Annotated in this window: 48 protein-coding genes (2 of these 48 cut by a window edge); 35 read left to right on the top strand and 13 right to left on the bottom strand. The window is 32.2% G+C overall.

From position 1 onward, the window contains the following. The 7 genes from LQ675_RS12100 to LQ675_RS12130 form a co-directional block, all read left to right on the top strand. Positions 1-1,142: the 3' portion of a DUF2075 domain-containing protein gene (locus LQ675_RS12100; RefSeq protein WP_078355396.1), read on the top strand. 589 nt of this gene lie to the left of the window's left edge; the window shows 1,142 of its 1,731 coding nt (coding positions 590-1,731); its start codon lies beyond the left edge, outside the window; the stop codon is at positions 1,140-1,142. Next, positions 1,135-1,473, top strand: coding sequence for a nucleotide pyrophosphohydrolase (locus tag LQ675_RS12105; protein WP_058590960.1), 339 nt, complete (start codon positions 1,135-1,137; stop codon positions 1,471-1,473). Before LQ675_RS12100 ends, LQ675_RS12105 begins: the two co-directional genes overlap by 8 nt. 182 nt (positions 1,474-1,655) lie before the next feature. Further along, entirely contained in the window at positions 1,656-2,729 is a 1,074-nt protein-coding gene (locus LQ675_RS12110; protein WP_048540358.1) for a GntR family transcriptional regulator, read from the top strand. 203 nt (positions 2,730-2,932) lie between these two features. Continuing rightward, entirely contained in the window at positions 2,933-4,564 is a 1,632-nt protein-coding gene (locus tag LQ675_RS12115; protein WP_078355395.1) for a xylulokinase, read from the top strand. Beyond that, the gene (locus LQ675_RS12120; RefSeq protein ID WP_078355394.1) at positions 4,533-5,228 is read left to right on the top strand and encodes an L-ribulose-5-phosphate 4-epimerase; all 696 of its coding nucleotides are present in this window, start codon (positions 4,533-4,535) and stop codon (positions 5,226-5,228) included. Before LQ675_RS12115 ends, LQ675_RS12120 begins: the two co-directional genes overlap by 32 nt. Positions 5,229-5,241: 13 nt before the next feature. After that, positions 5,242-6,663, top strand: coding sequence for an L-arabinose isomerase (gene araA / locus LQ675_RS12125; protein WP_078355393.1), 1,422 nt, complete (start codon positions 5,242-5,244; stop codon positions 6,661-6,663). 55 nt (positions 6,664-6,718) lie between these two features. Next, positions 6,719-8,125 (top strand): sugar porter family MFS transporter, encoded by a 1,407-nt coding sequence (locus tag LQ675_RS12130; RefSeq protein WP_078355392.1) that lies wholly within the window; start codon positions 6,719-6,721, stop codon positions 8,123-8,125. Between the two features lie 87 nt (positions 8,126-8,212). Here the strand turns inward: LQ675_RS12130 and bla are convergent, their stop codons facing one another. Continuing rightward, complete coding sequence (bla, locus tag LQ675_RS12135; protein WP_239727641.1) at positions 8,213-9,067, bottom strand: BlaZ-like penicillin-hydrolyzing class A beta-lactamase; 855 nt, start codon at positions 9,065-9,067, stop codon at positions 8,213-8,215. A gap of 137 nt (positions 9,068-9,204) precedes the next feature. Between bla and LQ675_RS12140 the strand changes: the two genes are divergently transcribed. The 4 genes from LQ675_RS12140 (at position 9,205) to LQ675_RS12155 (ending at position 12,381) form a co-directional block, all read left to right on the top strand. After that, positions 9,205-9,522, top strand: coding sequence for an ArsR/SmtB family transcription factor (locus LQ675_RS12140; RefSeq protein ID WP_078355390.1), 318 nt, complete (start codon positions 9,205-9,207; stop codon positions 9,520-9,522). A gap of 93 nt (positions 9,523-9,615) precedes the next feature. Further along, positions 9,616-10,566 (top strand): alpha/beta hydrolase fold domain-containing protein, encoded by a 951-nt coding sequence (locus LQ675_RS12145; protein ID WP_048540365.1) that lies wholly within the window; start codon positions 9,616-9,618, stop codon positions 10,564-10,566. 194 nt (positions 10,567-10,760) lie between these two features. Continuing rightward, complete coding sequence (locus LQ675_RS12150; RefSeq protein ID WP_153654199.1) at positions 10,761-11,684, top strand: NAD-dependent epimerase/dehydratase family protein; 924 nt, start codon at positions 10,761-10,763, stop codon at positions 11,682-11,684. A gap of 1 nt (position 11,685) precedes the next feature. Further along, positions 11,686-12,381: a type 1 glutamine amidotransferase domain-containing protein gene (locus LQ675_RS12155; protein WP_153654197.1), complete on the top strand. Its 696-nt coding sequence runs from the start codon at positions 11,686-11,688 to the stop codon at positions 12,379-12,381. Between the two features lie 303 nt (positions 12,382-12,684). On the opposite strand, the gene LQ675_RS12160 is transcribed toward LQ675_RS12155, so the two are convergent. From LQ675_RS12160 to LQ675_RS12170, 3 genes are all read right to left on the bottom strand, one after another. After that, positions 12,685-13,446, bottom strand: a complete 762-nt coding sequence (locus tag LQ675_RS12160) for a DeoR/GlpR family DNA-binding transcription regulator (protein WP_107603004.1) — start codon at positions 13,444-13,446, stop codon at positions 12,685-12,687. Positions 13,447-13,510: 64 nt separating this feature from the next. Then, positions 13,511-14,746, bottom strand: coding sequence for an MFS transporter (locus tag LQ675_RS12165; protein ID WP_084756277.1), 1,236 nt, complete (start codon positions 14,744-14,746; stop codon positions 13,511-13,513). Between the two features lie 26 nt (positions 14,747-14,772). Beyond that, positions 14,773-15,843, bottom strand: coding sequence for an alcohol dehydrogenase catalytic domain-containing protein (locus tag LQ675_RS12170; RefSeq protein ID WP_084756275.1), 1,071 nt, complete (start codon positions 15,841-15,843; stop codon positions 14,773-14,775). A gap of 161 nt (positions 15,844-16,004) precedes the next feature. On the opposite strand from LQ675_RS12170, the gene LQ675_RS12175 reads away from it, so the two are divergent. The 4 genes from LQ675_RS12175 to LQ675_RS12190 all read left to right on the top strand — a co-directional run bounded on the left by LQ675_RS12175 (position 16,005) and on the right by LQ675_RS12190 (position 18,805). After that, positions 16,005-17,636 (top strand): ribulokinase, encoded by a 1,632-nt coding sequence (locus LQ675_RS12175; protein WP_084756273.1) that lies wholly within the window; start codon positions 16,005-16,007, stop codon positions 17,634-17,636. Between the two features lie 158 nt (positions 17,637-17,794). Next, positions 17,795-18,049, top strand: a complete 255-nt coding sequence (locus LQ675_RS12180; protein ID WP_084756271.1) for a type II toxin-antitoxin system Phd/YefM family antitoxin — start codon at positions 17,795-17,797, stop codon at positions 18,047-18,049. After that, positions 18,042-18,308: a Txe/YoeB family addiction module toxin gene (locus LQ675_RS12185; RefSeq protein ID WP_084756269.1), complete on the top strand. Its 267-nt coding sequence runs from the start codon at positions 18,042-18,044 to the stop codon at positions 18,306-18,308. Before LQ675_RS12180 ends, LQ675_RS12185 begins: the two co-directional genes overlap by 8 nt. A gap of 158 nt (positions 18,309-18,466) precedes the next feature. After that, the gene (locus tag LQ675_RS12190) at positions 18,467-18,805 is read left to right on the top strand and encodes a hypothetical protein (protein ID WP_048540373.1); all 339 of its coding nucleotides are present in this window, start codon (positions 18,467-18,469) and stop codon (positions 18,803-18,805) included. 32 nt (positions 18,806-18,837) lie between these two features. On the opposite strand, the gene LQ675_RS12195 is transcribed toward LQ675_RS12190, so the two are convergent. The 5 genes from LQ675_RS12195 to LQ675_RS12215 form a co-directional block, all read right to left on the bottom strand. Beyond that, a complete protein-coding gene (locus LQ675_RS12195) occupies positions 18,838-19,728 on the bottom strand; it encodes an ABC transporter permease subunit (RefSeq protein WP_048540374.1) in 891 nt (296 codons plus the stop codon). Then, positions 19,725-20,555 (bottom strand): ABC transporter permease subunit, encoded by an 831-nt coding sequence (locus LQ675_RS12200; protein WP_179135351.1) that lies wholly within the window; start codon positions 20,553-20,555, stop codon positions 19,725-19,727. The genes LQ675_RS12195 and LQ675_RS12200 overlap by 4 nt, the downstream gene beginning before the upstream one ends. Positions 20,556-20,741: 186 nt before the next feature. Beyond that, the gene (locus LQ675_RS12205) at positions 20,742-21,221 is read right to left on the bottom strand and encodes a GNAT family N-acetyltransferase (RefSeq protein WP_239727643.1); all 480 of its coding nucleotides are present in this window, start codon (positions 21,219-21,221) and stop codon (positions 20,742-20,744) included. Between the two features lie 149 nt (positions 21,222-21,370). Then, positions 21,371-21,730 carry a hypothetical protein gene (locus LQ675_RS12210; RefSeq protein ID WP_084756261.1) on the bottom strand — a complete coding sequence of 120 codons (360 nt, stop codon included), beginning with the start codon at positions 21,728-21,730 and terminating at the stop codon, positions 21,371-21,373. A gap of 49 nt (positions 21,731-21,779) precedes the next feature. Continuing rightward, positions 21,780-22,346 carry a phosphoglycerate mutase family protein gene (locus LQ675_RS12215; protein ID WP_058590940.1) on the bottom strand — a complete coding sequence of 189 codons (567 nt, stop codon included), beginning with the start codon at positions 22,344-22,346 and terminating at the stop codon, positions 21,780-21,782. Between the two features lie 344 nt (positions 22,347-22,690). On the opposite strand from LQ675_RS12215, the gene LQ675_RS15015 reads away from it, so the two are divergent. The 20 genes from LQ675_RS15015 to LQ675_RS12310 all read left to right on the top strand — a co-directional run bounded on the left by LQ675_RS15015 (position 22,691) and on the right by LQ675_RS12310 (position 53,531). Beyond that, a complete protein-coding gene (locus tag LQ675_RS15015; protein ID WP_158258763.1) occupies positions 22,691-22,939 on the top strand; it encodes an SDR family oxidoreductase in 249 nt (82 codons plus the stop codon). 35 nt (positions 22,940-22,974) lie between these two features. Beyond that, positions 22,975-23,190 (top strand): SDR family NAD(P)-dependent oxidoreductase, encoded by a 216-nt coding sequence (locus LQ675_RS15020; protein WP_058590938.1) that lies wholly within the window; start codon positions 22,975-22,977, stop codon positions 23,188-23,190. A 1,009-nt stretch (positions 23,191-24,199) separates the two neighbouring features. Further along, the gene (locus LQ675_RS12225; protein ID WP_239727655.1) at positions 24,200-24,889 is read left to right on the top strand and encodes a 4'-phosphopantetheinyl transferase family protein; all 690 of its coding nucleotides are present in this window, start codon (positions 24,200-24,202) and stop codon (positions 24,887-24,889) included. A gap of 29 nt (positions 24,890-24,918) precedes the next feature. Further along, entirely contained in the window at positions 24,919-26,700 is a 1,782-nt protein-coding gene (locus LQ675_RS12230; protein ID WP_106417291.1) for an ABC transporter ATP-binding protein, read from the top strand. Beyond that, positions 26,697-28,439, top strand: a complete 1,743-nt coding sequence (locus LQ675_RS12235) for an ABC transporter ATP-binding protein (RefSeq protein ID WP_119469774.1) — start codon at positions 26,697-26,699, stop codon at positions 28,437-28,439. Before LQ675_RS12230 ends, LQ675_RS12235 begins: the two co-directional genes overlap by 4 nt. Positions 28,440-28,463: 24 nt before the next feature. Further along, a complete protein-coding gene (locus tag LQ675_RS12240) occupies positions 28,464-29,522 on the top strand; it encodes a hypothetical protein (RefSeq protein WP_239727657.1) in 1,059 nt (352 codons plus the stop codon). Further along, entirely contained in the window at positions 29,519-30,592 is a 1,074-nt protein-coding gene (locus tag LQ675_RS12245; protein WP_239727669.1) for a Gfo/Idh/MocA family oxidoreductase, read from the top strand. The genes LQ675_RS12240 and LQ675_RS12245 overlap by 4 nt, the downstream gene beginning before the upstream one ends. Before the next feature lies 1 nt (position 30,593). Further along, positions 30,594-34,823, top strand: coding sequence for a condensation domain-containing protein (locus LQ675_RS12250; RefSeq protein WP_239727678.1), 4,230 nt, complete (start codon positions 30,594-30,596; stop codon positions 34,821-34,823). After that, positions 34,823-35,425, top strand: a complete 603-nt coding sequence (locus LQ675_RS12255) for a VOC family protein (RefSeq protein WP_239727680.1) — start codon at positions 34,823-34,825, stop codon at positions 35,423-35,425. Before LQ675_RS12250 ends, LQ675_RS12255 begins: the two co-directional genes overlap by 1 nt. Before the next feature lie 30 nt (positions 35,426-35,455). Next, on the top strand, positions 35,456-37,063 hold the full coding sequence (locus tag LQ675_RS12260; RefSeq protein ID WP_239727688.1) for an AMP-binding protein: 1,608 nt from the start codon (positions 35,456-35,458) through the stop codon (positions 37,061-37,063). A gap of 2 nt (positions 37,064-37,065) precedes the next feature. Continuing rightward, positions 37,066-44,571 carry a non-ribosomal peptide synthetase gene (locus LQ675_RS12265; RefSeq protein ID WP_239732944.1) on the top strand — a complete coding sequence of 2,502 codons (7,506 nt, stop codon included), beginning with the start codon at positions 37,066-37,068 and terminating at the stop codon, positions 44,569-44,571. A 1-nt stretch (position 44,572) separates the two neighbouring features. Beyond that, positions 44,573-45,346, top strand: coding sequence for a thioesterase II family protein (locus LQ675_RS12270; protein ID WP_239727712.1), 774 nt, complete (start codon positions 44,573-44,575; stop codon positions 45,344-45,346). Beyond that, positions 45,336-46,364, top strand: coding sequence for a methyltransferase (locus LQ675_RS12275; RefSeq protein WP_239727714.1), 1,029 nt, complete (start codon positions 45,336-45,338; stop codon positions 46,362-46,364). Before LQ675_RS12270 ends, LQ675_RS12275 begins: the two co-directional genes overlap by 11 nt. 200 nt (positions 46,365-46,564) lie before the next feature. Further along, the gene (locus LQ675_RS12280; RefSeq protein ID WP_106417290.1) at positions 46,565-47,143 is read left to right on the top strand and encodes an MptD family putative ECF transporter S component; all 579 of its coding nucleotides are present in this window, start codon (positions 46,565-46,567) and stop codon (positions 47,141-47,143) included. Between the two features lie 2 nt (positions 47,144-47,145). Further along, positions 47,146-47,874, top strand: coding sequence for an energy-coupling factor transporter transmembrane component T (locus LQ675_RS12285; protein ID WP_078355427.1), 729 nt, complete (start codon positions 47,146-47,148; stop codon positions 47,872-47,874). A 4-nt stretch (positions 47,875-47,878) separates the two neighbouring features. Beyond that, positions 47,879-49,318 carry an ABC transporter ATP-binding protein gene (locus tag LQ675_RS12290; RefSeq protein WP_078355375.1) on the top strand — a complete coding sequence of 480 codons (1,440 nt, stop codon included), beginning with the start codon at positions 47,879-47,881 and terminating at the stop codon, positions 49,316-49,318. A gap of 319 nt (positions 49,319-49,637) precedes the next feature. After that, positions 49,638-50,759, top strand: a complete 1,122-nt coding sequence (locus tag LQ675_RS12295; RefSeq protein WP_239727725.1) for an NAD(P)/FAD-dependent oxidoreductase — start codon at positions 49,638-49,640, stop codon at positions 50,757-50,759. Beyond that, on the top strand, positions 50,753-52,093 hold the full coding sequence (locus LQ675_RS12300; RefSeq protein ID WP_232179592.1) for a nucleoside recognition domain-containing protein: 1,341 nt from the start codon (positions 50,753-50,755) through the stop codon (positions 52,091-52,093). Before LQ675_RS12295 ends, LQ675_RS12300 begins: the two co-directional genes overlap by 7 nt. Continuing rightward, positions 52,094-52,630: a dCTP deaminase gene (gene dcd, locus LQ675_RS12305; protein ID WP_048540384.1), complete on the top strand. Its 537-nt coding sequence runs from the start codon at positions 52,094-52,096 to the stop codon at positions 52,628-52,630. Positions 52,631-52,643: 13 nt separating this feature from the next. Continuing rightward, entirely contained in the window at positions 52,644-53,531 is an 888-nt protein-coding gene (locus tag LQ675_RS12310; protein ID WP_048540567.1) for a CobW family GTP-binding protein, read from the top strand. Between the two features lie 260 nt (positions 53,532-53,791). Here LQ675_RS12310 and cobA read toward each other — a convergent pair whose 3' ends face one another. The 4 genes in view from cobA to LQ675_RS12330 are tightly spaced (at most 2 nt apart) and all read right to left on the bottom strand, a layout consistent with a single transcriptional unit that may run on beyond the window. Beyond that, positions 53,792-54,742: a uroporphyrinogen-III C-methyltransferase gene (gene cobA / locus LQ675_RS12315; RefSeq protein ID WP_239727727.1), complete on the bottom strand. Its 951-nt coding sequence runs from the start codon at positions 54,740-54,742 to the stop codon at positions 53,792-53,794. Next, positions 54,733-55,050: a nitrite reductase small subunit NirD gene (gene nirD / locus LQ675_RS12320; RefSeq protein ID WP_207593296.1), complete on the bottom strand. Its 318-nt coding sequence runs from the start codon at positions 55,048-55,050 to the stop codon at positions 54,733-54,735. Before nirD ends, cobA begins: the two co-directional genes overlap by 10 nt. A gap of 2 nt (positions 55,051-55,052) precedes the next feature. Continuing rightward, positions 55,053-57,458 carry a nitrite reductase large subunit NirB gene (gene nirB, locus LQ675_RS12325; protein ID WP_239727728.1) on the bottom strand — a complete coding sequence of 802 codons (2,406 nt, stop codon included), beginning with the start codon at positions 57,456-57,458 and terminating at the stop codon, positions 55,053-55,055. Further along, positions 57,451-57,671 carry the end of a precorrin-2 dehydrogenase/sirohydrochlorin ferrochelatase family protein gene (locus LQ675_RS12330; RefSeq protein WP_048540388.1) on the bottom strand. The gene runs 241 nt beyond the window's last position, so the window shows 221 of its 462 coding nt (coding positions 242-462); its start codon lies off the right edge, out of view; it ends in the stop codon at positions 57,451-57,453. The genes nirB and LQ675_RS12330 overlap by 8 nt, the downstream gene beginning before the upstream one ends.

Genomic DNA, 57,671 nt, shown 5'->3' on the forward strand with positions numbered 1-57,671 from the left:
CGATCATTTTAGATGAAGAAGGACAATTGCTAATCGTTGAGGGTGAAGCTGGATCTGGAAAAACAGTTCTAATGAGTACATTACTTTATGAGTTAAAGAAATATAATTTAAATTTAGACAAAGATTTAGATATTCATTTATTAGTAAATCATAATGAACATGTAACAATTTATAATCAAATTGCGACTAAATTAGGTATAACAAATAAAAAGAAAAATATTATTAATAAACCTACTAGTTTCATCAATAGTCATTCACCAGATGAAAAAGTAGATGTAGTTATTGTAGACGAAGCTCATTTACTGTTAACACAAGGTAAACAAAGTTACCGAGGAAAAAATCATCTACAAGATTTGCTAGAAAGAGCTAAAGTCGTTGTTATCGTTTTTGATATTAAGCAAATACTTACAACTGAACAAATATGGGATGTTGAAAAATTAAATGATTACTTTGAATGTGCAAAGAATAAAAATAATCATGTTACATTGAAAAATCAAATGCGCATTAATAGTGATGAAAAGACAGTAAAATGGATTAGAAATTTAATTGATAATAAAAAAATTAATGACATTCCTAGAGATAAAAAAGGATATGATATTAAGATTTTCGATTCACCCGAAGAGTTAGAAAGTTGTATAAGAGAAAAAGCTCAAAATACAGACAGTGGTATTTCAAGAATGCTTGCTACATTTGATTGGCAATATAATAATAAGCCTCCTGAAAATGAAGATTTTTGGCGAGTCAAAGTTGGTAACTGGTCAATGCCATGGAATTATCAACTAAAGGTTAGTAGAAAGCAGAAGAATTTACCATGGGTCGAACAAGATCAAACAATAGATGAAATAGGGTCAACATTTACAATACAAGGCTTAGATTTAAACTATGCAGGTGTCATAATTGGACCTTCTGTAAAATACAGAAAGGGTGAAATTGTTTTTGATGAGAAAAGCAGTGCCAATAAAAAAGCGACACGTCGTAGAACTTTAGAAGACGGTTCAAAACAGCATTTCTCACAAATGCTTCTGAAAAATGAATTGAATGTTTTACTTACTCGTGGTGTAAATGGTTTATATATTTATGCAGTAGATGAACAATTAAGAGAAGCACTAAAAAAAGCATCTAAAGGTGATAATAATGGATGAAAATAAAGAAATATTAAAAGAGATTAATCAGTTTAGAGATGAGCGTAATTGGAGACAATTTCATAATGAAAAAGATTTATCCTTGTCGATAAGTTTAGAAGCGGCAGAACTACTTGAGCTATTCCAATGGAAATCGTCAGAAGAAGTAGTAAGTAATAAACAAGAGAGATTAGCAGAAGAATTGGCAGATGTATTAATATACAGCTATATGTTAGCAGACAACTTAGACTTTGATATTAATGATATCATTCGAAAAAAACTAAAAAAGAACGCTGAAAAATATCCTGTAGAGAAAAGCAAAAATAGAAATAATAAATATAATGATTTGTAAATAGGTGTGGTAGACAATTTGTAGTAACCATAAATTAAAGGTTTATTAATGAATAATGATTCCCTAGGAAATGAATAGACCTCACATGCCCATATTGTTTTTTAGTTAAATTGAATGTTATGTTTATATGATATACTAGCAGTAATTAAGCATATATCGTTAGAACTAGGAGATTGTATTTTATGAATAAGCCTAAATATCAAGTAATCGCAGATGAGATTAAAAATAAAATTATTAACAAGGAATTACAGGTGGGATCTTTATTACCTACTGAAAAAGACTTTCAAACTCGATATGGTGTGAGTAGATATACGATACGACAAGCTATGGAATTGCTTGTTGTAGATGGATATATTAAGAAAAGAAAAGGTTCGGGGTCATATGTAAGTTACGAATTTTTAAATTCTAAAAAGAGTAATAACTCTAAAAAAATTGGTGTAATTGTAACGTACTTATCAGATTATATATTTCCGAGTATTATTCGTGGTCTTGAGACTGTGTTAAGAGAAAATGGATATTCACTCATCTTAGCAAGTACGAATAACAATCATGCTGACGAACGTCAGTGTTTAGAAATGATGTTAGACCAAGGTATTAAAGGATTAATTGTTGAACCAACGAAAAGTAATGTATATAATCCGAATTTATCTTATTACTCTTTATTTAAGCAGCGCGATATACCGATTTTAACGATTAATGCTCAATATGAAGAATTGAACTTACCATATATTGCGATTGATGATGTTAAATCAGGTCATCTCGCGACGAAATATCTTATAGATAAAGGACATGAAGATATTGCTTTAATCACTAAGATAGATGATAACCAAGGTAAGTTGAGAATGAAAGGTTACTTTAATGCTTTTGAAAATAATAATAAAGTCTTTAAGAGTGAATATATTTATACGTATGATACAGAAAGTAAAGTAACTGTGTTAGATCAATTTGTTGAGCATGTCGTATCGAAGCAAATTCAAGTTTCTGCCGTGGTGTGTTATAACGACCAAATAGCTTATTACATAATGAAGAAATTAACTAAAATGGGTGTGTCTGTTCCTGGAGATATTTCGATTGTAGGAGAAGATAACTCTGTATTGAGTAAATTGGAAGACGTTGATTTAACGACAACATCTCATCCACAAGAGTTATTAGGAGAGAAAGCTGCGAATTGGGTATTGAGTACGATAGAAACAGGTAAGGAACAACCTTCAGAATTACTGGATACTTATATTATAGAAAGAAGTTCCGTAAAATAATAAAATTATATAACTAACAAGCAAGTAGAGCTAATCTGTAAAAGGATTAGTTCTATTTTTTATATCATTATTTTACTTCTGAACAACTGATATTAATGGATTAATGCAATTTAATATATATGGACAAAAATTATATTTATTTGACATGTACGGACAAATAAATTAAGATGTATTTGAAAACGATTACAGAAGAGGTGTTTACAATGCAAAATCCTAATACATTAACAGATAGTTCAGAGTTATCTATAGGAATAGAGTTAGGATCTACTCGCATTAAGACGGTAGCTATCGATGCACAGTTTAACACGTTGGCAACAGGTAGTTTTGAATGGGAGAACCAGAATATAGACGGTTATTGGACCTATTCAGTTAATGATATATGGGTAGGTTTACAAAAAAGCTATCAAGATATGGCGAATAATTTAAAACAAGATTTTAATGTGACTGTCCGTAAAATCAATAGTCTCGGGATAAGTGCAATGATGCATGGATATTTGGCTTTTGATAAACATGAAGACTTGTTAGTTCCGTTTAGAACTTGGCGTAATAATCATACAGTTGAAGCGGCAAAAAGATTAAGGACTCAGTTTAATTATAATATTCCTGAAAGATGGAGTATTGCACATTTATATCAAGCAGTAATAGACAAAGAATCTCATGTAAATGAAGTGAATTATATTACAACATTAGCAGGATATATTCATTGGTACTTAACAGGTGAGAAAGTATTAGGAATTGGTGATGCTTCAGGTATGTTTCCGGTAGATGTTGATCGAAAAATGTATAGAACAGATTTATTGGAAGAAGCAGATCTGTTACTGAATAAGGAAGGATTCCATAAATCAGTTATTGATGTACTACCACAAATTAAAGTTGCTGGTGAGAACGCTGGTTATTTAACAGATGAAGGTGCTCGTTTGTTGGATCCTGATGGTAACTTGGAAAGTGGATGCGTATTATGTCCACCTGAAGGCGATGCAGGTACAGGCATGGTTTCGACCAATGCGATAACGCCTCGGTCTGGTAATATTTCAGCGGGTACGAGTGCATTTGCCATGATTGTCTTAGAAAAATCTTTAAGTCATGTATACCCAGAAGTAGATATCGTAGCAACACCTTCGAGTAATGAAGTAGCCATGATTCATACAAATAATTGTACGTCAGAAATAAACGCTTGGATGAATTTATTCGAAGAGGTATTAAACTATATGGGCGTTACTTTTTCATCTGATGAGTTGTACGGACAAATATTGAAAACTTCAGAGAATAGTAATGATGATTTAGGTGGTTTACTTTCATACGGATATGTTTCTGGTGAGAATATTACAAAAGTCGAAGTGGGTTATCCAATGTTTATTAGAGAACCGAATAACCAGTTTACACTTGCAAACTTTATGAAAACACAGTTATTTAGTGCATTTAGTACTTTGAAAATAGGAATGGATTTATTAAAAGATAATGAAGATATAGCAATTAATAAATTAATCGCACACGGTGGCATTTTTAAAACAGAAAAAATTGCACAAGAAGTATTGAGTGCAGCTATGAATGCGCCAATAACAGTGATGAATCATGCGAGTGAAGGTGGTGCATGGGGCATTAGTGTATTAGCGAAATATGTAACAGCTCATGATGATATAACGTTATCGCAATATCTCGACGAATTTGTCTTTGCGAATGTAGATGAAACAACACTTGAACCTACATTACAAGCAGTTGAGAACTTTGATGCATATATCGAAAAGACTACAAAAGGTTTACCGATTGAACGACAAATATCAGATTACATGGAGGGTGGAGAAGATGCTAGAAAAATTAAAACAAGAAGTATATAAAGCTAATTTAGAGTTACCTCAAAGAGGATTAATCAAATACACATGGGGAAATGTTAGTGGATTTGATGAAGAAACAGGTTTGTTTGTTATCAAACCTAGTGGCGTTGATTATGACGAAATGCGTCCGGAAGATATGGTTGTTTGTAATTTAGATTGCGAAATTGTTGAAGGTGATTTAAATCCATCATCAGATATGCCAACTCACGCAGTATTATATAAATCATTTCCGAATATAGGTAGCGTAGTCCATACACATTCTCCTTGGGCAACGATTTGGGCACAAGCAGGTATGGATGTACCAGCCATGGGAACAACACATGCAGATACATTTTATGGTTCTGTACCGTGTGCAAGATTTTTAACGGCTAATGAAATCAATGAGAATTATGAATATGAAACAGGTAACGTTATCGTTGAAACATTTAAGAATAGAGGCATTGATCCAAATGAGGTGCCTGCCGTATTACTGCAAGGACATGCACCATTTGTTTGGGCTAAAGACTGTGAACATGCTGTTATGAATGCAGTTGTCTTAGAAGAAGTATGTAAGATGAACTTATTTACACAACAATTAAATGAAAATGCTTCAGTGCTACCTCAAGAAATTTTGAATAAGCACTATGAAAGAAAACATGGCGTAAATGCATATTATGGACAGAAATAAGGAGGAATTCTAGATGAGTACAGAAAAGAAATTTTGGTTTGTAGTTGGTTCACAAGCACTATATGGTGAGGAAGCTTTAGAGAAGGTAAAAGCAGACGCACAAGAAATGACAACTTATTTAAATGAACATGCCGATTTACCTTTTGACATTGAGTTACAAACACAGCTAGCAACGACTGCTGATGTGATTACGGATATTATGAAAGAAGCAAATTACAGAGATGATATTGCGGGTGTTATTACATGGATGCATACATTTTCTCCAGCAAAAATGTGGATTAGAGGTACGAAGTTACTTCAAAAGCCATTGCTACATTTAGCGACTCAATTTTATGACAATATTTCCTGGGAAAAAATTGATATGGACTATATGAATTTACATCAATCAGCACATGGAGATAGAGAGTATGGTTTTATTAATAAAAGACTAGATAAACAGAATAAGATTATTTTCGGTCATTGGAAAGATAAAGCGACACAAGATGATATTAAATCTTGGATGCTTATAGCAAATGCCTATAATGAAAGTTTCAAACTTAAAGTAGCGCGCTTTGGTGATAATATGAGAAACGTTGCCGTTACTGAAGGCGATAAAATAGAAGCACAAATTCAATTTGGATGGACTGTAGATTACTTTGGTATTGGTGATTTAGTTGCTTATATTGAAGATGTGAAAGAAGAAGAAGTTCAAGATTTATTTGCAGAATATCAGAAGAAATATGACTTTGATTACAGAGATTATAATGAGGTGGATTTTAATCAATCAGTAGAAGAACAAATCAAATATGAAATTGCAATTAAACGTTTCTTAGATGATGGAGGTTACACTGCCTTTACTACTAATTTTGAAGACTTACATGGTATGAAACAATTACCAGGTTTAGCAGTTCAACGCTTAAATGAACAAGGATACGGATTCGCTGGAGAAGGCGATTGGAAGACGGCTGCACTTGATAGATTATTGAAGATTGCTACTCAAAATCAAGCGACTGGATTTATGGAAGATTATACGTATGACATGAGAAGCGATAAACAAAATATACTTGGTTCACATATGTTAGAAGTAGACCCTACATTGGCTGCTACTAAACCAAAAATTGTTGTAGATTTCTTAGGTATTGGAGATAAAAATGATCCGGCACGTTTAGTATTTGACGGTAAAGCTGGAGAGGGTATTGTTGTGACAATGTTAGATTTAGGTACGCATTATAAATTTATCGTTAATGAAATAGTAGCTAAATCATTAACAGAACCAGCACCTCACTTACCAGTTGCGAGAGTATTATGGAAGACGAAACCTTCTTTAGAAACGGGCGTTAGACGTTGGATTGAAGAAGGAGGCGGGCATCATACAGTACTATCACTAACTTTAAATTCAGAAGAAGTTGAGACGTTAATTAAGATGTTTGATGCAGAGTATGTTGTGATTAAATAAAGACTAACTGAAATAACATAGATGAATTTGAAAGTAAAAAGGGGTGGATGGGATTATGAAAACGAAAAGTAAGGTGTCTAATAGCTTTATTTATTTCTTTGGAGCATTTGGTGGTATTCTATTTGGTTATGATATTGGTGTTATGACGGGTGCGTTGCCTTTTCTTAGAGAAGATTGGGGTATAAATAGTGGCTTTATTATAGGACTAATAACATCTTCAGTTATGCTAGGTGCCATATTTGGTGGTATCTTAGCAGGGAGACTATCTGATAAATTAGGTCGTAGAAAAATGATCTTAATTTCGGCAATAATATTCGTTGTTGGATCAATATTATCTGGTATTGCACCACATAATGGTAACTATTTCTTAATTATTTCTAGGGTCATCTTAGGTTTAGCTGTAGGGGCAGCTTCTGCTTTAGTACCTGCATATATGTCTGAAATGGCACCAGCAAAATTAAGAGGTCAGTTATCTGGTTTGAATCAAACGATGATCGTTTCAGGTATGCTCTTATCTTATATCGTCGATTTCTTATTAAGAGATTTACCTATTGAGTTAGGTTGGAGATTGATGTTAAGTATAGCTGCAGTTCCAGCAATCATTCTATTTTTAGGTGTATTAAAATTGCCAGAATCACCAAGATTTCTAATTAAAAATGGCAAGTTTCAAGAAGCCAAGAATGTATTGATGAATTTACGTAAAACAAAGCAAGTTGATGTTGAACTTGAAGAAATTAGAAGTACAATTATAACAGAAAGTAAAGTAACGACAAATAATACATTAAGCACTTTATTTAATAGTAAATATAAATATTTGGTTGTCGCTGGTCTAGGTGTCGCAGCATTTCAACAATTTCAAGGTGCAAATGCTATATTCTATTACATTCCATTAATTGTAGAACAAGCGACAGGTAATTCAGCAAGCTCTGCATTATTATGGCCAATCATTCAAGGTGTGATATTAGTACTAGGTTCATTATTATTCATTTGGATAGCGGATAAATTTAATCGTCGAACATTATTAATGTTAGGTGGAACAGTGATGGGGCTGTCATTTATATTACCGACTATTATTAACGTTGTCATGCCGAATGCTAATCCAATCATCATTGTAATATTCTTAAGTATTTATGTAGCATTCTATTCATTCACATGGGCACCCTTAACTTGGGTAATTGTTGGTGAGATATTCCCATTATCCATTAGAGGTTTAGCTTCAGGAGCTGCTTCTTCACTAAATTGGATAGGCTCATTTTTAGTTGGCTTATTATTCCCGATTATGACTGCATTTTTTCCACAAGAAATCGTATTTGCGATATTCGGCATAATCTGTATATTAGGTGTAGTATTCGTTAAAAAATGTGTTCCAGAATCACGAGGAAAAACATTAGAAGAAATCGAGAAGTTATCTGGTCCTGAAAGTAAAGTTAACCTGAAAAATGTTAACGTCGAACGTAGTTAGATTAATATAAAAAGCAGAAGAATTTCAGTAAAACCTGATGTTCTTCTGCTTTTTATATTTTATGACTTATTTCATTAGGTTTTATTCCTACTTATCATTAAATTTTTCTAATACGACTTTAGCTGTTTCGCTGACTACTTTGTCGTTTGGTTTATCTGTCTTGCCTTCTTTGTTTGTGAATATAACGAGAACAATTGGTTTTGATTCACCTTTAGGGTATACAAAAGCAACATCATTTCTTGATGCGTAAGTGATGGCTTGTCCACTCTTATCTGCTACTTTAAAGTTCTTTGGCGCACCTTTTTTAATTAAAGTATCTCCACTTTTATTATTGATCATTAAATCAATTAAGAATGTTTTATTTTCTTTTGATAAACGACCATCGTTGATCAGTTTATTGAGTGTTTTTCCGAAAGCTTGTGGTGTCGAAGTATCTCTATTACTCTTTGGATTATAATTGTTTAATTCAGGTTCCATTCTAGAAGGTTTAGTAGTCTTATCATCTAATGATTTTAGCCTTTTATTAACTTCTTTATAGCCACCTAATTCTTCAATAATCATATTATTAGCAGTATTATCACTGTATAACATCGTTGCTTCTATTAACTTTTTAATTGAGATATCTTTATTGATAAATTTTTCTAATACAGGTGAGTACGGCACAATGTCTTCTTTACTAACATGAACTTTTTTATTTAATTTATTGTGAGGTGTCTTTTCAAGTAACATGGCACTACTTAAGGCTTTGAAAGTTGAAGCATAAGCAAATCTCTTATCTTCATTAAAAGTAATTTCTTCATCAGTTGCAGTATTTAAAGCATAAACACCTATGTTAACATCATATTTATCTTCTACTTTCTTCAAATCTTGCGTTGTCGCATCAGCAGTACTGCAGGCGCTGAGTAATAAAATAGATGCAATCATTAATATCAATTTCTTCATTAAGCATACCTCCTTAGACTTGGTATATATACTATCATATTAATAATATGATAGTGTGAACAATCTTCCCTTTTGACTTACACATGCTATACGTGGTATATAATAATCATTGAAACGATTTGTTAAGGAGAGACGACATGGAAGACAAGACGATGGAGGTATTTAAGAGGGGTTCGAAGTTATTAAATATTCTTCAAGATGAGAAGCGCCAACAAATTCTTGTTCTATTATGTAGAGAAGAACAATTAACGGTTAATCAAATTACTGAACGACTTACAATTTCACGTCCTGCTGTATCTCATCATTTGAAATTAATGTATGAAGTGGGCTTGTTGACTGTTGAGCAAGTTGGATTGGAAAGATATTACCGTTCTGATTTAGACGATGCATTACTTTGGTTGAAAGAACTGGCAGCTTCTTTAGAAGAAAATATTAAAAATAAAGAAAAAGCGTAAAATTTTTAGCCTTTATGTTTATAGGTTTAAACTTATGGATAAACAATAGTAACACATTTATTTAAATTTTGATTTTAAAGGAGAAGATATATCATGGTTAATAAAGTAGTTCTGGAAGAAGCAGCTCAAGAATTTAGTGAAGCAAACAAGTCACATCCTCGTATTTATGAATTAGAACCTAAAGATGGTAGAGCTTTATTAGAAGAAGTTCAATCGTCTCCAGTAGATAAGTATAATGTAGATATAGAAGACACAACATTCACATCTGAAAAATTTGGTGATGTACCTGTGCGTTTTATACGCCCTGAAGGAAGTAGTGAGAAACTACCAGTGATATTCTATATACATGGCGCAGGATGGGTATTTGGTAGTGCTAAGACACATGATAAGCTCGTGAGAGAACTAGCAGTAAGAACGCATTCAGTAGTGGTATTTCCTGAATACACACTTTCACCAGAAGCAAAATACCCGACAGCAATTGAACAAAATTATGATGTATTGCAACAATTAAAAGATATTTCACATGAGAAAAACTTAGACATTCATAAACTAACCGTTGCAGGAGATTCAGTTGGTGGTAATATGGCTACAGTCATGACAATTATGACGAAACAACGAAACGGACTACCCATCAATCAACAATTATTATATTATCCAGTGACTAATGCGGAGTTTGATACGGAATCATATCATCAATTTGCAGAAAATTATTTTTTAGCTAAAGAAGGCATGCAATGGTTTTGGGACCAATATACGACAGATGCAAACGAGAGGGATGAAATTACTGCTTCTCCATTGAAAGCATCTGTTGAAGAACTAAAAGGTTTGCCTAGTGCAATGATATTAAATGCTGAAGCTGATGTATTAAGAGATGAAGGTGAAGCATATGCAAATAAATTAAGAGAGGCAGGCGTTGAGGTTACACACATGAGATTCCAAGGTATTATTCATGATTTTGTAATGGTTAATTCAATGGATCAAACTAATGCAACACGTGCAGCTATGGATATATCAACCAACTGGATAAATAAAAAGAATAAATAAAGTATATATTAGAGATTGGGGCAGAAACCTGATTTGAACAAATGAATTGGTAAGCTCGCCCCGGTAGGAATGAATTAAGTTGGAAAGAGCGTAATTTCAATAAAGACATTTACTGCCAAAATACTTAATGTGGCTGAGACATACACTATGTCCCAGCCTGTTTTTCAGTAAATTAATTATAAGGAGCATTCGATATGCAAACAATCTTAGGAAGTAACGGACAAATTGGGCAAGAAATTGCTAAAGAAATTTACAGAAATTATACGAGAGATATACGTTTAGTAGGTAGAAAGCCAAAGAAAATTCATGATACAGACGAGTTAGTAGCTGCTGATTTAATGAAATACGAAGATACACTTAAAGCAGTGGAAGGTAGTGAAATAGTCTATTTTGCTGTTGGTTTACCTGCAAATTCAGAAATGTGGGAAGAACGCTTCCCAGTGATTATGGAGAATGTCATTAAAGCATGCCAAGAAACAAATACGAAACTGGCATTCTTTGATAATACGTATATGTATGAGAAAAACGATAATGTACAGGTTGAAGACAGTCCATTTGTACCAGAAGGTCGTAAATCACAAGTACGTGCAGATATAGCTGAAATGTTGTTATCAGCTATGAAAGATCAATCTATTAATGCTGTTATTGGTCGCGCTCCTGAATTCTACGGACCAGGATTGACGCAAAGTTTTACCAATTCATTAGTATTTAATCGTGTGAAAGCAGGTAAACGTGCATTAGTACCGGTTAATGCTTCTGTATTACGTACACTTATATGGACACCTGATGCAAGTCGTGCCTTAGCATTGCTCGGTAATACACCAGATGCATACGGCGAAACTTGGCATTTACCAACAGATAATAGTGTGTCTTATAAAGATATTTTGAAAAAAGCAGAGAAAATCTTAAATAAGAAAATTAAGTATATGACAGTACCAATGTGGGTATTTAAATTAGGTAGTCTATTTAACCAACAAGTTAAAGAACTTACTGAATTATTACCAAGATATCAATATGATAACGTCTTTAAATCCGATAAATTTAAAGAAAGATTTCCTAATTTTAAAGTGACAACTTATGAAGAAGGCATTAAAAATATTTTAAAAGGAGAATCGTAATATGAAGAAAATCATGATTGTTAATACAAGTGCAGAATATTATGAAGGAACACGTAAACCAACAGGACTGTGGCTAGGTGAACTCGTTCATTTTTATGATTATTTTAATTCAGAAGATTATCAAATCGATTTGTTTAACATAAACGGTGGTGAAACACCTATTGATCCGGTAAGTCTTAATCCACTAATGCTAGATAAACTAACAAAGGCTTATTATAACAATCGTACTTTTATGGAGAAGCTTAAAGACAGTCCATCTATTCGTGAAGCGAATCCTGAAATATATGATGTCATTTACTTTACCGGCGGGCATGGTGTGATGTTTGATTTTCCGCATAATACGTATATTCAAGATGCTGTTAATGAAGTATATCGTCACGGTGGTGTTGTCGCAGCAGTGTGTCATGGCATCGCAGCATTATTGAATGTGAAAGATGAAAACGGCAGATACTTTATCGATCGTAAACAAATCACAGGATTTTCAAATGCAGAAGAAATATTAGCTAACCGTAAGCGCCTTGTACCATTTATGTTAGAAAGTGAACTTAAAATCCGAGATGCGAAATATAACAAAGCAAAAGTACCATTCACATCATATGTTCAAGTAGACAATAGACTCGTTACAGGGCAAAACCCACAATCACCAAAGCAAGTCGCACAAGCCGTTTCACGAATATTGAGTGGAGAAAAGAAGTAGTGCACGAAGACTGAGGTTAGTGTAAGAGGGTGTAGTTGTTGGACATGGAGCTGTAGCAAAAGCGCACGAAGACTGAGAGATATCGTGCAGTTAGGGGTGAAATCAGGTCGTATCGCACGAAGACTGTGAGATATCGTGCGCTAGGGTACAAAATCAGGTGGTATCGCACGAAGACTGAGAGATATCGTGCAGTTGGGGCTAAAATAGGGCCGTATCGCACGAAGACTGAGAGATATCGTGCGCCCCTCAACCATCAATATAGACAAAAGCCGAGACGTTCGCCGTCTCGGCTTTTTAATATACTTAAGTAATGACCATTTTTCCTACTTTTTCTTTATATTTTTCTAGATCGTAGTTGTTGTTTGTATCATCTGTGATGATGACATCAATATCTGAAATAGGGCAGATATTGTGTAAGGATACTTTGTCGAATTTAGAACTATCAGCTAATAAGTAAACTTCTTTAGCTTGTGAAACCATCAGTTCTTTAGCTGGTGATAATTCAGAACTATAATGTGTTACGCCTCGTTCTGCGTGTACGGCTGGTGTTCCTAAAAATAACTTAGCTGGATTAAGGCCGGCTAATGTTTGATTAGTAATTTGGCCATTTAAAATATAGTTATTTTTATACAAGATGCCACCAGTAACGATGATTTTGTTCTGAGATGAATTTAAGATTGAAGCGATATGGATATCATTTGTGATAATGGTTAAATCTGATTTATCGACTAAATGTTTAGCGAATTGTAATGTTGTGGATCCGGAATCGATAATAATCGTATCTCGATCTTCTACAAATTCAACTGCTTTTTTACCAATTGCTTCTTTTTGAGCTTTATGACTAGATTCTCTATCGTCAAAGTCTAATTCATCTACAACTTCATTGCTAATTAGTACGACGCCACCATGCGTTCTCTTTATATGGTTAAACTGTTCTAAATTTTTCAAATCTCTACGAATTGTTGCATCATGAACGTCAAATGCAACAGATAATTCATGTACGGTTGCTTTTTTATGCTGTTTTAAAAAATTAATAATATTTTGTTCACGTTCTGCAGGTAACATAGAAACATCTCCATCATGATATTTATTCTATTATATCAAAATTTAAAGAATTGATGTTTCTTTTTTATACTTCAGGCTCTTGTAACGTGTTATTTGGCAACTTAATAAAGTAAGTAAGAATTGAGCTAGTGAAATATAGTATAGCAAGAATCCAAATGACACCTCTTGCATCAACAATATCGATAAATAAGTTTACAATCATTGGCCCAATAAATACAGGTAACCCTGCACCTAAATTTAATACCGCAAGTGCTGCACCTTTGTCTTTTGTTACGAGTGAAGGTACTAATGCTGAAAGTGGTACATAAGCAGCTAATAAAGCTCCCCAAATAATACCGACTATTGTAAGGAGGACTAAATTACCATCCGTCCATAATGGAATGTAACCGATGAGTAATGTTGTAATACCACATCCAACACCACCAAAGAGCATAATCGTGTTGCGCCAACCGATTTTATCTCCGACAATTCCGAAGATGAGGTTAAAGGCAATGTTTGAAATAAAGATCGCAGACCAAACACCTAACCATTTTGATGTTGGAATACCAAATGATGCTAAGTATATTGGTAAAAATACTGGAAATGCAAATTGTGCAGTTGTATTGATAATACGCACAACACCACCTAATAATACTTTAGGCTCATCTTTCATAATGGTAATACCTTTAAATATTTCAGCGAGCTTTTCTTTAGAGTTACCTTTATTCGTTGGTAATGTATCTCGGTTTACGAATAATGCAAACACACCACCTAATAGTACCCAAAATAATGAACTCCATAATGTGTTAATATGACCTAATACTTCGATAGCAAATATAGAATAAACTGCACCTAAAACATTTAATCCACCAGTGAAGACAAACCAGAACCATCCTACAGCAGATCCTAATTGTTTTTGTTCTGCTCTATAAGAAATCCAAACTAAGAATGAATATGCAAATAAAGGATAACCGAATCCTCTTAATGCATATGCTGGCATCATCAATGCTAAGTTCTCAGAAGGTATCGCAAAGCCAACAAAGAATATCGTTCCTAATATATATAAGAATAAACCGAGTGCCATAGTCTTCTTACCACCAAGCGATTCGGCAAGAACACCACTAAACCAACTTGAAATGGCGATTGTTACACCATAACTCGCAAAGAGAATACTCGTTTCTCTAATAGAAAAGCCTTGTTCATGTAACCATGGACTTAGCCATCCAATTTCTAACCCGTCACCCATCATGAAGATAAGTATCCCAATATAACCCCATACGATTTTTATAGGCATACCTAATACAGTTTGATTTGTATTCATCGTTCATCATCCCCTTATTTGATTGTTTACCAATTATATTTTAAGTAAGTCTTTTTCCATCCCTTATGCGCTGCTGCATCATCCATTGCTTGATTTAAATCTTTTATTTTTTTAATATCGTAGTAATTTTCAGGAATTAATTTCCGTAATGCTTCTTGATAATCTTTGTTCTCGAAATAAGAAATTAATTGTTCGAATTCTCTTTTTGTACTACGTGAACTTCCTGATAACGTTAAGCCTTTTTCTAAAATATCTCTTGTGTTAATAGGTACTAACTCTTCAGTCACACCCATCAAGATGAGATTTCCTTGTCTATCTATTAAATCAATTGCTTGGTTAATAGCTGATTCAGAGAATTTACCACCTGTACATTCAAACACAGTGTGTATACCAGAAGCATTTTTGAAATCATAATCGAAGACGAGGTGAGTTGTCGCGAAAGTGCTGAATTCATTTAATTTTTCTTCAACAGCTCCAAATACAATTAAGTTCTCTTTCTCTATTCCGTGAATAAAATGTAATGCAGTTGCGGCTAAATAACCGACAGGACCATCTCCGAATACAGCTACTTTTGGTGATCCTTCAGTAGTGATTTGTTTCAACTGATTAATTGGAAATAGTGAGACGGAACAAAGTTCTGCCAAGAGTGCGACATCTTCGTCTAAAGCTTCAGGTACTTTTACGACGTTATCACCATGAATCACTAATTGACTTTGGCAAATACCATCATAACCACTACCCATAAATGCGGCGTTCTCATCGTAGTTATCTTGTAATTCTGTTTTTTCAAAATCACCTTTTTGTAATCTAGATGGTATATTAGGTACGATGACAACTTTATCGCCTACTTTAATATGTTCATGATTAGAATCTTCAACGATTCCAATACCTTCGTGGAATAAAGCCATAGGTAATTTTTTCTTTAAAGCTTCTGGACGACGATTTCCTGTGTAATATCTTAAATCTGCATGACATACACTTGCTTTAATAGGTTTGATAATGACATCATTCTCTCCATAATCATGTTTAATATTTGCTTCTTGAAAGACGCCAGGCTCTGTTAGTCTATAAGCGTGTGAAATTATCTCTTTGTTCATTTGTGCTCATTCCTCCGATATATAAAGTTCGTTTGTGTTTATATGGGTATAATATACTCGTTTATACAACAATGTCAACAATATTTGTTCATTTTTATTGATTTTGTGTTCATTTATGCTTATTATAATGAGTGAGTGCTTTCAATTAGGAGGTTATATAAATGACTTACAGTATAGGGATAGATTATGGAACGGGTTCAGGTAGGGTCTTTCTCGTTCAAACAGAAAACGGAAAAATTATTTCTCAATTTATAAAAACATATACACATGGCACGATTGATGAATATTTACATGATCAAAAGTTACCTCATGGTTTTTCATTACAAAATGGTAATGATTATTTAGAAGTATTAGAAGAAGGTATTCCTTATGTCATTGATGATGCTAAGATTAACCCCGATGATATCGTTGGACTAGGCATTGATTTTACGTCATCTACTGTTATATTTGTTGATGAAAATATGGATCCAATCCATACTAAATCAGGATTTAAAGATAATCCGCATGCATATGTAAAGCTATGGAAACATCACGGTGCAGAAGAAGAGGCTAAATTACTATATGATACAGCCATTAATCAAAAACAACGATGGTTAGGAAACTATGGATATAACGTAAGTAGTGAATGGATGATTCCAAAAATAATGGAAGTAATGAATAAGGCACCTGAAGTCATTAATGAAACGTATGCCATTATGGATGCAGGTGACTGGATTGTAAATAAATTAACCAATCAGAACATTAGATCTAACTGTGGGTTAGGTTTTAAATCATTTTGGGAAGAAGAAAATGGTTTTCATTATGATTTATTCGATAAAGTTGATGAATCATTATCCAATATCGTATCAGAAAAGTTAGAAGCACCTGTCATCAATATCGGTGAATCTGCAGGTTACATATCACCAGAAATGTCGTCTAAATTAGGCTTGTCAAAACAAACACAAGTGAGCCCATTTATTATTGATGCACACTCTAGTTTATTAGGAATCGGTTCAGAAAGAGAAGGGCAAATGACGATGGTGATGGGTACAAGTACGTGTCATTTAATGTTAAGTAATGAACAGAAAAAAGTACCAGGTATATCTGGATCAGTAAAAGGAGCTATTATTCCTGAACTATATGCATATGAAGCAGGGCAATCAGCAGTTGGAGATTTATTCGAATTTACAGTAAATCAAGCACCAAAAGCATACTGTGAAGAAGCGGATGATAGAGGGATTTCCATTCATCAATTGTTAGAAGAAAAATCAAGTCACAAAATGCCAGGAGAAAGTGGATTAATTGCTTTAGATTGGCATAACGGCAATAGAAGTGTACTAAGTGATAGTAGTTTGAGAGGTAGTATATTTGGACTGACATTACACACGAAATATGAAGATATTTATCGCGCATATCTTGAAGCAACAGCATATGGTACAAAGATGATTATGAAACAATATGAAGATTGGGGTATGCACGTTGAAGATGTATTTGCATGTGGCGGTATACCGAAACGTAATAAATTGCTTATGGAAATATACGCAAATGTACTCAATAAGAAAGTAACCGTTATAGATAGCGAGTACGCTCCAGCAATAGGTGCAGCAATATTAGGCGCAGTAGCAGGAGGCGCTTATCAAACTGTCAAAGAAGCGGCACAAGCAATGAAAGAACCAGTACTATATGAAATAGAACCAACAACAAATAAAGTGGAGAACTATGAAACACTCTTTAATGCATATAAAGAACTACATGACATACACGGTTATAAAAAAGCAAGAATCATGAAGTCAGTCTTAGCGTTGGCTGAATAAAGTAGGGTTGAGGGTGGTCATGGACGCACGAAGACTGAGAGATATCGTGCGTTATAGGGTAAAATCAGGTCGTATCGCACGAAGACTGCGAATTAGTTTTCCAGCTTGGGTAATTGTACAGCATGTGGTACAATTAATGTGTTAAAGGAGGTTTTAGTATGACTGTAATAAGTTATTCGAACGCTCGTAAAAATTTTAGGAAATTGATTGATAAAGTAAATAATGATAGTGATACCGTAACGATTACTACTAATGAAAGTAATGCTGTTTTAATGGGTGAAGATGATTATAATTCAATTATGGAGACACTTTATTTACAACAATCACCTGCTAATGCTAAACACTTAGCAAAATCTATTGAAGAAGCGGAAGGAAATAATACTGTTGAGGTAGATATAGAATCCTATGAGTAAACGAAACATTACATTTACGCCTTCCGCTTTTGAAGATTATGAGTATTGGCTAGCACAAGATAAAAAGTTATTAAAGAAGATTAACAGTCTAATAAAAAGTATTCAGCGCGATGGCCTATTAGAAGGAGAAGGTAAACCTGAACCACTAAAAGGCAATTTACAAGGCTACTGTAGTAGACGTATTAATCATGAACACAGACTTGTTTATATGGTTAAAGAAAATCACATTATCATTATAGGATGTAGATATCATTATTAAAAAAGACTCTAGTTTATTTTAGAGTCTTTTTATTTATCTTTTTCCTTTTCGGTTTGTATAAGAATAGTTGAAGCTGAGATACAATCTTAGTGACGCAACCTTATGATAAAATTATAGCTTGAGTTATGACCCTTATTTACTTTAAAGGAGGGATTTTATTGGAAAGTAATGAATACAAATTATTATTAGATGAAATTGAAAAGTTAAAATTTCACAACACTAGCTTATTAACACTTATCGGACTACTACATACTGAAGATATGAAAGAACCTACAATTCAGGAGACTGTAGTTTTGTTTGATTTATCTAAAAAAGACTTAAGAGAATTCTCTGCATTAGTAAAGAACTATAATGGTAATAATCTTGCTTTTGAACAAAAAGCTTTAAGAATTAATCCTATTTTTATAAGAAGAAACATAATTTCTATTTTAAAATCATTTATTGTTTCAGAAATGTTACTAGAAAAAAGTCGAGAAATACTAAATTCTTATGAATAATATTTACTTTAATATATTTCTTGGTTGTCACTTTACTTTTGTTCTATTTTCAATTCCTGAGACATCAAATTAATAATGATAAATATATATAATATGCCAACTAATGGTGCGTAGAATGTCCACCAGTTTGTTGTTAGCTCGTTAGAGTGAAAGCCTAATAAACTGCTTAAGTCATTGATACTTGGTCGTTCTATAATTTCACATGCGGGTCCATAGCAAACCTTTGTACCTCCTAAGAATATTTTGAAGAAGGCTAGGTGTGTCATGACGAGCAAAGTTTGAAAACATATTCTCAAAAATATGATTAAATATTGAGTTTGTATGTTAGGTAATACATGTTTGATAAAAATATGTTTATCATGAGGACTAATGGTATAAGCAGCTTCGATATAGTCTTGATTTAATATATGCTGAGTTGATTCTTTTATCAGCATTGTTGTCGTTGGTGTCATTAAGATTGTCAGAATAATGATATTATAAATCATTCTAAATTGCATATTAGTCGTAAATCCATCTATTGTTTCATATAGTAAAGGTTGTAATAAGATATACGCCAATATAGATTGAGGAATATAAAATAAAGCATTAGAGAAGATACTGTAAATACTTGTTGTCTTGCGATTAAATGCTAAATAAGTTCCAATTACTACTGAACAAAGAACAGATAAACTTGATATGACGATGATAATCAGTATAGTGATACGATATCCTGATAACACTTCAAATAACATGTTTTTAGAAGCGGTATCCACACCAAACAATGCTTTAAAGCTAGGTGCAAATGGCGAGCTTTTCATAATATCCCCATTAGAATTGTATAGAAAATTCATAGATTTAGGCGTGATGTTTAGTAAATCAAAATAAATCACACCAACTAGGGCGGGTAAGATAAGTAACGTTAATAGTATATAAAATTTCTTCATGATAACCCTCCCCGTACGCCAGTGATGGTAAATAATACTTTATGACTCATAAATATGGCGAGAGATATAGGTACATAAATCAATATAAACGTGACAAATAATACTTCTGGAGATCCATAATCAAATATAAATGATGACAAACCGTGCATGTTAAAGATTCTTTCCAAAAGTAATAAACTTGAAAGCGTGATCCAAATAATATGTTTAAAATTGATTAAATATGATGCAAACAAATTCCTTAATATGTGTTTAAAGTATAGCTCTATATTTGATAAACCCTTCGCTCTAGAAAATTCAACAAAATCTGCACGAGATACATCATCTAGAATACTACTTAAAAATGTCACACTACTCACTAAAGGTATAATGGATAGCACCAAAATAGGGAATATTAAAGCTTTATCCTCGGAACTATTCGCTACATTAAACAATAGAATATCTGTATATCGATAAAATAATATCACCAATGAAATAGAAAAAGGTATGTAAAAAATATCGGGAATAATAGATAGAACTGTATTAATTTTTAAATACCATTTTTTAATATGGTCATTAACATATAGAAGGTATGTAAATAATAAAGATACGATAAAAGCTAACAATAGCGCAGCAAACAAAATCACAATAGTATTTATCCAAGGTTCAATAAAGAATGGAAATAAACTGCGTTCAACATGTGATATTTTATTTGTAAATATAATCTCTTGAGGATGAAATGTGTATAAAAATGTCGACTTCAAGGCATTAAGATAATTCAAGAAACTAAAATGTTGATCATCGAATAAAGCAGGCAAACATGCTAATAATAAGAATGCAATTATCGCCATGATGAAATTGTATAATTTTCTCATAAGGCATTTACCTACTTTCTAAAGATAATATGTATTACTGCTAGTGTAAAATGATACTTATATTTAATTTACATATTTTTGAAGGTATTTACAAGGGTGTATAGAAAGTATTGTTGCTGAGAAATGAAATAAAAGCCACGACGTAATTTGTCATGGCTTTTATTAATCTTCTTTAGACTTTATATACCACGCATCCATTGCGGAGTGGTCAGAACCTGGGAGTGGTTCGTTTAACAGTGTAAATCCAAATTTCTCATATAGGATACATGCTGCTTTTAATTCATGCATTGTTTCTAAATAACATTGTTCATATTGTTCAAAGGCAAAGGACAGAGCGGTTTCCATGAGTTTCTTGGAAAGTCCTAGTCCTTGTGCTTTTGGAATTAAATATAATTTTTGTAATTCGCAAACTTTATCATGTTCGTTAAACGGGGCCATTCCAACGCCACCCACAATTTCTTCTTCAATTTCAGCTACCCAATAGTTCGAATGGTTTAAATTAGCATAATATTTGTGAAGATCGTTAAGTTGAGGATCATAATAAGCTGACCCAGGAATCGCAAGTCCAAGTGATTCTAATGAGCTTTGTATAATTTCTTTTACTTTTGCGTTATCTTCTTGTGTCATTTCTCGAATAATCATAAAAGAACTCCTTTACTTTGGGCTTAATCAAGATTATGTTAGATTAATTTATTTGAAATAATATTAGGCCTCATTATATATGAACCCAATCATTTTGCCCAATTATTAGTGAAAATACCTGAATAACAAGATAACAAAAAGCCATGACGTTATTTGTCACGGCTATCGCGTACTTGAGTGTTTTTTCTATTTATATAAAGAATGATAACGCCAACTATAAAAAAGTAATAGATTAACATTGTATAAATATTTGCCCACCCAGCTGCTTTTAGCAGTATAAAACCTAAGCTCATACTCATAAATATCGTGAGATTTATAAATAACGCTTTAATCCTTTGTCTTCGTGTTACATGTATTTGACTCTCGTGAAATTGATATCTTAAATATATACCAATACTGTAGGCAAATAAACATATCATATATGAAATATCATTATGCGTCATATAGACAATTACATCATAAATGACATTGGTCAAAATAACCCCTAATACAACAAATAACTCTACCATCTCGTACCACACCTAAATAAAAGTTTTGAATTTGTTAAAACTAATTATTTTATTCATTAAAGCCTTTTAAAAAGTCTTGCTTGTTAAATTTAAATATATCATCATGTAACATCAAATCATGATTCGAATCTCGCTCAAGTTTGATGTTTTTATAATACGCCAATAAAGTTGCTATAACGCCATCATGAGTTATGATTACATTATTTTTATCATCATCTATATATTTATCAATGAATTCTTTAAAATGTGAAATAAATGCTTCTTCATTTAAATCATTTGGATGCGCTACGTCGGTTACACTTATAAAATTCAAACTTATATTATAATCACTTGGTACCATTTGATCACATGGATTTAAAGAAACTTTTTTATAAGGATAAATTCTAGGTGCTAATATATCAACAACTGTAATATCATTTTCATCACTTAATAATTGTGCGCTTTCTATAGCTCTGACAGTAGGACTAACCCAAAATCTTGAATCACTTCTAATTTCTTTTCTTAACTTTTTATAATCTTCTTTTCCTTGTAATGTTAACTTTGGATTCCTTATATTAAAACTATAAGGTTCATCTGTATTATGTTCAGCTTGACCATGTCTTATAATATAAATCATTATAGCTACCCCCATAATCTTCATTATATGTTTTATTATAGCTATTTGTTAGGTTTCAATCATTAATAATAATACAACTTCAATTCATTTCACAGGCAATATTTTTTCATTAATAAAAAGATAATGATTTAAAATAAATAATTTTGAAAAATTTATATTTTACCTGAGTTACTTTGTAACAATAATGTAAATTTACTTAATGTGATATAAGTATTAAATATTATAGGAGTGATTCGGATGATTAAGTATAGTGAATTTGAAGGCAAAACGGTTCTGATTACGGCTGCGTTTTCGGGTATTGGTAAGGCTACTGCTTTAAAATTTGATAAAAATGGTGAAATATTGTGTTTGATGATTTTGATGAACGTTCTAAACAAACGGTTCAAGAAATCAAAGACAAATATAGTAAAACCATTTTTGTAAGAACAGATGTTTCACAACCTGACCAAGTGAAAAATTTAGTCGATAAAACAGTTGAAACATTTGGCAGTTTAGATCATGTATATAATAACGCAGGTATTCTAAATAAACTAAATAAATTTGATGATATTGACGTAGATACTTTTGATAAAGTATTAGATGTAGACATTTAAGGCGTCTTCTTATCTATGAAATATGAAATTCAACCATGCTTGAAAACGGTGGAACGATTGTAAACACAGCTTTTGTAGCAGGTTTAATAGCAGACCTTGAAATGAATCCATATATTGCAGCTAACCATGCTGTAGTAGGGATGGCAAAATCAGCAAGATTCGATTACGGTGAAAATGGGGGTAGAATTAATGCGATTGCACCAGGACTAACAGAAACAGAAATGACTAAATCTCGGAAAGGCAATCCATAGAAATGGTATTATTCCTATCTTCAGACGTAGCTAAATTCATGACAGCACAAGTTTATCTCGCAGACGGAGGACAAATAGCATACTAAATGAAGTTGAATATATAGAATGAAAAAACAGAAGACTCTTATCGAGACTTCTGTTTTTTATGGATATTTTTATAGAGAAATTACTAAGAAAATAATTAAAAGAATCGCAAAAGTGTAATTTGTATTAAAAAGTTTTAAAGTACATGAACTTATTTGGATAAATATTACAAATTATTTTTCTATTGTAGTATTTGCTGATTACATTTCACGAAGAGAGTATTTTGAACAGAGAAAGGCTGAGTATTGCACGCTATGAAAATGGAGAATACATAATCATTCATTAAATAAAACAAATAATTTTTGATGCTATAGATATAAAATATATATAATGATTAACGCTATATCAATATAATCTATTAGTATATGTATAATATATGATAATTAAAGATTTAATTATTAATTTTTGTTGATTTGGAAATTTTTACATAGAAGTCAATTGATAATGATTATCAGTTGATGTATTATAATCCTGTAAGATTCTAAAAATAATAACAAATGACACAAGGAGTGGATGTTTTATTGAATAAATATTTGATCGACAACCATAATGAATTTGATAAATCTATTCTTTTATTTCCATTTGCAGGCGGCGGATCCAATAATTTTTATATGAATAAAATTGAAAGTTTTAGTATTTTCATATGAATTATTTGTTAATGAAATATACATAGAAATGAAATTTCATTTAAAAAACATATTCATGGTAAAACCTATGAATATAAAAAAATTTAATTGTTAAAACGTAATGACTACGTTTATCAATAAAGACGATTTTAAATTTTTTCTCAAATAGAAATATCATGACATCATATAAATTTTATTCATAAAGTAAATACTCATATTAAAACAAATAATATAGTTACAGATTTCTAGTTTAGAGACACTTTATTAAGAAAGCATATATTGTAATGAGGAGGGATTAAGTGCATTTAGGTCAATTTGAATATCCATATAGAAAGTTATTTCGACCGCACGTTTTAGTCGTTTATACCCATTTAAGCTATTTACCTAAAATATCATATGATAAGTTGTCGTTGCATTTTACAACATTTGAAAAAGAAAAACTCAACTTATATAAAGACGAGCGTGCAAAATATGAATACGCTTATTCGCATTTCCTATTAAGAGAGATTATAAAAAATGAATTTCATATGTCATACGATATATTAACATTTAATTTTCCAGAACATGATAAACCATTTAGCGATAAACTAAACTTTAATTTATCACATAGTCACGGTTATTTAGCTTTCATTTTTAGTAGAAATTTGGATGTTGGTATAGATGTACAGAAGCATGTGTACTTAAGTGATAATGATCTACTTTCTATTACAGAGACATTATTTTCTGAAAGAGATTATAAGCTAATAGAAATTGCATCTAATAAATTGGAGGAGTTCTATAAGATTTGGACTCAAAAAGAATCATATGGTAAGGCAATAGGAAAAGGATTATTATATCCGACAAGAAACGTGTTTGTAGATTCAATTCAGAATATAGTTATTGATCTTAATCATCATCAACCATTGGGCTGGAATTGTGAAACAGTATATATTCGTAAAGAAGCAACAGTTTCATTTGCTTATCAAATAACACGGAAGGAGAATGTGTAATTTATTAACTAAGTTACATACTAGAGACTATGAAGAATAAAAATCTAATTAAACTTACAAAAATCATGGGGAATTATGTTTATCTGTTTTATGCTTCTATCGCAATATCTATCATTTCAAGTGTAGTGAGTCTTGGCGCTTATTTGAATGTTTATTATGTAGTGAAGGAAATGTTGACTGCTAAAAATGGATTAACTGAGCCAGTTGTTGACAATATGACGCAGTATGGTTGGAATGCAGTATTATATGTGTCGATAGCTTTTGGTTTATATGGTCTTGCACTTTTATTGTCACATATAGTTGCTTTTAACACAGTAGCGAAATATAGAATTCAACTCATTTATCACATGAAATCATTACCGTTAGGATATTTTCAAAAGCATCAAACTGGTAAATTGAGAAAACTTGTAGAAAAAAATACAGAAGAAGTTGAACATTACATAGCCCATCAAGTGCCTGATATGGCACAAGCACTTACGACACCTATTGCGTTTTTAGTACTTATTTTTATTTTTGATTGGAAATTATCACTTGTTTGTCTCATACCGGTCATCATTGGATTTATGTTGCTACGCTTTATGATGGGTGGAGAAAGTGAAAAATTCCTAGAACAATATCAAGCAGCATCTACTAGTATGGGCAATGATGTTGTGGAGTATGTTCGAGGTATTTCTGTTGTAAAAGTATTTGGACAAACAGTATTTTCATTTAAAGTCTTTAACAAGGCTATAGAGAATTATCGAGATTTTACTATAAAATACGCACTTTCAATGAGAAATGCGATGAGTGGTTATATTGTTTGTGTTTATGGAATATTTGCATTCTTAATTCCAGCTGCAATTATCTTCTTTAATTATAAGGATAATCAAATTGATATGTTATTAAGTTATATATTCTTTGCGATTTTCACACCTTTAGTCGCATTTATGTTAATGCGAATTATGGAAAGTTCGTATAAAGCAATGATTATTTTTAATGCAATGGATAATTTAGAATCAACTATTTATAGCGCACAGCCTCTACCTACACGTAATAGCTTAAAAATATATGAAAATTACGACGTAAAATTTGAAAATGTAACATTTACTTATGAAGGTATGACTAATCAAGCCATACATGAATTAACATTTAAAAGCCCTTCAAACTCTGTCACAGCTATAGTTGGACCCTCTGGAAGTGGAAAATCAACGATATTTAATTTGATTACACGATTTTATGATATTGACGAAGGCAACGTAACCATTGGTGGTATTGATGTACGTGATTTAGAATATGATGATTTAATGTCAAATATTAGTTATGTATTTCAAGAAACAAAATTATTTAAGATGAGTTTGCTTGAAAATATTAGGTTTTATCGACCTGATGCAAGTATTGAAGAGGTAGAACGTGCAGTAGACCAAGCACAGTGCCGTGAAATTATAAACAAAATGCCTCAAGGTTTAGAGACAGTATTTGGAACGAAAGGTGTATACCTTTCAGGAGGAGAAATTCAACGTATTGCAATTGCTCGTGCAATATTAAAAGATGCTCCAATTGTACTATTAGATGAAGCTACCGCTTTTAGTGATGCAGAAAATGAATATAAAATACAAAAAGCATTAAATTCAGTAATGAAAGGTAAGACGGTATTAATGATTGCGCATCGACTATCCACAATAACTCATGCGGATCAAATATTAGTAATGGATGCTGGATCTCTTGTCGAAAGAGGAAAACATGATGAGCTGATTGCACTAGATGGCGTCTATGCGAAGATGTATCGAAATTATCAAGAAAGTGTGAGCTGGAAGATAGGAGTGACAGGATGAATATTCAGCAATTATTTTCATTAACTCAACAAGGTAAGAAAGACTTATATAAAACGACGTTCTTAACGACATTGCATCAAATCTCAGTTGTATTGCCCATTATTTTATTAGTCATGTTGGCTGAGGATATGATTAAACACATTCAAGAGTCACAAGAACAACCCATTCTACTTTGGGGCTATTTAATTGCTTGTATTATCCTATTAGCCATAATTTTTGTTATTTATTTAGTAACGTACCAACAAATGTATATTAATTCTGGGACAGAATCAGCGAAAATGCGATTGAGAATGGCCGAGAAGTTTCGTAAATTACCACTATCATATTTAGGAGAAAAAGATTTAAGTGATTTTACAAGTACATTGATGGATGATGTTTCTGTTATAGAGAAACAGTTAACAAGTGATTTTGCAAACTTAGTGTCTGGTATTCTATCTAGTGGTTTTATTACAGTGATATTGGCATTTTATAATTGGCAGATGGCTTTAGCACTCTTCCTATGTATGCCTGTTTCTTTACTTTTTATTATACTTTCGAAATTTGTTACAACACCAACTAATAAGAAAAATAGACAACTCAAACTAAACATTTCTGAAAGTTTGCAAGAATTCTTTGAGAATATCAAAGTGATTAAATCTTCCAGTCAAAAAGAACAATATATTCAAAAATTAACACATACAATTAAATCTGTAATTCCATGGGCAGTCCTATATGAAGTTCTAGTAGGGATCTTTATCTCTATCTCTTATAACATCTTAAGAGTTGGTTTAGGTATCGTTGTACTACTTGGAACTTATCTTTTAGTACAACAACAGTTGACGGTACTTGGATTTATACTATTTATCTTTGTAGCAGTACGTATTTATGACCCCTTAACAAATTCGTTATACAAAATTGGTGAATTTATTTATTCACTTGTTAGTGCAAGGCGCATCAAAAATATCTTTGAGATTGAAGAACAAAGTGGTTCTTCAAATGTTGAATTAACAAAATTTGATATCGAGTTCCGAAATGTTGCTTTTGGTTATAACGATAAAGAAGTTATCCATGGTATTTCTTTTACTGCAAAGCAAGGTGAAATCACAGCTTTAGTCGGTCCATCTGGTTGTGGTAAGAGTACATTGGCTAAATTGTCAGCACGCTTTTGGGATACCCATATTGGAGAAATTTTAATTGATGGTCATAATATTAATGAAATTCATCCAGAAAAATTATTATCTTACTATTCCATTGTATTCCAAGATGTCATCCTTTTTAACGATACAGTATTTAATAATATAAAAGTTGGTAATAGTAATGCAACGGATGAGGAAGTTTATAAAGCTGCTGCAATGGCAAATTGTACGGACTTTATTACACGTTTACCAGATGGGTTTGAAACCGTAATTGGAGAGAATGGACAAACTTTATCAGGAGGTGAGCGTCAACGTTTATCGATTGCTAGAGCTTTCTTAAAACAAGCACCCATCGTGTTGTTAGATGAAGCAACTGCATCACTCGATCCTGAAAACGAAATATTGATTCAAAATGCCATTAGTGAATTAATTAAAGATAAAACAGTCATGGTAATTGCACATCGTCTTAAAACGATTGAACACTGTGATCAAATTGTAGTACTTAAAGAAGGAAGAATAGAAGAAAAAGGTAAACATGAACAATTGATGGCAAATGAGCATTTATACCATCATCTTGTAACCCTTCAACGCAAAAGTGGTGATTGGCAAGTAAATGAAGTATAAACATAAAATCATAGGAGAATGATCATGAGCAAGAAAACGATTGGGATTATTGGTAGATATGGGACAGTAGGTGAACAGTTAGTTGAATTATTAAAGAATCAATATCACATAATAGCAACATATTATTCAGAAAAACGAAAGGAAACTGATGTATATGTAGATATAAATTGCCCAAGTACTATGAGTTCTTTTGTAAAAAAGTGTGATGTAGTGGTGAATTGTGCAGGTCCTTCTTATATAGTTAGCGCTCGACTTAGTGAGTGGATGAATAAACATAGTATGCCTTATATTGATTTGTTTGGTGGCGATATTTTAGAGAAGGCAATAAACCAGTTACCGATTGACGTACCACATATTATAAATGCAGGTTCACAACCTGGTTTATCTGGTCTGATGGTATTATGGATGGCTCAAAAATTTGAGGCAAAAAACTCTGAAATAAAAATATATCAAGGTGGTAACGAATCAGGAGGAACAAATGCCTTGTTGGATATTTTGTTAAGTACAAAAGAAGGTTATGGTAAATCCAATTATTATATTAAAAATGGCAAGGGCATAGTCGATGAAATTAACGAAGAACATTATTTTAAAGATAATCAACATGCTTTTGCTCAGCTCTATTTTACTAAAGAGCTCGAACGCATTTTAAAGAATATACCTTTTACTACGATAAAATCATATATGCTGTTTAAGGATAAAATGAGCAAACAACTGTTAATGAATGGTTATGGAATAATCAATCAACACAATTTATCTAAGCAACAGAAGTTGACCCGTATTCGAAATCTTATGACTAAGTATCAAACCATTGGACAAAAATGGTTTGTACTTCGAATGGAAGCTAATGATAACAAGTATAAGTATGTTCTTACGATAAAAGATAAAAATAGTCACAAGCTTACAGCTTTAATCGCTGCACTTTGTGTAGAAAAAATTGTTAATGAGAAGTTGAGAACAGGATGTTACTGGGCTTGTGATATTTTAAATCCAAATAAAGTTGTAGAGCGACTCAAATTAGAAAATATTGATATTGAAGAGTATGTTGAAGAAATAGCTGGAAGGATGGAGGAAGGTGAAATATGAAGAAAAAAACAAAAATATTAGTTTGTGGTACGACATTTGGCCAAGTATATCTCGAAGGTATTCAATCTCACTCTGATTATGAACTCGTTGGTATCTTATCAACAGGAAGCAAACAGTCACTTCATTGCAGCCAACGTTATGAGGTACCGCTTTATACAGATATAACACAAATAGATGTTAAAAATATTGACATTGTATGTGTCGTGGTACGTTCCTCTATCGTAGGGGGTAAAGGTACGACAATAGCTAAACAATTTCTAGAAAAAGGTATACCTGTATTACAAGAGCAGCCTGTGCATGCAGAAGATATGCTTGATTGTTTAAAAACGGCTAGAACTCATAAATGTGTATACATGGTTAATACATTTTATCCTCATATTGAAACAGTTAATCATTTTATCAATTGTGCTAAAAAAATTAAAGATCAAAGTAAATTAATCCATATAGATGCAGTATGTAGTGTACAAGTTTTATATCCATTGTTAGACATTTTGAATCAAAGTATAGGCGGATTGAGTCCTTTTCGCGTCAATAAACAAACATACAAAAACGGTTTGTTTACAACAGTTAGTGGAGAAATCAAGGAGATATCCTACGATATTAAGATTCAAAACCAATTGGATGCGAATAATCCGGATAATTTCTTTCATTTACTACATAAAATAGATATTTATTATGAAGGTGGTCGTTTGAGTTTAAGTGATACCCATCGATATTGCACTTGGTACCCAAGAGTATTTATTCCTAATGATGAACAAGGTAATTTGAATTTATATACTGATAATGCATTTTTGAAATTGCCAGTAAGTGAAAATGACTATAACACAAATCAGAATATTTCATATCAAAAGGTTTATGAGAAACTTTGGCCTGAAGCTATCAAAAGTGCTTTGATAGAATTTGAAAAAGGTATGCTCGATTCCAAAAAGACATTGCAATATTTACAACAACTTTTTTCTCTTTGTCAATTATGGAAAGAAATTGGCCAACGTATTGGACCCATAGAGTATATTGAAGGTTCAAAAATCAACCCACTAAGTATAGGTGGATTAATTAAGAAGGAGAGATAGCATGGAAGTTCAGCAATTAATCAAGTCATTTGAAGAACAAGGTATTATGCTTTGGATAGATGGAGAAAAATTAAAATACAGAGCACCAAAAGATAGTTTACAGCAACAACATCTACAACAATTAAAAGCACATAAATCTGAAATTATCGATTATCTTAAATCGGTTTCAAAATTAATTCATCATGAAGGTGAACGCTATGAACCTTTTCCACTTACATCTATGCAAAAAGCATATGCTATCGGTAGGAACTTAGATCAAGAGTTAGGGGGTGTGGGCTGCAAGAGTTATGTAGAGATTAAAATGCCAAATTTATCACCGGAAAAATTTGAAACATGTTGGCATAAATTAATAAATCAACATGATATTTTAAGTACTATTGTAACCGAAGAGTATGTTCATAATTACGTAGATATTAAAGAAATGCCATCACTCAAGGTTAATGATTTAAGACAACAAGATATAGAGATTGCACATCAAACATTTTTGGATAAACGAAATGAGTTACAAAGAATGAATTTTAATATAGATGCATGGCCGCTTCATCATTTTGAGTTATCTTTATTTGAAGACTTCACTATCGTTCATTTCGTTATAGATATGATTATAGCGGACTTTACAAGTGTACATCAAATTATGAATGAACTAATGAAACTATATTATGATGAACAATCTTCTGAAGAATTATTTACTTTTCGTGATGTTTTAATCTTTGAACAAGCAAAACAAGATGATCCTAGAGAACAACAGTTATATTTAAGAGATAGAGATTACTGGATGAATAAAATAAGTGAAATGCCTATACAACCAGAACTTCCTGTACAAGTAGAAACATTTAATAATAAATCAGTTTCATTTACTCGTCATCCGTTTTCTATTGTTTCTTCGCAATGGTCAGATTTTAAAGATAAATGCAAAAAGTTTAATGTAACACCTTCTAATGCAGTGTTAACAATTTATAGGGATTTAATACAACAAAATTCTTTGAATGATTCATTTGCTATAAATATTACTTTAATGAATCGACACGAATACAGTGAAAATATAGATCAAGTTATTGGAGATTTTACTTCAGTAAATGTTTTAGATACTTCTTCTGAAAAGGAAACTTTTAAAGAAAGAGCAATACAAATACAAAAAGAATTATTCGCTAATTTAGATCATAAACGATTTAATGGTATTGAAGTATTAAGAGAACTTTCAAGACATCATGGTATGAACGTTATTATACCTGTGGTTTACACTAGCACATTAGGAATGGAGAAAAATAGTAAGCAGTTTGACATTGAGTATGGAGTGAGTGAGACTCCACAAGTACTAATTGATTGTCAAGTATTTGAAGCAGATGGTGTATTTGAATGTAACTTGGATGTTAGAGATAAGGCGTTTGAGGATGTATTTATAGAAGATTTTGTTGCTCAGTTCAAATTTCTACTTAGCAAGTTAGCAGAAGATGAGTCGCTTTGGCATAGTCATGATTTATTGGAAAAGCCATTGTTAGACCAGTCTCTAGTAGAACATCACCAACATAAAATACATTTAACAGATATTGATAATAGAATGACGGAGTTAATAAATGTAGATAAATCATACACGGTAGAAATAGAAAATGATACAGAATCACACCTTAAAACCTATCTTAAACCTATTGAAAAAGCGTATAAATTTAATGATAAAACATGCTCAAAATTACGTGATCATTTACAAAATGTGAGCAAAAATACTTTTGAAAATATAGATTCAGATGTTTTTAAAACGTGGAAAAATTTGTCGGAAATTACTTCTTTAGTCGATATGTTAGAAGTTTTTCGCTCATCTAATATTTTTAATGAAGTCGGAAACTATATATATGAAGCAGAGTTAATACAACAATTAAATGTATCTGAAAAATTTGTTGACACAGTAAAAAGATGGCTAACAGCCCTCTGCAAAGAATTCTATATTGTTAAAAATGAGCAAAAATATGCTTTAACTTATTTAGGTGAATCACATATTTTAAAGCGAAATGAGTATTGGCAAGCGTTTGAACAAGTGGAAGAAGAATTAAATTATAGTAGAACATTATTCGATTATCAAAAAGAATCGAGTAAACAATTACTTGCACAGATACAAGATAAAGTTAACGGGTTAAATCTTTTCTTTCCACAAGGAACCACAGACATAGCAATGGCTGCATATAATAAAAATTTGGTCAATAAAGGCTTAAATAGCATTGTGAAAGAAGCAGTAAAACAATTGTGTAATGGTCAAACTGACCCAGTTCATATACTTGAAGTAGGTGGAGGGGTAGCAGCTACTACTATAGATGTCCTACCAGTATTGGAAAATATAAAATTTAAGTATGATTTCACTGATGTTTCACAATATTTTTTGAATCATGGCAAAAAAATATTAAGCGAATATAACAATATCAATTATAAATTGTTTGATATTAATAAGTCATACGCGCAACAAGGTTTTGAAAAACAACACTATGATGTGATTTTGTGTCCGAACGTGCTACATAATTCAGAACATGCATTACTTGTGCTTAATCAGTTAAATGACTTACTTAAACCAAATGGTTATTTAATTATGATTGAAGCAACCACAGAATCATATTCTTTAATGACTTCTTTAGAATTAAAAGGAGGACTGGATCATTTTAAAGATATACGAAAAGATACGAATGAAACATTTTTTAGTCGTGAACAGTGGCATAGTTTACTAGAAGAATCTCACTTTAAACCTATTGCAATACTACCTGAAAAAAGTGAAGTGATGTACGAAAGCGGCCAAAGTGTGCTAGTCAGTCAGAGTATGAGTCCTTCTTTAGCAGTTTTAGAAGAGGAAGTCACAAAAGAAATCATATACTGGCCAAAATATATGCATGCAGATGTTATTGAGGTTACAAATCAAATTCCGAAAGATGAATCAACGAGAAGTTTATGGATTAAAAAACTTCAAGAAGCGGGTTCGAAAAATTTGACTTCTCAAGAAATTTCTCAACCCAAATCTCAGCTTGAAAGCTCATTGTTAAATATTTTAAAAGTATTGTTAGAAAGAGACGACATCGGAGTAAATGATAATTTTTATCAAGTCGGGGGTGATTCATTACTTGTTGCGAAATGGATTACAGAAGTGCAGTCCAGCATTGATTCGCTTTCAGTGTTTAGCTTTGAAGAATTAATGAAGGCTTTTGCTAAAAAACCTACTGTTCATGCCTTTGCAAATACATTAAACCAGTATGAAACAACTAAAGAAATAATCGCAGCACAAGAAAATAATTATAGCCATAATCACTTATACTTAAAAGCTCTTCACACTACAGATGACGAGCCAAAAGTAATTAAAGCGCTATTTCATGCAGGGACTGGCCGTTTGTTAGATTATAATTATATACTTCCTTATTTAATTGATGAGAGTCAAAATAACGAACATATTTATGGATTTACATATGGTGATGTTTCTGAATATGTAAGTCATCCTTATAAAAATTTAGTTGAACTTTTAGCTTATAAATATGCCAAAGCATTGATGGAATTAGATGCAGATGAATATGAATTGTATGGATACTGTGTAGGTGGTTTTTTAGCAATAGAAACAGCAAAAATTCTTTTAGAAAATGGAAAAAATGTTAAACCTATCAACTTAATTAGCTCTCATTTGTGTTTACATCATGTAAGTAATTCATTATTAATGGAAACTGCTTTTGCAAGTATTATAGGAGCGGATTTAGCGAAATCTGGATATAGTTTTTCTTTTGAAGAATTGACTCAATCGTTAAGCTCATTAGTTCAAGGAGAGGCAAGAGATATAAGTGATGAAGAATTATTTAGCCTAGAGGAAGATGAATGTTATCAAAATGTTGGTACAGCATATCGTAAATTAAACGAATTATCACAACATGAAAGATTAAAAAGAATCTATAACAGTATACCAGAACATAACTTTAATGGAACAAACAATACTTTTGAAAAATTAGTGGAACTTTATGAAGTGTTTAATCACACATATCTAGGAATGATTCACTATATACCTGAAACATATCTGGGTGACGTTAATGTGTTTGAACCGAAGGAATATGTTACAGATTTCTATCCAAAAACTAAAGAAGATGTGAGTTGGACAAGTTTTGTGTTAGGAGACATTGTAATGATGGAAGTAGAAGGGAATCATGCAACTTGTTTAGATTATAATCATACCAATAGTTTAGTGGAGGCAATCCACAATTTGGGGAAAGGGGTTAAATAATGAAGGTCAGTCATATTTTATATAAGGTAGATGATTTACAAAAAGCAGTTCAAGATTTTAGAAACCAAGGTTTTACTGTAGAATACGGCAAAAAAAAGAACCCATACAATGCTTTGATTTACTTTGAGGAAGGACCTTATATTGAATTGATTTACGATATGAACATGCCGATATTGATTCAAAGGTTATTAAGGTTTTTTGGTCAAAGCCAATTTGTAGAAAGTATTATGTCACAAAAAAAGGAAGATGAAGGATATATTAGATTGGCGTTTGAAGCGGAATTAAATGAATTTAAAAGTTTAAGGAAAAAATATAAACAGTGGGAATATCGTTCTATTGTTGTACCAGTAAAAAGAAAAGACTATCATCAATACTTATTGAAATGTAAATGTATATTCCCATATGACTCTAAACTACCATTTGTTAAATCACCGTTTGAAACGACAAGAATTTTTTCTCCAAATCATAAAAATAATATTAAATGTATTAAGCATATTACTTACAAAGTAGATCCTGAGCAATATGATCTTGTCAATTCAATGAATTCGGATTCTTTATTGGATGTTTCTAAAGGAGACTTTGAAATTAACATTGAATTTTAAGAAAGTAATAACACAGGAGGGGCTATTAAAATGAATAGAGAACACATTCTGAAATATTATGAGTCACAGGGATATCTAAAGAATGAAACATTATTTGAAACGCTATATGAACAAGTCCAAAAAAACCCTAATAATCTCGCGGTGATTGATAAAAATCATAGATTAAGTTATCAAGAGTTGCTTGATAAAGTCAAAGATTGTGCAGCATTATTGGATGATTTAGGTCTAGAAAGCGGTCATCGTATAATCATACAGCTCCCAAATAGCATAGAATTTATGATTGTACTCTTTGCTTCAAATATGTTGAATTTAGAGCCTATACTGATGATGCCTATGCTTAGAGAATCAGAAATTATTGCGATAGCCAATCAATTACAACCAAAAGCATATGTCGGTTCTTCAAATTATTTAGGATTTAATTATTGTAAAATGGTTGCAGATAATTTGGAGTCTATCCCTTCTATAACAACAATTATTGGAGACACGGAAGAGCGATATGACAATGTTAAATATATTAATATTAATAGAGAAAGAAATATGGGAGATATAAAAGTTGAAATCCATAAGTCACATAATGGTCGTAATGTAGGTGTCTTCTTGCTATCAGGAGGTACAACCTCAAACCCTAAAATAATCCCAAAAATTAATGAGGCTTATGTCTATAATATAAAAAAAGCTGCCGAGCGATGTCAGTTTAACGAAGCCACTATATACTTAGCAGTACTTTCTGTTGCACATGATTACGCTTTAGCTAATCCAGGTGTATTAGGTGTACTTTTTAATGGGGGAACTGTTGTTTTATCCCATACAAATGGTTTTGATGAGGCTTTTAAATTAATAGAACAAGAAAAAGTGAATACAACTTCTATTGTACCTGCTATTGCATCGGTATGGCTAGAAAATCATAATTGGTTTCCTGCAGACTTATATTCGTTAAACCACATAATTATGGGGGCAGCAAAGATAGATTATGATACTTTACTAAAACTAGAGAATGAATTAAATGTAACAATTCAACAAGGCTATGGACTTGGGGAAGGGATTACTTGTTTTACTAAACTGAATGATTCTGTGGAAATTAGATTAGGAACTCAAGGTCAACCTATTTCAGAAGGTGATGAAATTAAAATTTTAAATGAAGATGGAAGTATTCAACCTAATTATAAGGTTGGAGAAATAGCGGAAAAAGGTCCTTATACATTCTTGGGTTACTATGACAATGAAGAATTGAATAAAAAAGTATTCTCTGAAGATAATTATTTTTTAACTGGAGATCTTGGTTATATAGATGGAAATGGAAACTTGATTATGTCGGGTAGAGTTGACGAGCAGATTAATAGAAAAGGTGAAAATATTGTCCCTGCAGAAATTGAATCGATTTTGAGGAGACATCCATTAATAGATAATTGTGCCGTATTTGGTATGACTGACCAAAGTCTGGGTGAAAAAGTATGTGCATGTATTGAAGCAAGTGGTATACAAATTACTCATCAAGAAATACTAAATCATTTTGAAACACAAGGCATAGCTAGATATAAAGTGCCTGATGAAATTTATTTTTTAGAAGAATTACCCTACGCAAATATTGGTAAAATCGATAAGAAAAAAATAATTAAGATAGTTAGTGGGTGCTCGTAATGTTGTCTAAAAATTTAACTCAAGAAGATATCAAAGAAGAATTAAAACAAGATATATCATATATGTTAAAAGGTAACATATTCATAGATGATCAGACATCGCTTATTAAATTTGGCTTAGAATCACTAGATATAATGAAAATATTAGCTAAATGGATGAAAGCTGGTTACAAAGTCTCCTTTTCAAGTTTTATTGACAATCCTACTTTAGAGAAATGGAGTATATTATTATTTGAAAATCGCCCTACTATCTCTAAGGAAATCAAAAAGCCTAATGTTAATTTTAAAGAGCCATTTGATTTAACAGATGTTCAATATGCATATTGGATAGGTAGAAAAGAAACAGAAACATTAGGTGGTGTCGGCTGTCATGGATATGTTGAAATTGATACACAACTTCTGGATTTAGAAAAATTAAATAAAGCATGGTTAAAGATATTCGAAATTCATCCTATGTTAAAAGCAAAATTTACTGAAAGTGGACAGCAGCAAGTATTAGATGAACCATTTCATAAAGAAGTAATTGTACATAATTTCTCTCAATATGAAGATAAAGGAAAAAGTCTAGAAACTTTTCGAAATGAAACTTCTCACCGATTGATGCGTGTAGATTTAGGAGAAGTCGTATGCTTACAGTATATAATTATTAATGATGATACAGCTAGATTATGTTTTGATATTGATTTATTAGTCTGTGATGTGCATAGCTTTAAAATGATATTAAGTGATTTAGCTACTTATTATAATGATATAAATAGCCAACATGGACATGAAGAATCATGGAACTTTGCAGAGTACTTAGCCTATAAACAACAAAGTGATCAAGCGCAAAAAGAAAAGGATGAAGCTTATTGGTTAAGTCAATTACAAAAGATGCCTGATGCACCGCATTTGCCAGTTATAAAACCTCTTAATCAAGTTGTACAGCCTAAGTTTAATAGACGTTCAACAATAGTTACACCAAATCAGCTTGAGTTAATGAAGAAAATTGGAAAACAATATGGTGTCACATTACCTATGATACTTTTAACACTTTATGCAAGAACTATTGCAAAGTGGAGTAATAACAAAAGGTTTTTATTAAATTTGCCTATTTTTGATAGAGATTCAAGTATAGATATTCAACATGTAGTTGCAGATTTTACAAATCTTTTATTGCTTGACATCGATATGTCTCAAACTAAGAGTTTAGCTGAAAATATGATGGAGCTGCAAAATAATTTTCACGAAAGAATGAAGCACATTTCGTATTCAGGTATCCGAGTAATGAGAGATTTACAAAAGCAAAGAGGTAAATCATTTATGTCTCCTGTTGTCTTTTCTAGTAATCTTGGTGATGCTCTTGTAGATGAGAATTTCATCCAAACATTTGGTGATATATCTTATATGATTTCTCAAACACCGCAAGCGTACCTAGATTTCCAAGTATTTAATAAAGATGGTGGATTATATATTGTTTGGGACAGTATAGACGAACTTTTTCCAGATGGATTAGTTGATGATATGTTTGAATATTTTAAAGAAGAACTAATACTTTGTCAGAGTTCAATTGCTAAGATATACACACATAAAACTCAAAATGAATTACGGCGAGAACAAGAGAGGCAAGCATTTAAGGTTAGTAATAATTATAAGCAAACCATACCTCAAAAATTTATTGAAATAGCTCAACTATATCCTCAAAAATGTGCCCTTATCAATGGTTTGACGAATGAAGTTGTGAGTTATCAAGAACTTCTTGAGTTAGTAAATCACATTGCAGGATACTTACAACACAAAGGCGTCCAACCAGGAAATAGTGTAGCGATTAAATTACCGAAAGGACCAGAATACGTTGCTTCCATGATAGCGGTTATGTTAATGGGATGTAGTTATATTCCAATTGGTCCTCACCAACCTTACAAGAGAATAGAACAAATTTTAAATCACTCTGATATTACACATTTGATTATACAAAACGAAATATCCAGCAATTTTGAAAATAAACAGCAATTTATCATTAGTATTGAAGAGGCAATAAGATATGAAAATGAAGTGCTGCCACCAGCTCAGAATGTTTCTGACTTAGCTTATATAATATTTACATCTGGGTCAACTGGGAAACCAAAAGGTGTGAAAATCACCCACCATCAGGTATTGAATACAATTGAGGCAGTTCAATATAAATGTCAGATGGATAGTAAAGATATAGTGATGAATGTTTCCCAATTTGATTTTGATCTTTCAGTATTTGATATTTTTGGTCCCCTAATGATAGGAGCTAGTATGTGCTATGTTGAGGATCAGTATTGGCGAGATAGTCAAAAGTGGTTGGAAGTATTGAAAAAGCATCCTATAACTATATGGAATTCAGTGCCAACCTTAATGCAAATGTTACTCACTGAAATGAAGCATAAATCAATAAATCAACATTCGCTTAGATATGCGTTACTCTCAGGTGATTGGATTGATGGTGAATTGCCTACTCATATTCTAGAAGTATTTCCGAATAGTAAAGTATTAGCTATGGGAGGTGCCACAGAAGCATCTATATGGTCTAATTTTATCGAACTTGAGAGACCTGCACCGACACATTGGCATACAATTCCATATGGAAAACCTCTTCCTAACCAAATTTACAGAATTGTTAATGCTCAAGGCAAAGATGCAAATGATTATGAAGATGGAGAACTTTGGATTGGTGGAGCAGGAGTGGCTGAGGGATATTTTAATCAACCAACATTAACAAGAGAGCAATTTGTGAATGAAGATGGGGTGAGATGGTATAAAACAGGAGATAAAGGTCGTTTTTGGAGAGACGATACAATAGAATTTTTAGGAAGACTAGATAATCAAGTCTCATTAAGAGGACATCGTATCGAATTAGGTGAGATAGATTCTGCTATTAAACGCGTCAGAGGCATCGATCAATCTGCTTCAATAATTAAAGATTTTGGAGGTCAAAAACAAATTATAAGTTTTGTGACATTTGATGCAGACCAATTACAACAAAATCCTTATATCAAAAAGATTAAAAGTTTTAAATCATTTGATGCATATCGATTCATGAATAATATACCATTTAACTATTACTTTCATGAATCTATAATCAATACCATAAATCAATTGACTAAAGCTTGTATAGAACGAGTACTTTTACATCTCGAAAAATCTAAAGTGATACCAGGATACCAACTATTAGTAAAAAAATGGGAAGAATTGAATGGAAAAATCTCGATTAATGATGGAGAAAGAGTGTCACAAGATAGAACTTTAAAGGAAGAACTGTCCAATATAATTAAGTTATTTGAAAGATACATGCTTGATATTGTTTATGGTTATAAACGACCGAATGAATTATTAATAGATAAAGATTTTCCTGGAATATCTAGACTGATAGAAGTGGTAGAAGCAGGTCGATGGGCAAATCAAATATTAAATTCAGTTTATAAACATATAATGCAGAATGAAATGTCTAATAAATCTATTCTTGTATATGGTACCCAAAGTTTGAATGGTGTAAAAGAGAATATAAAGAATAAAGCACATAAATGGACTTATATTGATTCGAGCTTATATTACATTAATAAAGAACAAGAAATACCTAAAGAGGTTTCCTGTTATGTGGATAATTTAGAACTTAAAAATATACCTGAAGATGTAACTTTTGATGTAATAATTTTAAATAATGAGTTGCATCGTGTAAGTAATCCAAAAGCTACATTAAAACAGTTAGAGAAAAAATTAAATCCAGGTGGCTTTTTACTTGTTACTGAACTCACTGAACCTTTATCAATGCAATATATTACAACTGCTCTGTTGGATAAAGTAGAAACAGAAAAAGATTTAAATCCATTATTAAGTCACGATACCTGGGTTTCAATTTTTAAGCAAAGTGAGTTCCATTTACGTAATATGTATACAGATCAAAATGAATTAGGTTCAGCATATTTATATGTTTTACAAAAAAGTACAGCATATCAATTTAATGAGGAGAGTATTAAAACATTCTTATCTGACACATTACCTTATTATATGATTCCTTCTCAAATTCAAACTTTAGCAGATATACCGATTACAGCTAATGGTAAAGTGGATCGAAAAAAACTGTTAGCTTATGATAATAAACAAAGTCAAGATAAAAATTCAGATATTGCAACATCACAAGTAATGACCTCTTATGAATGTAAACTAAGTCAGCTATGGGAGAATCAATTACACCAATTACCGGAACCAGATGATGACTATTTTAAACTTGGTGGGGATTCATTGCTCGCTACTCAATTAAGAAATGATATTAAGCAAACATTTGGTGTGACTATTGAGTTAGAAGATGTTTTTAAATTTTCTAAATTAAAAGATATGGCTAATATCATTGAAAAATCAGGACAGAGAGCTATCAGGCATCAATTACCTGATGTGAAAGATAATTCACCTTATGATAAGTTCTCGCTAACTGAAGTACAACAAGCCTATATTTTAGGTAGAAGTGGTGCATTTGAATTTGGTGACGTCTCAAGTCATTGTTATTTTGAACTAGAAACAGAACATTTAGATGTTAATTTATTAGAATCTGCTTGGAATAAATTGATACAGAAACATTTAAGTCTTAGAACGGTTATATGTGAAGACCAACTTTCACAAAAGGTATTAAAAGAAGTTAATTTTTACAATATTGAATATATTGATTTGAGACAAATTAATAATGGGGAACGACAGGCACTCAAAATGAGGGATCAATTGGAACATCAAAACTTTAATCCTTATAAATGGCCATCTTTCGAAATAAAATATTTAGATTTATCATCACAGAAAGGTCGAATATGTGTAAGTTTTGATAATTTGTTTTTTGACGGATTTAGCATGTTTCAATTATTCAAAGAATGGAGATATTTGTATGAGCATCCACATACGAGTCTGACGTCAAATCAAACAACATTTAAATCTTATGTAGAATCATTTGAACAGTATAAGAAGACAGTAAATTACTTACAAGATTTGGAGTACTGGGAAAATAAAATTCCATCTATATTTAATAAACCAGATTTAAATATTAATCACTCACCTACTTCTCATCGCTTTAAACGGAATAGTAATAAACTAAGTGCTGATGAATGGGCTAAAATTAAAGAGAAATCTAAATATTATGGTTTGACCCCTTCAGGAGTATTATTGACAGTATATGCAGAAATACTTGCACGATGGAGTAAATCACAGCAATTTACAATTAATCTTACGCGTTTTGATCGTCTTCCATTTAATGAAGCGGTACAAAATATCATAGGAGATTTCACTACTTTAACTTTATTAAGTGTTGATATGACTAAAGGTGATTCATTTATTGATCGAGCTAAGCGATTACAAGAAGAATTATGGGAGTGTATGTCTCATTCAAGTGTAAGTGGTATCACAGTACAACGATTAATGAACAAAAACAATAAAAATCATATGACTATGCCTATTGTCTTTACAAGTGGATTAGGGATTAATGGTAAAAGTACTGATGCAATAGGTAGGGTACAATATGGTTTATCTCAAACGCCTCAAGTTTGGATGGATTTACAAGTTTTTGAAGATGAAACAGGTTTGAATATTGCCTTAGATAGCATAAAAGATTTATTTGAGCAAGGTATGGTTGACGAGATGTTTAAGGGATATATACAAACATTAAGAGATTTAAGTAAAACTACTGATATATGGGAAAATGAACATACAAATATTATAGAGAGTTCATCTAATACTTTGATTTACCAAATTAATCAGACTGAAGTTCCAGATTATAAAGGTCACACTCTATTAGAAGGATTTAGCCACCAGGTTGATAGGTATCCTAATCAAATTGCAATTATTGATAAATATCAAACATATTCTTACAAAGAAGTGAATCTCTATGCTAATGGTTTAGCTCAACAATTAAAAACAGCAGGAATACAAAAAGGTGATATTATTGCAATTCTATCTGAACAAACATTTGAGCAAATTATTGCAGCAATCGCTATATTTAAGGTAGGAGCTATTTATACACCTTTAGCAAGAAACAATCCAGCTTCTCGAAATATAAAAATAATGAAGCAAGCAGGTGTGAAATGTATAATCACAAGTAAATCATATAGCGAGGATGAATATACAGGAGTTTTAATTATTCAATTTGAAGGTACACAATTAGAATATTTTGATGATACCCAAAATGACAAAAAAGAATTAGCTTATATTATCTATACTTCAGGTACTACTGGTACTCCGAAAGGAGTTGCGATTAAACATGAATCAGCGATGAATACAATTTTAGATATAAATGACAGATTAAAAATTACAGCTGATGATAGAGCAATTATGCTATCACAAATGACATTTGATTTGTCGGTATATGACATTTTTGGCATGTTCCAAGCAGGGGGTGGAGTGTTTATAGTTGATGAAGTAGATCGTATCAATCCCGAAGTAATAACTTATTATGTTAAACAATACTCAATTACATTGTGGAATACAGTTCCATCTTTATTCAAATTATTTATACAATATTTAGAAAAACATCCACAAAAAGATTTAACGATAAATAAAGTATTATTGAGTGGTGACTGGATTCCAAAAGATTTGTATAAGGATGCTAAGAAAATAATTAATTCTAATATTCAATTTTATGGATTAGGTGGTGCAACTGAAGCTTCGATTTGGTCTAATATATTTGATTTATCAACACTAAAAGAATCTGACGTATCTGTTCCTTATGGAAAACCTTTAGCTAATCAACGTATGTATATTTTAAATGAACAATTAGATCTATGTCCAATTGGAGTAATAGGAAATCTGTATATTGCAGGAGAAGGTTTAGCGGATTGTTATTGGAACGATGAAACTAAAACAAGACAATCATTCTTTTATCATTCGGAATTAAAGCAAAGACTTTATAGTACAGGTGACCTAGCAATGTATAGAAATGATGGACAGATTATCTTTAAGGGGCGTGAAGACGGCCAAGTCAAGATAAATGGCTATAGAATCGAACTTGGAGAAATAGAACAAAATTTAAAACAAACCTCATATATCCAAGATGCAGTTGTGCTTATTGATAAACAACTTATTGTAGCTTATGTTGCTTCTGAAAATGTAGAATATCAAACTATCGAATCTGATTTAAAAAAATCCTTACCAGCCTATATGGTGCCGAAAATATATTTTCAAACTGATGAGTTCCCTCTCACGCAAAATGGGAAAGTAGATCGTAATAAGTTACTCAATGAAGTTAGATTCGATAAAGAGGGTGTATCAGAAAGAGAATGGAATAGTTTAGATAGACAACTTCAAAATTTAATGAAGGAAATACTTGAAGTAGATACGATTGAATTAAATGATGATTTCTTCCTACTAGGAGGAGATTCATTAAAAGCAATACAGTTTATCCAGTTAGTAAAAGAAAAACTATTAATAGAATTATCACTAAAAGAACTCTTCGAAATATCTCAATTAGACAAATTGTCGAAATATATTGAGGAAACATACCAAAATAATGTAGAAGAAGGGGAAATATAAAATGCTTAAGAATGATTATATGACATTTCCATTTTTAGATGATAAGCAATTAAATCATAGAAAAAAGCTGTTTTGTTTCAGTTTTGCTGGGGGTTCTGCTACCAAATATTATAGCTGGTTAGAAGAAATTCATAATGTAGCTGTTATTCCGATAGAATTACCAGGCAAACATGCTCGTATGAATGAACCACTTGAGTCTTCTTTAAACCATTTAATAGAAACGTTAGCCAGAGAGATTGCTAATATCACATCTCCAAGTGATGAAATTAACCTATATGGACACAGTTTTGGTGCGTTGCTTGCATTTTATGTGACTCATTTATTAGAAAGTAAGCATAAGAAAAGTGTTAAAAATTTAATTGTTGCTGGGAGACATAGTGTGACGTTCGAAAAAGAACGTCACTACTATTCTACACAGGGTGATACGGCTCTAAAAAGAGAACTATTACGACAAAGAGCTACCCCAGAAGAGATTCTTGAGTCAGAAGCTTTTCAAGACTTATTTCTACCAATGATAAAAAACGATTATAAATTGGATGAGCAACATAAATATCATGGTGAAATTATAAAGGCGGATATTATTGCTCATGCTGGTGATGAGGATGTAGATGCGACTCAAAAAGATATGTTGAAATGGAAAGAAGTGACTAAGGGTAAATTCAGTTTTGACTTGTTTCATGGAACCCATTTTTTCCCTTTTGATTTATCTGCTAGTTATTGTAGATGCTTAGATAAAATTTTTATAAGGAGGAAGGGGGAACTAAATGAATTCTGAAGTACTTACAATTATGAAGAATATACAGGGTTTTTCTTTATCAGTATTGTTATACACTGCTTGTGAAATAAGATTATTCGACAATATAGATGAGCAAAAACAAACAAAATCTAGTTTAGCTCAATCTTTAAAAATTCCACAAGATAAATTAAATCTTATTGTTACACCTTTAATAGCCAAGCGATTTATTAAAGAAAAAGCAGGATACTTGTACTTAACTGAATTAGGTGACTATTTAACAGAAAGAAATTCAAAAGACTCTTTGTTACCTTATGTATTATTTACTGGGCGTATTGTTATGCCAACTTGGTTAGGTTTAACAGATGGTCTGACTTCAAATCAATCTCCATACGAAGTGTTACATAAGCAACCCTTTTTTGAACATTTGAGTGAGAATGAAAAGTCATTAGAGACTTTCACAAACATGATGGATAGCTATACACGAAGCCATGATTTAGAGGAATGGTTTAAGCATTTCTCTCCTGAAATTCCACTATCATTTGTAGATATCGGAGGTGGTAGAGGAGAATTGATGTTAAAAATACTAAATTATTTCATTAATTCAAAAGGGGTTGTATTAGATCTGAATTCTGCAGAAGAAGAAACTACTGCATTGATGAGAGGAAATGATGTTTCTGACCGTCTTAAGTTTAAAACACAAAACTTTTTTGATAGTTATGAGATAAAAGGCGATATATTTATTTTATCTAAAGTTTTACATGATTGGCAAGATGAGCAAGCTACAAATATTCTTAATAATATAAAAGGAAATATGAAACCTAATAGTCGAATATGGATAATAGAAGAGCTTTTACCGGTTGAAAATGATAACAATGTTTATGATAAATATATGGATGCTCTAAACATATGGATATTATGTGGAGGGGTCGAACGAAGTTATCATGATTTTGAAAAATTATTAGAAAAAAGTGGATTGAAAATAGAACGAACATATCATATTAATGGTACTTTATATTTGTTAGATATTAGTAGTATTACTACGGAAGGTATAATTTAAAATATAAATATAGAAAAAACAAAATAAATAGTGTGAAGAAGCATAAAAAAAGCCGATTAGTACATCTATATACCTCAAAAAAGATTATTCTTAATTTAAAAATCAATGATTTTTTAAATTTTTGATGTTAATGTTCCTATTTTATAACAATAAAACTGAGTCAAAAAAGGACCAGTTGAAAAAAGAAAAGAGTGAGTAAAATGAAGAAAAAAATGAATACGAAAGATTATATTTTTGCCGGTGCTTTTGCTGCAATATATATCGTAATCTTAGTGGCCACTGGCATGCTTTTTGGTCTTAATCCGGTTACGTTCTTATTAACACCTTTAATAGCTGGCATTATTTTAGGACCAGTATTTATACTTTATATTTCTAAAGTTCCTAAGAGAGGTGCTGTATTTATTTTAGCTATATTATCAGGATTGACATTGTCATCTACTACTATTGCACCTTTATTTATTGCTATTATCGCAGGTATATTAGCTGAAGTTGTATTAAATGATAGAAGTAAATATACTAAGCTCAAAAATATAGTCGCTTATAGTATCTTTAATATTATTGTAGTTGGTCCTTTTACAATGCTATTATTTGCTCGGGATCAATTTATGAAGTCTTCAGAATATTATTATGGAAAAGATTATGTTGAACAATTTTCTGCACTTACACCAAATTGGATTATCCTCGTAATAGTTGCTCTTGCTATTATTGGCGGTATCATTGGAGCAATTATAGGTAATAAATTAAATAAAAAACATTTTGTGAAGGCCGGGATTGTATGAATATGATGAACACTGTAAATGTGCCATTGTATTTTAAAAAAGATGCTTTCATAGATATTTCACCTATTACAAAAATTATCGTTTTTATTATTTCATCTATAATAATGATGCGAAGTGGATCGATGTTGGGAGAATGTGTTGTAGGGGGACTAACAGCATTATTTTTATTGAATACTAAAGAAATGATGAAGTGTTATCTGTTTGTCATGATATTCTTTGGGACGATTGCTATAGAAGGAATTGCTGAATTATTTCATTTAAGTCAAAACTTTTCTTTTGTTTTTATAATATTTAATGTTGTAAGAGTATTTATACCAGCGATTGCAATGTTTTATATTTTAGCAGAAAAAACAACTGCTAGTGAATATTTGGCAATGTTTAAAACCTTACATATTCCAGATGCTTTTGCAGTCGCTTTTGTAGTAATGTTACGTTTTATTCCAACATTATTAGAGCATTTAAAGAATATACGACAAGCATTGGTTTTTAGAAATATTAATATCGGTCCAATTTACTTTTTGAAACATCCAATCTTAACCATAGAACGATTGATAGTTCCGATGTTGATTTCATCCGGTAAAGTGATGGAAGAACTCTCGGCAGCTGCAATGACACGTGGATTAGATGTCGGAAGAAAGCGAACGACCATCATCAAATTTCGACTAAATATTGTAGATTACCTTGTGATATTTATAGCTATTGCACTCGTCATTATTTTTAAAGGGGGATGACTGTATGAATGCGATAGATCTTCAAAAGATTAGCGTGACAACATCTGATTCTACTAAAATTATTGATGAGTTTTCACTAAAAGTGGCGCAAGGTGAGTGTGTCGTTTTATGTGGGGGAAGTGGTTGTGGCAAAACAACGATTACCCGGGTAATAAATGGGTTAATACCTGAATTTTACGATACCTTAAGGTTGGAAGGTGAAGTAAAGCACTTTGGAGCATCAATTAATGGCCAGACTATTAGTGATATAGCTAAAAATGTTGGTTCTGTATTTCAAAATCCAAAATCTCAATTTTTCAATTTAGATACTTCTAATGAATTGATTTTCGGATGTGAAAATTTAAATTTAACACGAAAAGAAATTCTAGATAGAACAGAAGAGACAATAGCTGATTTAAACTTAAAAAATCTAGTTAATCGAAGCATATTTGAACTTTCTGGTGGAGAAAAACAACGTGTTGCCTGTGGCTCTATTATTTCTATGAAGCCAAAAATACTACTTCTTGATGAACCTACTGCTAATTTAGATTATGAATCAATTGAATTATTAAAGATATTACTGACTAGTTTGAAGAAACTTGGCTATACGATTCTACTATCAGAGCATCGCCTATATTGGTTAAAAGACTTAGCAGACAGATTTATATATTTGAAATCCGGACAACATCAAGCAACTTATACATTTGATGAACTATATGTTAAAAGTGAACAAGAGTTATCTACAATGGGTCTCAGAAGTATGAATGTTGATTCTTTATCTAAAAAATTGAAGCAACTAACAAATGAAAAATCATGGGAATTATGTCAAATTCAAAGAAATGTTGACGAAGATTCCTCTCTATCTATTGAACTTGAAGAAGTAGAAGTATCTTATCACGATAAGAATGTGTTTCGTATTCCTCACCTTCAATTTTCTGGTGGTAGTATTATCGGTGTTATTGGAGAGAATGGTGCAGGAAAAACTACATTTATAAACACATTATTAGGATTTACCAAGTATAAAGGTGCTATCAAAGAAAATGAACAGATATTAAAGAAGAAAATGTTGAATAAACAAGGATTTATGGTCATGCAGGACGTAAATCAACAATTGTTCTCAAATACGCTTTTAAATGAAGTTCGGTTAGGTACAGATGCAACAGAAGAACAAGTACAACAAATCTTAAAGCAATTAGGTTTGTCCCATTTAGAAACACGGCACCCTGCTTCTCTGTCGGGAGGAGAAAAACAACGAACAGCAGTAGCATCTGCATTGCTATCTGATAAAAAAATTATCGTATTTGATGAACCAACTTCAGGTCTTGATAGAAACTCATTAGAACAATTTTGTAATGAGATAAAGTCATTATCTTCACCAGATAATATTATTTTTATAGTGACACATGATATGGAAATGATATTTCAATTAGTAGATTTTGTACTACCTTGTTCTAAATATAATTAATAATTTGCTTCTGTGAGATAAGAAGGTTAATGATCAATATAATGCATATAATATTGCTTATAGAAATACAACTTGATAAATAAGAAAACCAGTAGTATCTAAACACGAATAATGAAAACTTAATAAACAATATTTTCTAGGCGGCTTATTCTATATGATCTATATAGGATAAGTCGCCTAATATTAATTTAAATACTATTTACTATCATTATTATATTTGATTAATAATATGAATTTTCTAAACTTGCGTATTCATTTTAAAAATGTTACTTTATTTATATCGTTAAATAGTAATGATTACGATTTAGGAAGTGTTAAAATGGAAAAAACAAATAAAGTAGTGATTATTGGTGCGGGTCCTGCTGGTATAGGTATGGCTATTGCATTAATTGAAATGGGATTAGATGATATTCTTATATTAGATAAAGGACAAGTTGGTGAATCTTTTAAAAATTGGCCATTATCAACTCGTTTTATCACACCTTCGTTTACAACAAATGGGTTTGGAACACCAGATATTAACGCAATCACACCTCATAGTTCCCCTGCTTTTACTTTTAAGAAAGAACATATTTTAGGCAAAGATTATGTTCAATATTTAGAAGCGCTTGTACAGATTTATAACTTGAAAGTTGACCAACATACAAATGTATTAGATGTATCCAATAATATAGACAATGAAACATATAAAGTGTATACAGATCATGGGACTATTGATGCTGAATATATCTTTGTTGCGACAGAGAATTTTTCATATCCTTATAAACCGTTTAAACATGGTAGACATTATAGTGAGGTTGAAAAATTTTCAGATATAAATGGTGAACTGGCTGTCGTAATTGGAGGTAACGAAAGCGGATTTGATGCAGCGCTCAATTTAGCATTATCCGGTAAAATCGTCGATATTTATACTAATTCTACAAGTTATAAACAAGAAGATGCTGATCCAAGTATTCGACTTTCTCCTTATACACACCAACGATATGAAGAATTAAAGGAACTTGGTTATCCCATACGTATTCATACCGAACATGTGGTGAAAGAAATTGAGTATAAAAATGGTCAATATGTTATTCAATTTAACGGCGTACACGACGATGTGAAAATTTCCGAAGAACCGATACTTGCTACTGGATTTAATCCTGTTCAACATAATCGACTAACTCGAATATTATTTGAAAATGATGGTACAAATTTTATGCTAACTGACGATGATGAATCAACAATTAATCCTAATGTCTTTATGATAGGAGATACGGTTAAACATCAAGATGTTATTCTTTGTTATATTTACAAATTTAGAACGCGTTTAGCTGTTCTAGCAAAATTAATATGTGACCGAGAAAGCTTTGAAGCAAATGAAGATGCTATTGAGTTCTATCAATTAAATCAAATGTTTTTAGATGATTATGATTGTTGTGATGTGAACTGTTCATGTTAAAAGTTGAATATAATATTAAAAATGGAACTTGTTCGCCGATACCAAACGGTGAACATTATATTGTGATTAAGCAGCTAAAAAAACTATCAACAGAGCAGAAATTACAGTTTAAAAGGTATATCATTCAAAAGCAATTAAAGCTCACACTAGATGAAAACTGTAAGCAAAAGATAGATGACCCTGACGAATCAAAATATATTATCTCTGAATTGAATATCTTAAGACAAGAACAAGCGAAACATATTCCTAAAGTAAAAGACATGTTTTTAGCTTTTGCTTTAATCATATTAATGTTTATGTTGCCAATATATATTTCTTATTATTTATCTCAATATATTCAAAATCATTGGGTAGAGCAGTTTTTAGACTATGTAATACATACTGTTCAATTCGACGAAAAGGCTTTGAATGACTTATTATTTGGGGATTATGGGTTATTGTCACTCGGCATATATTCAATCATTTGGGCATTACCCGTTGTCGTTTTCATTAGTATTTCTACGAATATTATCAGTGAAAGTCATTTAAAATCTTATATCGTTTGGTCAATCGATCCAGTTATGACAAAAGTAGGATTAACTGGTTACGATATTGTACCAGTTATTGAAGGATTTGGTTGTAATTCCGCAGCAGTATTGCGTGCTAACCATGACTGTAGTGCTTGTACTAAAAATAACTGTATAAGTATGATCAGCTTTGGTTCATCATGTAGTTATCAAATTGGCGCGACGCTTTCCTTGTTCAGCGTCGTCAAAGCACCATGGTTATTCTTACCTTATTTAATGATTGTGTTTATCGGTGGTTTAATACATATTAAACTATGGTCCTCAAAAAGCATGATACCAACTCATTATTTTGTGTTAGATAAAGTTAGAAAGCCTTCAATTATAGCTGTATGGAAAGAATCCAAACAGACTATTCTGTCATTCTTAGCTCAAGCTTTACCAATATTTATGATGATTTGTGTATGTGCGAGTATCCTTTCTATGACACCTATTTTACTGTGGGCTGCAAATGTCTTTAATCCAATTTTACAGTTGATGAATGCACCTCAAGAGATGTCAACGGGTATTCTATTCTCAATGATTAGAAAAGATGGTATGTTGTTGTTCAATATGAATCAGGGCTCATTATTGCAAACGATGTCGTTAAAAAGTGTGTTCTTATTAGTATTATTTAGTTCAACATTTTCTGCATGTTCTGTAACAATCACTATGATAATTAAAAATTTAGGGTGGAAGCAAGGTCTAGGAATTGTCGTAAAACAAATGATTACAGCGACGATTTGCTTATGTGGAACTGTATTGATTATGAATTTATTTGGAGGGATTTAATTGATATTATCAGATCAAGATATTAAGCGGTTTATTAGTGAAGGTCAAGTAAGTGTCACACCTTATCGAGAACAACTTATAGAACCCGCTTCTATTGATTTAACATTAGGCAATCATTTTCTACTACCCATTTCACCAAAAGATAATGTGCAATCGTTGAAAGATCCTATTCAGTATGATGAAGTTGTTGCCAAAACTTTTACAATACCAGGTAAATCATTTGTATTAGCGACTACACAGGAATGTGTGAAACTTTCAAATATGATGACGGGTTTTGTAGAAGGGAGGAGTTCAATTGGCAGAGCGGGTTTATTTATACAGAATGCTGGTTGGGTAGATCCGGGGTTTGAAGGTCATATTACTTTAGAATTATTTAATGCGAATGATTTCTCATTAAAAATTGAAGAAAACCAACGAATTTGTCAACTCGTAATAGCGCGTACGCATTCACCTGCTATTTCTGGGTACAATGGAAAGTACCAAGGACAACTCAACGCAACAGGTAGTAAAGTGTTTATGGATTTTGAGAAATATTAAAGGTGGATTTGGTATGGAAATTTTTATCATCACTGGATTTTTAGGGAGCGGGAAGACTTCTTTACTGAATCATTTAATTAAAGATGTCAATGAAGAAGGTAAACGTATCGCTGTCATTATGAATGAGTTTGGTAAGAGGACAGTTGACTCTGAATTAATTCAGTCTGATGTAACAGTAAATGAAATCATTAATGGCTGTATATGTTGTGAAATGAAAGATGATGTTGCACATCAATTGCATATGTTATATATTGAACAACAACCAGAAATAGTTTTAATTGAATGTAGTGGTATTGCACACCCATTAGAAGTACTTGATGCATGTTTGACACCTGTGCTTTCGCCATTTATAACAATAAGAAGTATCATCGGCATCATAGATATACCGGAATATCAAAAATTATCAACCTATTCAAAACAAACACAACAACTTATCGATGTTCAACTAAAGTATTGTCAGGATATTATAGTAAATAAGCTTGATTTAATCGATTCGTGTGAGGCAATCAATGTTATTAAATCTATACAAGAACAATATCCAAGAGCAGAAACATTTTCAACAACTTATGGAAAAGTAAGTTATCATCACTTATCTAAAAAAGTTAAAAACATCCCATTTAAGAATCAAAATCAAAATTTTCATAATCATATTTACCATAAATACTACTCAATTGATAAGCCAGTTCAAATTGAAAAATTCAAATTATGGTTACAGAATTTACCCCAAAAGGTATATCGTGTAAAAGGGTTTATAACATTCGAGAATAGTCCTAATAAATATTTAGTTCAAATTTCTAATAGTAATGTGCTTATTGAAAAGTATGATATAGACATAGATGATTATCTAATTTTAATTGGAGAAAAGATAGACGAAGAAAATATCTTTTTTAGTTTATATTGAGGAAGAGAGTACTCACAAAAAACACTTTTGTAGAAATTCACATTATGTGAATTTAACAAAAGTGTTTTTTATAAAATGGGCCTAACTCACTTAGAAACTTCAAAGCGACAGCTGTTTTTTTTGATTAGATTATTTGAAAGTGCACGATATCTCGCAGTCTTCGTGCGCCAGGGCACTATTTCAGGGTATAACGCACGATATCTCAGATTCTTCGTGCGCGGCCTTCAACTCACCGTGTTCACTCACCAAACTCTATCATCCTAAATATTCACTACTTCTGTATCTACAACTTTTGTAAATGTTGTTTGATTAATGAGCTCGGTGAGGATGTTATGTTGTGTTGGGTGTAGGTTGGGATGGTCGCGATCATCTATGATTGCCCATCCGCCTGCTTCATACACCTCTAATGCATCGTCTATTATATTCTGTCGATTGCCTATAAACTTTACGTACTCGACTTCTTCTTTACTTGATATATCTTCAACTAAATCTCTAACAACATGACCTACAATTGTGATACCAGGTCCTGGTATATGTGAGAGTGACTGCACTTTTTCGACGATATTAGATACATTGCCTGATATGACCGTTTGTTCTGGTCGTGTGGCGCTAAAGATAACGGCTACTGGTATGTCGTCTGTGATTGCTGCTTTAATTTCTTTAAGTAAAGTTGGTAATCTCTTAACACCCATATATATGGCGAGGGTGCCACAGTGTTTGAGTGTTGTAATATCAATGGATTGTTCTTTATTATCTTTAAAGTGGCCAGTTGTAAATGTAATATTAGTTGAAACATTACGTTCTGTTAACCCACGATTAAGTTCACTCATGGCAGCTGAAGCGGCTGTTATACCAGGTACGACTTCAAATGTAATGTTGTGTGATTTTAATGTAGAAACTTCTTCCGCAAGGCGTCCAAATATTGCTGGATCGCCGCCTTTTAGACGGACGACTGTCTTATTTATGCGTGATTTTTCAACAAGTAATTGGTTAATGTCTTCTTGTTTCATAGATTTGTGATAAGGTCGTTTACCAACATGAATCCATTCCGATTCTGGTGATGAAAATTGTAATATAAATGGATTCACTAGTTGGTCGTATAAAATAACATCTGCCCGCTTAATACATCGCTCTGCTTTTTTAGATAATAATAAAGGATTTCCTGGACCTGCACCGACTAAATATACTTGAGATTGTGCGATTATAGACATACGTATATGTCTCCATCGACCACTTCTACAGAATAAGTTGCGACACATCCTTCATCTGGTTCTTGGACTTGGCCAGTCGATAAGTCAATTTTTTGATCATGAAGTGGACAGTATACATAATCTCCACTCACTGTACCTTCTGATAATGGACCTTGTTTATGAGGACAAATATTATTAATCGCACGAATGATACCTTCTTCAGTTAAAAATAAACCAAGTTGCGTATCTCCGACGATGACTTTCTTACCGATTAACGGTTCGAGTTCTGAAATGTGTGCGACTCTTACCTTCTCATTTGTTAATGTCATATTTACACCTTCTCCACTTCAAAAATGTGACGTTTATCTTTATTGAGCACGACTTCATGCCATGGCTCTGTATCGTATGCACGTTTCGCATCCATTATGCGCGCGTAAAGTTCATCTTGTTTTTCAGGGTCAAGTACAACTGATTTCACTTGGTCAAAGCCAAGTCTCTTGAGCCATGGTGCTGTACGTTCTGCATAAATGCCTGTTTCACGATAGTATTGCATGTATGCACCACATAGTTTGACAACTTCATCTTCAGTTTCAACAGTTGTCAGTAACTCACCTGCGACGACATCTGTACCACCATTACCACCAATGTAAATTTGGAAACCATTTTCTACACCAATGACACCGAAGTCTTTTACACCTGATTCTACACAGCTACGTGGACAACCTGAAACACCCATTTTGAATTTATGTGGTGTGTCGATATATTCAAATGTTTTCTCTAAACGAATACCTAATTTTGTTGTGAATTGTGTACCGAATCGGCAGAATTCTTTACCAACACAACTTTTAACTGAACGTGTCTTCTTACCGTATGCAGATGCTGAACGCATATCTAAATCTTTCCAAATTTGTGGTAATTCTTCTTTTTTAACACCGTATAAACCGATGCGCTGTGCACCCGTAATTTTGACTAATGGGATATGGTATTTCTTCGCTACTTCACCAAGACGAATAAGTTGATCTGCATCTGTTACACCGCCACGCATTTGTGGAATAACAGAGAATGTGCCGTCTTTTTGAATATTGGCATGGTAACGTTCGTTCGCAAAGCGTGAAGCTTTTTCATCTTCATGGTCATGAGGGTATACCATGTTTAAATAGTAGTTAATAGCAGGGCGACATTTTGGACATCCACCTTTATCTTTAAAGTCTAATACGTGTCGAACTTCTTTAGATGTTTTTAAACCTTTAGCTCGAATTTGAGTAACGATTTGGTCTCTTGTAAGACTTGTACATGCACAAATACCTGTTGGCGCTGCAGCAACAAAGTCGTCACCAAGTGTATATTCTAAGAGCTCTGCGATTTGACCTTTACACTTACCACATGAGTTACCAGCTTTCGTCACACGTGTGACATCAGCTACGGACGTTAAACCTTGATCTTTAATCGCTTCTACGATGACACCTTTAGAAATGCCGTTACAACCGCAGATTGTTTCATCGTTATCCATTTCAGCAACGCTAATCGCATCAACTTCTCCTGCTTTATGAAGAATTGAAACGAGTGTATATTCAACAATTGTATCGCCTTTTTTCATCATATTATAAAAGCGATTACCTTCTTCAGTATCACCATAAAGTACTGCACCGACAATCGTCTTATCTTTGACGAATATTTTCTTATAAATGTTATCGACACCGTTAAAAGTTTCAATACCACGGACACCTTCACTTTCAGTAATCCAACCTGCACTAAATAAATCACAGCCTGATACTTTTAAAGAAGTAAAGGTCGTTGAACCTTTGTAACCTTCAGTTGGAATGCCTGTAATATGATCTGCCAGGACTTTACCTTGGTCGTATAGTGGGGCAACAAGTCCGTAAACTTTTGAACGGTGTTCTGCACATTCTCCAACTGCGTAAATTTCTGGGTCACTTGTACGCATGAAATCGTCTACTACGATACCGCGTCCAATTTCTAATCCAGCGGCACGTGCTTCTTTCGTTACTGGGCGAATACCAACTGCCATCACGACCATGTCTGTTGCGATAACACGTCCATCTGATAAACGTATACCTTCAACATAGTCTTCACCAATAATTTCTTGTGTATTCGCTTGTAATTCAAATTTAATACCTTGCTTTTCAAGGTCTGCTTTTAAAAGTTCTCCTGCTTTACGATCCAGTTGTACTTCCATCAGCCATTCTGCTAAATGTACGACTGTCACGTCCATACCTTGATCTACAAGACCTCGTGCGCATTCTAGACCGAGTAAACCGCCACCTATAACGATGGCACGTTTTTTAGTCTTAGCTGTTTCTAACATCTTTTCAGTGTCATCGATGGTTCTGAAACCGACAACACCTTCTAGACGAGAACCATCAATTGGTAGTATGAATGAATCAGAACCAGTCGCAATAATCATTTGGTCATATGATACTTTCACGCCATGTTCTGTTTCGACTTGTTTTAGTTCGCGATCAATTTTTACAACTTTATCACCTGTTATTAATTGAATGTTATGTTCTTCATACCATTCATAAGGGTTCATAATCGTTTCTTCTTTTGTCATTTTATTTTGAAGAATGTTTGATAACATGATTCGGTTATAGTTTGGATAAGGTTCTTTACCGATGATTGTGATTTCAAAGCTGTCTGGATCACGTTCTAGAATTTCTTCAATTGTACGGACACCAGCCATACCATTACCGATCATTAAAAGTTTTGTTTTACTCATGCATATCCTCCTTCGTTGAATCTAACCATGCTTTAATTTTGATTGCATAGTGTTGTGTTCGTTGAATATCTTGGCCATGTGAGCTAATACTAATTGTTAGGCCATTGTGTTCAATATCTAAGGTGTTATAAAAGTCGGATTGTTTGCGATCCCCGGTATGATTGAGCCATTGAGAGGGTAGGGCGTCTTTGGCTACTCGGTCATTCGTTTCGG

It is taken from the genome of Mammaliicoccus sp. D-M19, assembly GCF_022386695.1.
GTDB classification, from domain to species: Bacteria; Bacillota; Bacilli; order Staphylococcales; family Staphylococcaceae; genus Mammaliicoccus; species Mammaliicoccus sciuri.

What these genes read in the sequence shown, in the direction of transcription:
- LQ675_RS12105 (WP_058590960.1), top strand. Translation starts at nt 1,135, where the DNA reads ATGGATGAAAATAAAGAAATATTAAAAGAGATTAATCAGTTTAGAGAT.
- LQ675_RS12110 (WP_048540358.1), top strand. Translation starts at nt 1,656, where the DNA reads ATGAATAAGCCTAAATATCAAGTAATCGCAGATGAGATTAAAAATAAA.
- LQ675_RS12115 (WP_078355395.1), top strand. Translation starts at nt 2,933, where the DNA reads ATGCAAAATCCTAATACATTAACAGATAGTTCAGAGTTATCTATAGGA.
- LQ675_RS12120 (WP_078355394.1), top strand. Translation starts at nt 4,533, where the DNA reads ATGCTAGAAAAATTAAAACAAGAAGTATATAAAGCTAATTTAGAGTTA.
- araA (WP_078355393.1), top strand. Translation starts at nt 5,242, where the DNA reads ATGAGTACAGAAAAGAAATTTTGGTTTGTAGTTGGTTCACAAGCACTA.
- LQ675_RS12130 (WP_078355392.1), top strand. Translation starts at nt 6,719, where the DNA reads ATGAAAACGAAAAGTAAGGTGTCTAATAGCTTTATTTATTTCTTTGGA.
- bla (WP_239727641.1), bottom strand. Translation starts at nt 9,067, where the DNA reads ATGAAGAAATTGATATTAATGATTGCATCTATTTTATTACTCAGCGCC.
- LQ675_RS12140 (WP_078355390.1), top strand. Translation starts at nt 9,205, where the DNA reads ATGGAAGACAAGACGATGGAGGTATTTAAGAGGGGTTCGAAGTTATTA.
- LQ675_RS12145 (WP_048540365.1), top strand. Translation starts at nt 9,616, where the DNA reads ATGGTTAATAAAGTAGTTCTGGAAGAAGCAGCTCAAGAATTTAGTGAA.
- LQ675_RS12150 (WP_153654199.1), top strand. Translation starts at nt 10,761, where the DNA reads ATGCAAACAATCTTAGGAAGTAACGGACAAATTGGGCAAGAAATTGCT.
- LQ675_RS12155 (WP_153654197.1), top strand. Translation starts at nt 11,686, where the DNA reads ATGAAGAAAATCATGATTGTTAATACAAGTGCAGAATATTATGAAGGA.
- LQ675_RS12160 (WP_107603004.1), bottom strand. Translation starts at nt 13,446, where the DNA reads ATGTTACCTGCAGAACGTGAACAAAATATTATTAATTTTTTAAAACAG.
- LQ675_RS12165 (WP_084756277.1), bottom strand. Translation starts at nt 14,746, where the DNA reads ATGAATACAAATCAAACTGTATTAGGTATGCCTATAAAAATCGTATGG.
- LQ675_RS12170 (WP_084756275.1), bottom strand. Translation starts at nt 15,843, where the DNA reads ATGAACAAAGAGATAATTTCACACGCTTATAGACTAACAGAGCCTGGC.
- LQ675_RS12175 (WP_084756273.1), top strand. Translation starts at nt 16,005, where the DNA reads ATGACTTACAGTATAGGGATAGATTATGGAACGGGTTCAGGTAGGGTC.
- LQ675_RS12180 (WP_084756271.1), top strand. Translation starts at nt 17,795, where the DNA reads ATGACTGTAATAAGTTATTCGAACGCTCGTAAAAATTTTAGGAAATTG.
- LQ675_RS12185 (WP_084756269.1), top strand. Translation starts at nt 18,042, where the DNA reads ATGAGTAAACGAAACATTACATTTACGCCTTCCGCTTTTGAAGATTAT.
- LQ675_RS12195 (WP_048540374.1), bottom strand. Translation starts at nt 19,728, where the DNA reads ATGAAGAAATTTTATATACTATTAACGTTACTTATCTTACCCGCCCTA.
- LQ675_RS12200 (WP_179135351.1), bottom strand. Translation starts at nt 20,555, where the DNA reads ATGGCGATAATTGCATTCTTATTATTAGCATGTTTGCCTGCTTTATTC.
- LQ675_RS12205 (WP_239727643.1), bottom strand. Translation starts at nt 21,221, where the DNA reads ATGATTATTCGAGAAATGACACAAGAAGATAACGCAAAAGTAAAAGAA.
- LQ675_RS12210 (WP_084756261.1), bottom strand. Translation starts at nt 21,730, where the DNA reads ATGGTAGAGTTATTTGTTGTATTAGGGGTTATTTTGACCAATGTCATT.
- LQ675_RS12215 (WP_058590940.1), bottom strand. Translation starts at nt 22,346, where the DNA reads ATGATTTATATTATAAGACATGGTCAAGCTGAACATAATACAGATGAA.
- LQ675_RS15020 (WP_058590938.1), top strand. Translation starts at nt 22,975, where the DNA reads ATGCTTGAAAACGGTGGAACGATTGTAAACACAGCTTTTGTAGCAGGT.
- LQ675_RS12230 (WP_106417291.1), top strand. Translation starts at nt 24,919, where the DNA reads ATGAAGAATAAAAATCTAATTAAACTTACAAAAATCATGGGGAATTAT.
- LQ675_RS12235 (WP_119469774.1), top strand. Translation starts at nt 26,697, where the DNA reads ATGAATATTCAGCAATTATTTTCATTAACTCAACAAGGTAAGAAAGAC.
- LQ675_RS12240 (WP_239727657.1), top strand. Translation starts at nt 28,464, where the DNA reads ATGAGCAAGAAAACGATTGGGATTATTGGTAGATATGGGACAGTAGGT.
- LQ675_RS12245 (WP_239727669.1), top strand. Translation starts at nt 29,519, where the DNA reads ATGAAGAAAAAAACAAAAATATTAGTTTGTGGTACGACATTTGGCCAA.
- LQ675_RS12250 (WP_239727678.1), top strand. Translation starts at nt 30,594, where the DNA reads ATGGAAGTTCAGCAATTAATCAAGTCATTTGAAGAACAAGGTATTATG.
- LQ675_RS12255 (WP_239727680.1), top strand. Translation starts at nt 34,823, where the DNA reads ATGAAGGTCAGTCATATTTTATATAAGGTAGATGATTTACAAAAAGCA.
- LQ675_RS12260 (WP_239727688.1), top strand. Translation starts at nt 35,456, where the DNA reads ATGAATAGAGAACACATTCTGAAATATTATGAGTCACAGGGATATCTA.
- LQ675_RS12270 (WP_239727712.1), top strand. Translation starts at nt 44,573, where the DNA reads ATGCTTAAGAATGATTATATGACATTTCCATTTTTAGATGATAAGCAA.
- LQ675_RS12275 (WP_239727714.1), top strand. Translation starts at nt 45,336, where the DNA reads ATGAATTCTGAAGTACTTACAATTATGAAGAATATACAGGGTTTTTCT.
- LQ675_RS12280 (WP_106417290.1), top strand. Translation starts at nt 46,565, where the DNA reads ATGAAGAAAAAAATGAATACGAAAGATTATATTTTTGCCGGTGCTTTT.
- LQ675_RS12285 (WP_078355427.1), top strand. Translation starts at nt 47,146, where the DNA reads ATGATGAACACTGTAAATGTGCCATTGTATTTTAAAAAAGATGCTTTC.
- LQ675_RS12290 (WP_078355375.1), top strand. Translation starts at nt 47,879, where the DNA reads ATGAATGCGATAGATCTTCAAAAGATTAGCGTGACAACATCTGATTCT.
- LQ675_RS12295 (WP_239727725.1), top strand. Translation starts at nt 49,638, where the DNA reads ATGGAAAAAACAAATAAAGTAGTGATTATTGGTGCGGGTCCTGCTGGT.
- LQ675_RS12300 (WP_232179592.1), top strand. Translation starts at nt 50,753, where the DNA reads ATGTTAAAAGTTGAATATAATATTAAAAATGGAACTTGTTCGCCGATA.
- LQ675_RS12310 (WP_048540567.1), top strand. Translation starts at nt 52,644, where the DNA reads ATGGAAATTTTTATCATCACTGGATTTTTAGGGAGCGGGAAGACTTCT.
- cobA (WP_239727727.1), bottom strand. Translation starts at nt 54,742, where the DNA reads ATGTCTATAATCGCACAATCTCAAGTATATTTAGTCGGTGCAGGTCCA.
- nirD (WP_207593296.1), bottom strand. Translation starts at nt 55,050, where the DNA reads ATGACATTAACAAATGAGAAGGTAAGAGTCGCACACATTTCAGAACTC.
- nirB (WP_239727728.1), bottom strand. Translation starts at nt 57,458, where the DNA reads ATGAGTAAAACAAAACTTTTAATGATCGGTAATGGTATGGCTGGTGTC.